This window comes from Marichromatium sp. AB32, from assembly GCF_003718675.1.
In the GTDB taxonomy this organism is placed as follows: Bacteria; Pseudomonadota; Gammaproteobacteria; order Chromatiales; family Chromatiaceae; genus Marichromatium; species Marichromatium gracile.
Map to the genome: position 1 here is coordinate 1 of NZ_RHFJ01000031.1, position 42,184 is coordinate 42,184.

35 protein-coding genes, 1 pseudogene and 1 CRISPR repeat array are annotated in these 42,184 nt (G+C 70.5%); of the genes and pseudogenes, 13 read left to right on the top strand and 23 right to left on the bottom strand.

Annotated elements, in window-relative coordinates; genetic code table 11:
• Positions 1-109: pseudogene (locus tag EBL85_RS10570) on the top strand (IS110 family transposase); the annotation flags it as partial.
• A 26-nt stretch (positions 110-135) separates the two neighbouring features.
• A CRISPR array of direct repeats spans positions 136-652; the repeat unit is 29 nt; unit sequence GTGTTCCCCGCGCATGCGGGGATGAACCG.
• Positions 653-655: 3 nt separating this feature from the next.
• On the opposite strand, the gene EBL85_RS10575 reads toward EBL85_RS10570, so the two are convergent.
• Both EBL85_RS10575 and EBL85_RS10580 read right to left on the bottom strand, forming a co-directional pair.
• Positions 656-1,543, bottom strand: a complete 888-nt coding sequence (locus tag EBL85_RS10575; protein ID WP_123142891.1) for a DMT family transporter — start codon at positions 1,541-1,543, stop codon at positions 656-658.
• Positions 1,544-1,787: 244 nt separating this feature from the next.
• Positions 1,788-3,299: a sigma-54-dependent Fis family transcriptional regulator gene (locus EBL85_RS10580; protein WP_223806119.1), complete on the bottom strand. Its 1,512-nt coding sequence runs from the start codon at positions 3,297-3,299 to the stop codon at positions 1,788-1,790.
• A 230-nt stretch (positions 3,300-3,529) separates the two neighbouring features.
• On the opposite strand from EBL85_RS10580, the gene EBL85_RS10585 reads away from it, so the two are divergent.
• Entirely contained in the window at positions 3,530-4,450 is a 921-nt protein-coding gene (locus tag EBL85_RS10585) for a sulfite exporter TauE/SafE family protein (protein ID WP_123142892.1), read from the top strand.
• Positions 4,451-4,531: 81 nt separating this feature from the next.
• Positions 4,532-5,245 carry a tRNA (N6-threonylcarbamoyladenosine(37)-N6)-methyltransferase TrmO gene (gene tsaA / locus EBL85_RS10590; protein ID WP_123140995.1) on the top strand — a complete coding sequence of 238 codons (714 nt, stop codon included), beginning with the start codon at positions 4,532-4,534 and terminating at the stop codon, positions 5,243-5,245.
• Between the two features lie 7 nt (positions 5,246-5,252).
• Here the strand turns inward: tsaA and sbcB are convergent, their stop codons facing one another.
• From sbcB to ppc, 9 genes are all read right to left on the bottom strand, one after another.
• Positions 5,253-6,686, bottom strand: a complete 1,434-nt coding sequence (gene sbcB, locus EBL85_RS10595; protein ID WP_123142893.1) for an exodeoxyribonuclease I — start codon at positions 6,684-6,686, stop codon at positions 5,253-5,255.
• Between the two features lie 46 nt (positions 6,687-6,732).
• Complete coding sequence (gene rplS, locus EBL85_RS10600; RefSeq protein ID WP_123140997.1) at positions 6,733-7,077, bottom strand: 50S ribosomal protein L19; 345 nt, start codon at positions 7,075-7,077, stop codon at positions 6,733-6,735.
• A gap of 21 nt (positions 7,078-7,098) precedes the next feature.
• Complete coding sequence (trmD, locus tag EBL85_RS10605) at positions 7,099-7,848, bottom strand: tRNA (guanosine(37)-N1)-methyltransferase TrmD (RefSeq protein WP_123140998.1); 750 nt, start codon at positions 7,846-7,848, stop codon at positions 7,099-7,101.
• Between the two features lie 34 nt (positions 7,849-7,882).
• Complete coding sequence (gene rimM, locus EBL85_RS10610) at positions 7,883-8,395, bottom strand: ribosome maturation factor RimM (RefSeq protein ID WP_165913467.1); 513 nt, start codon at positions 8,393-8,395, stop codon at positions 7,883-7,885.
• 23 nt (positions 8,396-8,418) lie between these two features.
• Positions 8,419-8,682, bottom strand: a complete 264-nt coding sequence (gene rpsP, locus EBL85_RS10615) for a 30S ribosomal protein S16 (protein WP_123141000.1) — start codon at positions 8,680-8,682, stop codon at positions 8,419-8,421.
• A gap of 127 nt (positions 8,683-8,809) precedes the next feature.
• On the bottom strand, positions 8,810-9,943 hold the full coding sequence (locus EBL85_RS10620; protein WP_190288070.1) for a toxic anion resistance protein: 1,134 nt from the start codon (positions 9,941-9,943) through the stop codon (positions 8,810-8,812).
• 49 nt (positions 9,944-9,992) lie between these two features.
• Complete coding sequence (locus tag EBL85_RS10625; RefSeq protein ID WP_123142894.1) at positions 9,993-10,868, bottom strand: 5-bromo-4-chloroindolyl phosphate hydrolysis family protein; 876 nt, start codon at positions 10,866-10,868, stop codon at positions 9,993-9,995.
• The gene (locus tag EBL85_RS17560; RefSeq protein ID WP_255419394.1) at positions 10,862-10,987 is read right to left on the bottom strand and encodes a hypothetical protein; all 126 of its coding nucleotides are present in this window, start codon (positions 10,985-10,987) and stop codon (positions 10,862-10,864) included. The genes EBL85_RS10625 and EBL85_RS17560 overlap by 7 nt, the downstream gene beginning before the upstream one ends.
• Positions 10,988-11,139: 152 nt before the next feature.
• Entirely contained in the window at positions 11,140-13,926 is a 2,787-nt protein-coding gene (gene ppc / locus EBL85_RS10630; RefSeq protein ID WP_123142895.1) for a phosphoenolpyruvate carboxylase, read from the bottom strand.
• Between the two features lie 215 nt (positions 13,927-14,141).
• Between ppc and EBL85_RS10635 the strand changes: the two genes are divergently transcribed.
• A complete protein-coding gene (locus EBL85_RS10635; protein ID WP_123142896.1) occupies positions 14,142-14,573 on the top strand; it encodes a hypothetical protein in 432 nt (143 codons plus the stop codon).
• 5 nt (positions 14,574-14,578) lie between these two features.
• On the opposite strand, the gene egtD is transcribed toward EBL85_RS10635, so the two are convergent.
• Together egtD and egtB are read right to left on the bottom strand one after the other, a co-directional pair.
• Positions 14,579-15,595 carry an L-histidine N(alpha)-methyltransferase gene (egtD, locus tag EBL85_RS10640; RefSeq protein WP_123142897.1) on the bottom strand — a complete coding sequence of 339 codons (1,017 nt, stop codon included), beginning with the start codon at positions 15,593-15,595 and terminating at the stop codon, positions 14,579-14,581.
• A complete protein-coding gene (gene egtB / locus EBL85_RS10645) occupies positions 15,592-16,863 on the bottom strand; it encodes an ergothioneine biosynthesis protein EgtB (protein WP_123142909.1) in 1,272 nt (423 codons plus the stop codon). The genes egtD and egtB overlap by 4 nt, the downstream gene beginning before the upstream one ends.
• Positions 16,864-17,084: 221 nt before the next feature.
• Between egtB and EBL85_RS10650 the strand changes: the two genes are divergently transcribed.
• Positions 17,085-17,759, top strand: coding sequence for an LON peptidase substrate-binding domain-containing protein (locus EBL85_RS10650; protein WP_123142898.1), 675 nt, complete (start codon positions 17,085-17,087; stop codon positions 17,757-17,759).
• Between the two features lie 15 nt (positions 17,760-17,774).
• On the opposite strand, the gene EBL85_RS10655 is transcribed toward EBL85_RS10650, so the two are convergent.
• Positions 17,775-17,969, bottom strand: a complete 195-nt coding sequence (locus EBL85_RS10655; RefSeq protein ID WP_190287953.1) for a hypothetical protein — start codon at positions 17,967-17,969, stop codon at positions 17,775-17,777.
• A 98-nt stretch (positions 17,970-18,067) separates the two neighbouring features.
• Here EBL85_RS10655 and EBL85_RS10660 point away from each other — a divergent pair, with 98 nt between their 5' ends.
• Together EBL85_RS10660 and EBL85_RS10665 are read left to right on the top strand one after the other, a co-directional pair.
• Complete coding sequence (locus EBL85_RS10660; protein WP_123141006.1) at positions 18,068-18,394, top strand: iron-sulfur cluster assembly accessory protein; 327 nt, start codon at positions 18,068-18,070, stop codon at positions 18,392-18,394.
• A 73-nt stretch (positions 18,395-18,467) separates the two neighbouring features.
• Complete coding sequence (locus EBL85_RS10665) at positions 18,468-18,887, top strand: SufE family protein (RefSeq protein ID WP_123141007.1); 420 nt, start codon at positions 18,468-18,470, stop codon at positions 18,885-18,887.
• Positions 18,888-18,895: 8 nt separating this feature from the next.
• On the opposite strand, the gene EBL85_RS10670 is transcribed toward EBL85_RS10665, so the two are convergent.
• Together EBL85_RS10670 and EBL85_RS10675 are read right to left on the bottom strand one after the other, a co-directional pair.
• The gene (locus tag EBL85_RS10670) at positions 18,896-21,049 is read right to left on the bottom strand and encodes a xanthine dehydrogenase family protein molybdopterin-binding subunit (protein WP_123142899.1); all 2,154 of its coding nucleotides are present in this window, start codon (positions 21,047-21,049) and stop codon (positions 18,896-18,898) included.
• Positions 21,042-21,506: a (2Fe-2S)-binding protein gene (locus tag EBL85_RS10675; RefSeq protein WP_123141009.1), complete on the bottom strand. Its 465-nt coding sequence runs from the start codon at positions 21,504-21,506 to the stop codon at positions 21,042-21,044. Before EBL85_RS10675 ends, EBL85_RS10670 begins: the two co-directional genes overlap by 8 nt.
• 288 nt (positions 21,507-21,794) lie before the next feature.
• Between EBL85_RS10675 and EBL85_RS10680 the strand changes: the two genes are divergently transcribed.
• Positions 21,795-22,883: an efflux RND transporter periplasmic adaptor subunit gene (locus tag EBL85_RS10680; RefSeq protein ID WP_123142900.1), complete on the top strand. Its 1,089-nt coding sequence runs from the start codon at positions 21,795-21,797 to the stop codon at positions 22,881-22,883.
• Positions 22,880-25,987, top strand: a complete 3,108-nt coding sequence (locus EBL85_RS10685) for an efflux RND transporter permease subunit (protein WP_123142901.1) — start codon at positions 22,880-22,882, stop codon at positions 25,985-25,987. Before EBL85_RS10680 ends, EBL85_RS10685 begins: the two co-directional genes overlap by 4 nt.
• Here the strand turns inward: EBL85_RS10685 and EBL85_RS10690 are convergent.
• Together EBL85_RS10690 and pgl are read right to left on the bottom strand one after the other, a co-directional pair.
• On the bottom strand, positions 25,944-29,411 hold the full coding sequence (locus EBL85_RS10690) for an EAL domain-containing protein (protein ID WP_123142902.1): 3,468 nt from the start codon (positions 29,409-29,411) through the stop codon (positions 25,944-25,946). The genes EBL85_RS10685 and EBL85_RS10690 overlap by 44 nt on opposite strands.
• A 177-nt stretch (positions 29,412-29,588) precedes the next feature.
• Positions 29,589-30,275: a 6-phosphogluconolactonase gene (pgl, locus tag EBL85_RS10695; protein WP_123141013.1), complete on the bottom strand. Its 687-nt coding sequence runs from the start codon at positions 30,273-30,275 to the stop codon at positions 29,589-29,591.
• Positions 30,276-30,433: 158 nt separating this feature from the next.
• Here pgl and EBL85_RS10700 point away from each other — a divergent pair, with 158 nt between their 5' ends.
• The gene (locus EBL85_RS10700) at positions 30,434-31,441 is read left to right on the top strand and encodes a response regulator (RefSeq protein WP_123141014.1); all 1,008 of its coding nucleotides are present in this window, start codon (positions 30,434-30,436) and stop codon (positions 31,439-31,441) included.
• 340 nt (positions 31,442-31,781) lie between these two features.
• Positions 31,782-32,732 (top strand): serine hydrolase, encoded by a 951-nt coding sequence (locus EBL85_RS10705; protein ID WP_123141015.1) that lies wholly within the window; start codon positions 31,782-31,784, stop codon positions 32,730-32,732.
• A gap of 550 nt (positions 32,733-33,282) precedes the next feature.
• On the opposite strand, the gene cysS is transcribed toward EBL85_RS10705, so the two are convergent.
• On the bottom strand, positions 33,283-34,671 hold the full coding sequence (cysS, locus tag EBL85_RS10710) for a cysteine--tRNA ligase (RefSeq protein WP_123142910.1): 1,389 nt from the start codon (positions 34,669-34,671) through the stop codon (positions 33,283-33,285).
• Positions 34,672-35,525: 854 nt separating this feature from the next.
• On the opposite strand from cysS, the gene EBL85_RS10720 reads away from it, so the two are divergent.
• Both EBL85_RS10720 and EBL85_RS10725 read left to right on the top strand, forming a co-directional pair.
• Positions 35,526-36,014: a peptidylprolyl isomerase gene (locus EBL85_RS10720; RefSeq protein WP_123141017.1), complete on the top strand. Its 489-nt coding sequence runs from the start codon at positions 35,526-35,528 to the stop codon at positions 36,012-36,014.
• A 74-nt stretch (positions 36,015-36,088) separates the two neighbouring features.
• On the top strand, positions 36,089-36,826 hold the full coding sequence (locus EBL85_RS10725; RefSeq protein WP_123142903.1) for a UDP-2,3-diacylglucosamine diphosphatase: 738 nt from the start codon (positions 36,089-36,091) through the stop codon (positions 36,824-36,826).
• Here EBL85_RS10725 and EBL85_RS10730 read toward each other — a convergent pair.
• The 4 genes from EBL85_RS10730 to EBL85_RS10745 form a co-directional block, all read right to left on the bottom strand.
• Positions 36,823-39,447: an ATP-binding protein gene (locus tag EBL85_RS10730; protein ID WP_123142904.1), complete on the bottom strand. Its 2,625-nt coding sequence runs from the start codon at positions 39,445-39,447 to the stop codon at positions 36,823-36,825. The two genes, EBL85_RS10725 and EBL85_RS10730, sit on opposite strands and share 4 nt — an antisense overlap.
• Before the next feature lie 48 nt (positions 39,448-39,495).
• Complete coding sequence (locus tag EBL85_RS10735) at positions 39,496-39,966, bottom strand: rhodanese-like domain-containing protein (RefSeq protein WP_123142905.1); 471 nt, start codon at positions 39,964-39,966, stop codon at positions 39,496-39,498.
• A 168-nt stretch (positions 39,967-40,134) separates the two neighbouring features.
• Positions 40,135-40,797, bottom strand: coding sequence for a response regulator (locus EBL85_RS10740; RefSeq protein ID WP_062271186.1), 663 nt, complete (start codon positions 40,795-40,797; stop codon positions 40,135-40,137).
• On the bottom strand, positions 40,797-42,184 hold a 1,388-nt coding region (locus EBL85_RS10745; protein ID WP_123142906.1), incomplete at its 5' end, for a histidine kinase. The genes EBL85_RS10745 and EBL85_RS10740, both read right to left, overlap by 1 nt.

Here is a 42,184-nt window from a genome sequence, read left to right on the forward strand (position 1 = left end):
GCCCAAGATGGTCGCCCTCGGCGCCGCCATGCGGAAACTCGCCCACATCTGCTTCGGTGTGTTCAAGAACCGTCGTCCCTACCAGCCCGATTACGCTTCCGCGGCTTGACGGGAAAGACGGTATCTTAGTGGGTCGTGTTCCCCGCGCATGCGGGGATGAACCGGCCTCCGAGTCGGGTAACGCTGAGCCAATCAGGTGTTCCCCGCGCATGCGGGGATGAACCGACCATCTTGAATGGCGTGACCGGCTGGAACCCGTGTTCCCCGCGCATGCGGGGATGAACCGCTTCGGTATTACCAGCTTATTAGTAATCTGAGGTGTTCCCCGCGCATGCGGGGATGAACCGAGCGCGAACATTTCGGAGCCGTCGGCCAACATGTGTTCCCCGCGCATGCGGGGATGAACCGCGGCAACAGCGCGACCAGTCCGGGCGCGGTGGGTGTTCCCCGCGCATGCGGGGATGAACCGACCTGACCGTGCCGGAAGGCACAAACCCGCTGGTGTTCCCCGCGCATGCGGGGATGAACCGGTCGAGCGCTTCACCGGCCTTCGCGTCGGCAGGTGTTCCCCGCGCATGCGGGGATGAGCCGGCCAGCCAGCCGGACCTGGAAACAAGCGTTCAGCGTTCCCCGCACACGCGGGGATGCCCCCAGCTCACCGCACCACCCGCCAGCGCCGCCACCACCGGTCGCCCCACTCGAACAGGGCGAGGCCGGCGAGGATGGTGAGGCTGCCGAGCCAGATCCTCGGGGTCAGCAGCTCGTCGTTGACGAGGTGGCCGAGGAGCAGGGCGAGCACCGGGGTGATGAGCGGGATCAGCGCCACCCGGCTCGCCTGCATGTGGTGGAGCACGAAGTAGTAGAGGATGAAGCCCAGGGTCGAGCCGAACACCGCCAGGTAGAGGATCGACCAGAGCGCGCGCGGCGGCAGCGTCTCCGGCGGCGCAAAGCCCTCGCTCAGCCCCCAGCTCAGCAGGAACAGCGGCACCGCGATCAGCAGTGCGCCGGTGGTGGTCTCGACCGGGTGCAGGCGCGCGCCGATGCGCTTGATCCAGACCGCGCTGGCCGAGTGGATCACCACCGTCACCAGCACCCCGGCCATGCCCAGCAGCGCCGGACCGCCGAGCGCCAGCCCCTGGGCGAAGATCAGCCACAGCCCGCCGATGCCGACGGCGATGCCGAGCAGGCGCGCCGGGGTGAGCGCGCGCTCGCCGAGCCAGACGGCGGCCATCAGCGCGGTGACCACCGGGGTCAGCCCGAACAGCACCGAGATCAGCCCCGAGGAGATGAACTGCGCCGCCCAGTAGACGCAGCTCATCGAGCCCCAGATGCCGAGTCCGGCGGCCAGATAGGTCAGCAGCGCCGCGCGGTTCCAGCGCATGCGTCGGCTCATCACCGCCACCAGCACCAGACAGAGGAAGACGCCGAGGACCATGCGCGCGGTGACGCCGAACTGGGCGCCCGCCTCGCTGCTCCACTTGATCGCCAGTGGCGTGGTCGACCAGATCAGGACCACACCGATGAATGCCGCCGGAACCGACACCTGAAACCTCCATTGCACGGAGACGGGAACGAAACAGGCCGCGGGGATGCCGCGGCCTGGGATGAGGGATCGAAGGAACGCAGGGACAGTCGTCTTCGGTTCACCCGGGCACGCGGCGACGCGCCAGCCAGCGCATGAGGCGGGCGACGTAGCGGGGGCGATGAGCGAGGACGAGGACCTGTGACATGACTCGAGTCTCGCCGATTCGGCGAGCGCGCACAAGCACGATCGGCGCGCGGCCCGCTCAGTCGCGGAAATCGCGCGCGGCCAGCCCCAGCCGACGCATCCGCGAGCGCAGGGTGTTGGGGTTGAGCGCGAGCAGGCGCGCGGCGCCGTGCGGGCCCTCGATCCGGCCCCGGGTGTGGCGCAGCGCGGCGGCGATGTGCGCGCGCACCGCCTGATCGAGCGGCGCGATGGCATCCGTCTCGGCGGTGGACACGACCTCGACGCGCGGGCGCGGCACCCCCGGCCCACCGGCACCGAGCGCCTGGGCGATGGCCAGCCCGCGCCCTTCGCCCAAGATGGCGGCGCGCTCGATCACCGCGCCGAGTTCGCGCACGTTGCCCGGCCAGGGGTAGTCGAGCAGCAGCGCCAACTCATCGGCGCTCGGCTGCTGCGGCGCCAGCCCGAGGCGCAGCGCCGACTTGCGCGCAAGATGCGCGGCCAGCGCGGGGATGTCGTCGCGGCGCTCGCGCAGCGCCGGCAGGCGTAGCGGGAAGACGTTGATGCGATACCACAGATCCTCGCGAAAGCGCCCGTCGGCGACCATCGCGTGGAGGTCGCGATGGGTGGCGGCGATCAGCCGCACGTCGGCGCGCAACGGCTGCTGACCGCCGACGCGCTCGAAGCTGCCGTCCTGGAGGATGCGCAGCAGCCGCACCTGGACGGCGAGCGGCAGCTCGCCGATCTCGTCGAGCAGCAGGGTGCCGCCGTCGGCGCGCTCGAACCAGCCCTGACGTCGGCTGGTGGCGCCGGTGAAGCTGCCGCGCTCGTGACCGAACAGCTCGGAGTCGGCCAGCTCCGGCGGGATGGCGCCGCAGTTGACGCGCACGAAGGGCGCCTCGGCGCGGCGCGAGCGGGCGTGGATGGCGCGCGCGATCACCTCCTTGCCCGAGCCGGTCTCGCCGAGCAGCAGCACCGGGGTGTCGGTGGGGGCGACCTGCTCGACGCCCTGCATCACCCCGCGCAGTCCGCCCTCGGCGCCGATCAGGGTGTCGCCGAGTCCCTGTCGACCGAGCCGGGTGAGCAGCGAGTGACGATCGGCCTCGGCACTCTCGCGCAGCCGCGCCAGCTCGCGCAGATGGTGGTCGTTGCGCAACGCCACCGCGCAGGGGTGGGCGATGGCGCGCAGCAGCCGCTCGGCCCCGGCGTCGATCGCGCCACCGAGCAGCAACACGCCCAGCGCCTCGTCGTCGAGCGCGAGCCCGAGCGCCCCGCCCCGCCCCGCCAGCCCCGTCGGCAGCAGCCCGGGGAGGTCGTCGGCGAGCGCGGCGAGCGACGCGACCCGTGCCTCGCCGCGCAGACACCAGCGCCGCAGCCGCGCGCGCTGATCGATGCTCGGCGTGCGCGCGCGCGTCAGCGCCGGTGGCGGCGCGCCGCCCCACCCCAGCGGTTGCAACCGCCCCTGCGCAGGGTCGAGTTCGAGCAGCAGCAGCCAATCGTGGGCGAGGTGCCCGGCGAGCAGCGCCGAGAGCGCGGGCGCGCCCTCGCAGAGCGCCGGGCGACAACAGAGCGCGCGCCACAGGGCGAGCAACATCGGGTCCTGATCGTCCATATCCGTTTTATTTCATGGCTAAGCCGTTCAATGAAACGGATTATCCATGATATGAAACGGCATGAACAGCGGTCTGTCCTTAGCCGGATCTCTCCCGTGTTCCGTACAGTGTTTTCCGTTCAATGACTTGGGCGATCCCGCCACATCCTGGCCCGGTTCTTGTTCTAGGGGGAGCCAGTCTTCCACCAAACGAACCCAAGGAGTCCCGATCCATGAATGCCGCCGTCGCCACCGTCGCGACCCTCTCCGAGGTCTACCGCACCCATCGTCGTCGTCTGCTGCTGTGGGCGGTCCTGGTCTCGAGCGTGGTGCTCGCGCTGCTGGCGCGCGACCCGCTGGTCGAGCAGGGGCTGTTCGACCCCGAGTGGATCAGCCTCGGCAGCGCGGCGCTGCTGGCGGTGTTCGCCGCCGCGCTGCTCTGCGAGTATCTCGATTCCAGTCTCGGCATGGGCTATGGCACCACCCTCACCCCGCTGCTGTTGCTCGCCGGCTTCGCGCCCTTGCAGATCGTCCCCGCGGTACTGCTCTCGGAGCTGTTTACCGGGCTCGCCGCCGGGCTGCTGCACCACCGCGACGGCAACATCGACCTGCGCCGCGACCATCAGGCGCGGCGCACCTTCTGGCTGCTGGCGACGCTGAGCGCGGTGGGGGCGATCAGCGCGGTGCTGTTGGCCGTCCGGCTCTCGACCCAGTGGTTTTCGGTGGCGATCGCGGTGATCGTGCTCGGCATGGGGCTGGTCACCCTGATCACCGCGCGCCGCCGACTGCGCTATCGCCCGGCGGGGATCCTCGCCATCGGCTCGATCGCGGCCTTCAACAAGGGGCTGAGCGGGGGCGGCTACGGGCCGCTGGTGACCTCGGGCCAGGTGGTCTCGGGGGTGGCGCCGCGTCAGGCGGTGGCGATCACCTCGATGGCCGAGGCGCTCACCTGCCTGATCGGGCTCATCGCCTATCTGCTGCTCGGCGGTGCTATCGACTGGTCGCTGGCGCTGCCGCTGAGCGCCGGCGCGCTGCTCTCGGTGCCGCTGGCCACGGTCACGGTGCGTCGCCTGCCCGAGGCGCTGATCCGGGGCGCGGTGGGCGTACTGACGCTGACCCTCGGCGCGCTGCTCGCGTTCAAGCTGCTGCTCTGAGACGGCGCCGAGATGGTAGGCTGGACCCTTTTGCCGCGCGCGCGCGTCCGGCAAAAGGGTCCACACGCACACGGAGTCTCGATGTCCTTCAGTTTCGACCCCATCGGTTTCATCCGCTCGCCCTATACCGACAAGTTCGGCATCCCCCGTCAGCCGCGGCTGGTCGAGGCCGCCCACGCCCGGCTCGAACTCTGCCCCGAGTACGCCCGCGAGGAGGCGTTCAAGGCCCTGGAGGGCTTCTCCCACGTCTGGGTGGTGTTCGTCTTCCACGACGACTGTCTCGATGCCGGATGGCGCCCGACGGTGCGCCCGCCCCGGCTCGGCGGGCGCTCGACGGTGGGGGTGTTCGCCAGCCGCGCGCCCTATCGGCCCAACCCGATCGGGATCTCGGCGGTGGCGCACGAGGGGTTGGAGCGCGACGGCAACGGGCTGGCGCTGAGGCTGCGCGGGATCGATCTGCTCGACGGCACCCCGGTGCTCGACATCAAGCCCTATGTCCCCTACGCCGACGCGCTGCACGATGCGCGCAGCGGCTTTGCCCAGGAGCGGGTGGTGTGTCTGCGCCCGATCCGCTTCGAGGCCGCCGCGCTCGAGGGCATCGCCCAGGCCGACCCCGATGGCCGCCTGGGGCTGCGCGCGTTGATCGAGCAGGTGCTGACCCAGGACCCGCGTCCCGGTTACATGGACCGTTATCCGGAGCGGCGCCGCTTCGGGCTGCAGCTCTACGATCGCAATATCCGCTGGGAGTTCGACGAGCAGTACATCCGCGTACTGTCGGTGGAGCTGGCCTGCTGAGGGCGGCTCAGGGGGCGATGTCGAGGACCTGCTCGGCCCAGTCGGCGAGCGCTTCGAGCACCTTGGCGCGGGCGGGGTCGAGGCCCTCGGCGTCGAGTTCGGCAAGCCGCTGCTCGAAGTCGTCGATGGTGAGGCTCGCGCCCCCATCGGGCTCGGTGAGGCGCGCCAGACGATAGCCGTCCCAGCGCTCGCGCTCCTCCGGCGAGAGGGTCTCGGGCCAGTTGCGCGCGCGATAGCGGAAGAGCATCTCCGGCAGGCGCGGGTCCTCGAACGCCGGGGCGAGCCCGGCGAGCTGCGCCGGCGGCAGGCGACGCAGCTCGTCGAGCAGGCGGCGGTCGCGATCGCCGAGGAAACCGCCGCCGTAGAGCATCAGGTCGGGATCGGTCTCGGCCGCGGGCGGGGTGTCGAACAGCGCCCGCGCCCGCTTGGCCAGCTCGGCGGCGTGCTCGGCGGCGAAGCGGGCGTGCTGTTCGACCGCGGCGGGGTCGATCTGCCAGCGCGCGGCGGCCTCCCCCCCCAGGGTCTTGAGCGGGGCGAGCACCGGGGCGCGGTTGAGGTGCACGGTCTTGAGCGGCGGGCGCTGCACATCGGCGCCGCGCGCCGCGGCCGGGGTGAACAGACGCGCGCGCAGCTCATCGATCGGGGTGTCGAGCAGCAGCGCCGGGTGGTGGCGCAGGTCGAAGCAGAGCACCCCGTTGGGGTTGCCCGGATGGGGGGCGAGCGCGGCGATCGGGGCGATGCAGCCGAGTGCGGCCGGGTAGCGCGCCGAGGCGTGGAGCAGCGGCTGTCCGCGATCGATCAGCGCGCGCGCCTGACGCTTGTCGCGCAGGGTCAGGGCGTAGTCGAACAGCCGCGGCTGGGCGCGCTTGAGCAACCGCGCCAGGGCGATGGTGGCGCGCACGTCGGCCAGCGCGTCGTGCGCCTGACCGTGCTCGATACCGTTGGCCGCGCTCAGCGCCTCGAGCCGGAACGAGGTGGAGCCGTCCTCGTGTCGCGGCCAGGCGATGCCCTCGGGGCGCAGCGCGTGGGCCAGACGCAGGGTGTCGATCAGGTCCCAGCGCGAGTTGCCGTTGCGCCACTCGCGGGCATAGGGATCGAACAGGTTGCGATAGAGCAGATGACGGGTGACCTCGTCATCGAAGCGCAGGCTGTTGTAACCGACCCCGCAGGTACCGGGGGTGGCCAGTTCGGCATGGATGGCGGCGGCGAACTCGGCCTCGCACACCCCTTCGCGCGCGGCCAGCTGCGGCGTGATGCCGGTGATCAGACAGGCGTCGGGATGGGGCAGCAGGTCGGTGGCCGGGCGGCAGTAGAGCACCAGCGGATCGCCGATCTCTTCGAGCTCGGCATTGGTGCGCACACCGGCGAACTGACAGGCACGATCACGCCGGGGGTCGGCACCCCAGGTCTCGTAATCGTGCCAGAGGAAGGTCCGGGACAAGGCGTCCAGAACGCGCAGCCGCCCGGGCGGGCGGCCGCCACGAACCTCAGACCTTTTCCTTGATGCGGGCGGCCTTGCCGGAACGCTCGCGCAGGTAGTAGAGCTTGGCGCGACGCACGTCGCCCTTGCGCTTGACCTCGATCCCGGCGATGGTCGGGCTGTAGGTCTGGAAGACGCGCTCGACGCCCTCGCCGTGGGAGATCTTGCGCACGGTGAAGGCGGAGTTCAGACCGCGGTTGCGGATGGCGATCACCACGCCCTCGAACGCCTGCAGGCGCTCACGGCTGCCTTCCTTCACGCGCACCTGGACGACGACGGTGTCGCCCGGGGCGAAATCCGGCACTTCACGGGTGATCTGCTCGTTCTCGAGCTGTTGAATGATGTTGCTCATGGTTTCCTTAGGCTCCTGTTCTTACCCGGCGCCATCGGCATGATGGGCCCGGACGAAGTCATCGAGCAGCGCCTGTTCGTCCGCACTCAGGCCTCGCCGCTCCAGCATTTCCGGTCGGCGCAACCAGGTCCGCCCTAGCGCCTGGCGCAACCGCCAACGTTCGATCGCGCGGTGATCGCCGCCGACCAGCACCGCAGGGACCTCCTCTCCGTCGATCCGCTCCGGTCGTGTGTAATGGGGGCAGTCCAGTAGCCCGTCCATGTGTGAATCCTGACGCGCCGAATCGGCGTGCCCGAGCGCGCCCGGCAGCAGCCGGATCACCGCGTCCATCACCACCATGGCCGGCAGCTCGCCGCCACTGAGGACATAGTCGCCGATCGACCATTCCTCGTCGACGTGCCCCTCGATCAGCCGCTCGTCGACACCCTCATAGCGCCCGGCGAGCAGGATCCACCCCGGTTGCGTGGCGATCTCGACCATCGCGGTCTGATCGAGCACCCGCCCCTGGGGCGAGAGATAGGCGACCCGGCTCGCCGGCGCCGCCGCGCGTGCGGCGGCGATGGCCGCGCGCAGCGGCTCGACCTTCATCACCATCCCCGGCCCGCCCCCGTAGGGACGATCGTCGACGGTGCGGTGGACATCGTGGGTGAAATCGCGCGGATTCCACAGCTGCAACGCAGCCAGCCCACGGGTCAGCGCCCGCCCGGTGACGCCCTGCTCGGCGAAGGTGCCGAACATCTCGGGAAACAGGGTGATGACGTCGAAACGCATGGCGTATGGACCCTCTGTTCGGCCTCGGGGCCGCTCAGAAGTCGGGGTCCCAGTCGACCTCGACGCGGCCTGCGGCGAAGTCCACCTGCTTGACGACATCCTCCCACACGAAGGGGATCAGTCGTTCGCGCTCGCCCTTCACCACCAGCACGTCGTTGGCGCCGGTGGCGAACAGATGGCTGACACGACCGAGCGATTGCCCCTCGGTGGTGTGGACCTCGAGCTGTTCGAGGTCGCACCAGTAGAACTCGTCGGCACGCGGCGGCGGCAGTTGATCGCGGGTGATGGCGATCTCCTGACCGACCAGCGCGGCGGCCTGATCACGGTCGTCGCAGCCCTCGAGCCGGGCGACCAGACCCTTGCCGTGACGCTTGCCCTCGGCGAGCTTGCAGGGCCGCGCCTCGGGACCGAGCAGCCACTGGCTATAGTGGAGAATGCCCTCGCGCGGGTCGGTCTCGGAGAACACCCGCACCCAGCCGCGCACGCCATAGACGCCGGCGATGCGCCCGAGCACGATGCGCCGCGTCGACGGCGACCGATCAGTCATCGCGCTCGTCATCCCGTGCGGTCTCAGGCCGCGACGGCCTCGGCGTCCTTGGCAGCCTGCTTGAGCAGCTGCGCGGCGCGGTCGGTCGGCTGGGCGCCCTGGCCGAGCCAGTAATCGGCGCGCTCGCGGTTGATGCGGAGCTCGACCTCACCGCCCTTGGCGGTCGGGTTGTAGAAACCGAGGCGCTCGATGTAGCGACCGTCGCGCTTGGCGCGCACGTCGGCGACAACGACCTGATAGAAGGGGTTCTTCTTCGAACCACCACGGGACAAACGAATCGTGACCATGTGCTGTCCTGGCTCAGACTGAACTGTTAGCGATGCGGGACACCCCGCGGGTAAACGCGTAAATATACAGAATCTTGCGAGAAATGGAAGAGCGGAGTTCGATCGCAATCGCCCCGCCCGCCCCCGTTCAACCGCGCTCGACGCCGGTTCGGGCGCTGGCGGCACTGAGCGTGGCGCGCAGATCCGCCTCCAGACGCGTCAGCTCGGCGCTCGCCTCGGCGCGCGCGCGCTTGCCGGCATCGGCGATCTGCAGGCTCTCCTCGATGGTCTCGATCAGGCTGCGGTTGGCCTGCTTGACCGCCTCGATGTCGAACACCCCGCGCTCGATCTGGCGTCGCGCCTCGGCGTTGGCCGACTTGAGATTGGCGGCGTTGGCCTGGAGCAGCTCGTTGGTGAGGTCGGTGGCCGCCTTCAGGGTATCGGCCGCCTCGGCCGAGCGGAAGATGGTCACCGCCTGGGCGAGCTGCTGGCGCCACAGCGGCACGGTGTTGACCAGGGTGGAGTTGATCTTGTTGATCAGCCCCTTGTCGTTTTCCTGCACCAGCCGGATGCTCGGCAGCCCCTGCATCGCCACCTGACGGGTGAGCCTGAGGTCGTGGACGCGCCGCTCCAGATCATCGCGCGCGCCGCGCAGGTCGCGCAGCCGTTGCGCCTCGACCATGTCGGCGCCGGCCTCGACCTGGGCGACGAGCGCCGGGATCGCCCGCTCGTCGAGTTCGACGAGCTTGCGCTCGCCGGCAAGGATATAGGACTCGAGCGCGCGGAAGTAGTCGAGATTGGCGGCATAGAGCCGATCGAGCGCGGTGACGTCGGTGAGCAACTGGGTCTTGTGACCCTCGAGCGCACGCGAGATGTCCTCGATCTGGTCGCGCACCGCCTCGTACTCCTCGAGGAAGCGGGCGATCGGCCGGGTCTTGCCGATGAGCTTGGAGAACCAGCCCTGACGGCGATTGGGGTCGAGCCCCTCGACGTCGAAGCCCTTGAGGGTGGTGACCATCTCGCTGAGCGCGGCGCCGGCCGGGCCGGTGTCCTTGGCGCGCACGCCCTCGAGCATCCGGTCCGAGACCTCGGTGAGACGCTGCTGGGCCTTGGCGCCGAAGAACATCACCGAGTGCGCGTCGCGGAGGTCGAGCTCGCCGAGCAGGCGCTCGACCTCGGCCTCGTCGACACCGGCGTGCTCGGGCAGCCCGAGTTCGGTCATCGACTCGGCCAGGGCGTCGGTGCGACCGGTGGTGGTCTGGGGATACTGGGATTGACTCACTGCGGTTGATCTCCGGGGAAAACAGGTGAGGACGGCGCGCGCCGGGCGACTAGCTCAGGCCCTCGCGTTCGAGCTGCTGCTTGAGCACCTCGATGCGCACGTCGAGGTCCATCAGGTCGCTGTCGAGCAGGCGCTGGTGCTGCTCGTCGAAGACCTCCTCGACGGTGACCAGCACGCCGCGGAAGTTCTCCTCCAGCGCCAGCACGTCGGCCTGACGGTGGGTGCGGGCATAGCCGTCGGTGACCTGACGCACGCCGTCGAGATAGACGTTGAGGAACTTGCGCGCGCGGAACAGATCGGTCGGACGCTCGGCGATCTGCTCGAGGATACGCCGACCCTTGAGCGCGATGCGCCCGAGCCGCGCCTTGAGTTCGGGGTTGGCGATGCGCGCGGCGGCGGTCTCGACCTCGATGAGCTTCTGCTCGGCCTCGGCGAGCGCCGCGGCGACCTTGCGCGCACGGGCATCGCTGAGGTCGAAGGGCTGCTCGGGCGCCTCCGGCACCAGCCCGTAGCTGAGATGGAAGCCGAGCAGCGCGACCGCGGCGAAGGCGAGCGCAAGCCCCGCCCCCTGCCCCAGCGAGACCAGCACGCACCAGCCGGTGGCAAGCGCCACCAGCAGCCCGCCGAGGGTCTGCAGCCGCAGCCGCGGCAGCCGCGCGAAGCGCCGGCGGCGATCGCGCAGGTGGGCCTCGCGGATGCCGCGCCGGGTGAGATAGGCCGCGGCCATGAACAGCGCGAAGCCGCTGGCGTCGGCGAGGAAGGACTCCAGCCGTCCGGCGCCGAGCGCGATCAGCGCGCCGAACAGCAGCGGCAGCGGCAGCACGAACAGCAACAGCCCGCGCAGCCGTGGCGCGCGCGGCGTCTCGCGCGCCACCACGCCCTCGCGCAGCAGCTCGCCGAGCCGTCCGGCCCCGCTGCTCACCATGAGAACAAGGCCTGACAGGAGACCAGGCCGACGCTGAAGAAGAGCAGCACCACCCCGAGCACCCTGGCGCCGAGCGCCGGACGAGCGGGGGTGGAGCGGTTGGAATCGGGATCGTTCATGGCGATGGGGTCTGAATGAGTCGGGTGACGCGAGGCGCCAGCGTCGGCCGCGCTGGCCGCCGCGCGCAGATGCGCGTGATTTCATCTTCTGTGGTTTAAAGCCGTTTTTTCAATAGGGATATTCATTGCCGACGCCACGCGGGCGTCGGCGCTCAACCAGTGTTACGCATCCCGGCGGCGATGGCGTTGATCGAACGCAGCAGCGGGTCGAGCCACTGCTCGCGCTGCTCCGCCTCGGGCTCGCCGCGATAGCGCTCGAGCAGCACCACCTGGATGTGGTTGAGCGGGTCGAGATAGCGGTTGCGCCGCAGCAGCGAGCGGCGCAGCGCCGGCTGGTCGGCGAGCAGTCGATCGGTCTCGGTGACCGCCAGCACCTCGCTCAGGGTCAGCCGGTACTCGGCCTCGATGTGCGCGAGGAGGGCCGCGGCGCGCGACGGGTCGTCGGCCAGGCGCAGGTACTCGCGGGCGATCGCCATCTCGGCCTTGAACAGCGACATCTGGGTGTTCGACAACAGCACCCGGAAGAAGGGCCACTCGCGATACATCCGTCGCAACCGCGCCAAGCGTTCGGGATCGTCGCCGCGATAGCGCGCCAGCGCGGTGCCGATGCCGAACCACCCCGGCAGGGTCAGCCGCGCCTGCCCCCAACCGAACACCCAGGGGATGGCGCGAATCGAGCTAAGCGAGCGATCACCGCGACTGCGGTGCGCCGGGCGCGAACCGATGTTGAGCAACGCGATGCCGTCGACCGGGGTGCAGGCATAGAAGTAATCGAGCAGCCCCTCGGCGCCGACCAGCGCGCGATAGGCCGCCTCGCCGTGCGCGGCCAGCTCGGCCATGACCTCCAGGTCCTCGGCGCGCTCGGGCGCGGCGGGCTCGATCAGACAACGGCTGGCCTTGATCAGACCGCTGATCCCCATGGTGAGTTCATAACGCGCGGTCTCGGGGTTGGCGTAGCGATAGGAGAGCACCTCGCCCTGCTCGGTGAACTTGATCTGGCCGTGCACGGTATCGGCCGGCTGGGCGAGGATCGCCTCGTGGGTCGGGCCGCCGCCGCGCCCCACGGTGCCGCCGCGACCGTGGAACAGACGGCAGGCCACGCCGTGCTCGTCGGCGAGCGCGATCACCTTGCGCTGGGCCTCGTAGAGCCGCCAGCCCGAGGCGAGGATGCCGCCGTCCTTGCAGGAGTCGGAATAGCCGAGCATCACCTCCTGCTGATCGCCCGAGGCGCGCAACAGCGCGCGATAGGTGGGGTCGGTGAACAGCCGCCCCATCACCGCATCGATCCGCGCCAGGTCGTCGATGGTCTCGAACAGCGGCGCGATCTGCAGGGTGCAGAACCAGCCCTGACGATCGTGCCCGGCGAGCCCCGCCAGGCGCGCCAGCAGCATCACCTCGAGCACGTGACTGGCCTCGTGGGTCATCGAGATCACGTACTGGCCGATTGCCTGCTCGCCGACCTCGGCGCGCGCCCGGGCGATGGTCTCGAAGGTCTCCAGGGTCTCGCGGGTGGCCGCGCCGAGGGTCGCCTTGTCGATGACAAAGGGCTGGGGATGGGCGATCGCCTCGGCCAGGGCGAGCAGGCGCTGCGACTCGTCGAAGGCGAGATAGTAGGGCGCGCCGGGCTGGCGGGCGAACAGCTCGGCCACCGCCTCGGTATGGCGGCTCGACTCCTGGCGCAGATCGAGCTGCACCAGATGGAAGCCGAAGGTCTCGACCAGACGGATCAGGTCGTGGAGCGGCCCGGCGGCGGCGCTGGCATCGCCGTGATGGACCAGCGAGTCGCGGATCAGCTGAAGATCGACGAGAAAGGCGCGGGCATCGCAATACCCGGCCGCCGGCAGCGTCTCGGCCTCGGCGAGACGGGCGCGCACCCGCGCCAGGTTGGCCTCGAGCCGGTGGGCGATCATCGCCAGCTTGCGCCGGTAGGGCTCGTTGAGGAAGCGGCGCAGGCTCTGCCCCATGGTCTCGACCCAGTAGTCCTCGTCGGCGTCGAGGCTGTCGAGGAAGGCCGGCGCGGGCTCGCACAACGCGCTGGAGTGGCTGAGCATGCGCTGCAACCGCCCCACCCGTTCGAGATAGTGCTCGAGCACCAGCTCGGCGTGCATCCGCACCGCCAGCTCGGTGGTCTCGGGGCGCACGAAGGGGTTGCCGTCGCGATCGCCGCCGATCCACGAGCCGAAGCGCATCAGGCTCGGCACCGCCGCGGCGGTCTCGGCGCCGTGGACCCGGCGCACCGCCTTCTCGAGGATGCGATAGACCTCGGGCACGGCGCCAAACAGCGACTCGCGGAAGAAATAGAGCCCCTGGCGCACCTCGTCGGTGACCTGCGGCTTGTGCACCCGCACCTCGTCGGTCTTCCACAGGATCTGGATCTGGGCGCGGATCTCGGCGAGCTTGTCCTCGCGCTCCTCGTCGTTGAGCCGATGCCGGTGCAGGTCCTGACCGGCGAGGAAGATGCGGCGGAAGATCTCGGCGATGGTGCGCCGCCGCGCCTCGGTGGGATGCGCGGTGAACACCGGCAGATAGACCAGGTGCTCGAGCAGGCTCTGGAAGGGCGCGGGCGCCACCCCGTCGGCGGCGAGCCGACGCACGGTGTCGTCGAAGGAGCCGCGCCACAGCCGCTCGCCGGAGGAGACGCGCGCCATGCGCCGGAGATGGGCGTTGAGCTCCTCGGCGGTGTTGACCAGACCGAAATAGATCGCAAAGGCGCGGATCACCTCGGCCAGGGTCTGCGGGTCGAGCCCCTCGATGCGCGCCCGCAGACGCGCGCGCAGCGTCTCGTCCTCGCCCTCGCGCAGCTGCATGAAGCCCTCGCGCAGGCGCTCGACCACCACCAGCACGCGCTTGCGACTGTGCTCGCGCAGCACGTCGCCGAGCAGCCGGGTGAACAGCTCGATGTCGTGCTCGAGCACGGGGTCGTCCACGGTCTCGTTCATCAGCTTGGCTCCGGGGGATGGTGCGGCACTGCCGCCGGGGGCACGGGCGCGGGCGTCCAGGCCGCGCGGCCACCGTCAGCATCGACCGCGACGGCGGGAAACGCAAGCTCGGGGCCGCGCCGGCGGCGTCCTGCGAGAAAGATGACGATCCTGTTTCGAAACCCTTACCCGTGTGCTTTACTCGGGTATAGCCTTACCCCGTCGGAGTCGTGCCCATGCCCCACCCCGCCGCCACGTTCGCGCTGCTCTGCTGTCTGCTCGGCGTCCTGCCCCAGCCGCGGGCCGAGACGCCCGCCTGTCACCAGCCCTTCGCCCACCCCGAGGCTGGCGCCGAGCGGCTGCGCGCGATCGCCCGCGCCTGCGACGACCCCGTCCTCGCCCGGCTCTATCACCACCGCGCCGCGCATCGCGAGGCGCTCGGCGAGATCGCCCTGCTCGCCCGGCTGCACCGCGCCCACGGCAATGCCGACCGACTGCGGCTGCACCAGGGACGCATCCACGCCGCGCTGCTCGAGGGCTTCGCCGCACGCGCCTGGCACGCCGGGCGCGCCGAGACCCTCGACGCCCTCGCCCGCGGCTACGCCCGGGCGATCGACCGGCTCGAGCGTACCATCGCCGGCCAGGACCTGGCCTACGGCGGGCGCTGAGCCCCTCAGCAGGCCTCGACGCGCAGACAGTGCACGCTGAACAGCCGGTGCGGGTCGGTCCACACCCGCTCGGGGACGAAGCCCGCGCCGGCGGCCAGCTGGTGGAAGCCGGCGATGTCGTACTTGTAGGAGTTCTCGGTGTGGATGGTCTCGCCGGCGGCGAAGACGAAGCGCTGCCCGGCGACGGTCACGGTCTGCTCGCGCAGGCTCTCCAGATACATCTCGACGCGCCCCTGGACGTCGTCGTAGCGGGCGCGATGGACGAAGGCATCGAGGTCGAAGTCGGCGTCGAGTTCGCGGTTGAGCCGTTCGAGCAGATTGCGATTGAAGGCCGCGGTCACCCCCTGGGCGTCGTCATAGGCCGCCTCCAGCACGGCGCGCTCCTTGCGCAGATCGACGCCGATCAGCAACCGCCCGCCGATCCCCACCAGCGCCGCCACCCGCAGGAGCAGGGCGCGCGCCGCCTCGGGCTCGAAGTTGCCGATGCTCGACCCGGGGAAGAAGGCCGCCAGGCCCTCTCGATCGCCCTCGATCGGCAGCTCGAAGGGGACGGAATAATCGGCGCAGGTGGCATGGATGGCCAGCGCCGGGAAGTGCTCGGCGAGCGATTCGGCGGAGGCGCGCAGGTGCTCGCGGGAGATGTCGATAGGGATGTAGATCTCGGGTTCGAGCGCGGCGAGCAGGATGCGGATCTTGAGGCTGCTGCCGCTGCCGAGTTCGAGCAGCACCCGGCCGCGCCCGAGCAGGTCGGCCATCTCCTCGCCGTGATCGCAGAGGATCCCGATCTCGGTGCGGGTCGGATAGTACTCGGGCAGCTCGGTGATGGCGTCGAACAGTTGCGAGCCGCGCGCGTCATAGAAGAGCTTGGGCGAGAGCCGCTTGGGGCTGCCCGCGAGCCCGGCGAGGACCTCGGCACGCAGGTCATCCGGGGTCGGGTGGGCATCGAAGAAGCGCACTCCCGGCGCGCCCCCCGAGCGAGGCGGGCGCGATCCGGTGGCGAGCGTGGCGGCGATGTTCATCATTCGACCTCCGCGAGTCTGAATCCCTTGAACTGCCAGCGTTCGTGGGGATAGAAGAAGTTGCGATAACTGAGCCGCAGATGGTCGCGCGAACTCACGCAGGAGCCGCCGCGCAGCACCATCTGGTTGCACATGAACTTGCCGTTGTACTCGCCGATCGCGCCGCCGGGGGCGCGATAGCCGGGATAGGCGAGATAGGCCGAGGCGGTCCACTCCCAGAGATCGCCGAAGAGCTGGCGCAACCCGCTGCCGCGCGCCGGACGGGGATGGAGCAGAGCGCTGTCGAGGAAGTTGCCGGCGCGTTCGACACCGGCGGCGGCGTGCTCCCACTGCGCCTCGGTCGGCAGCGACTTGCCCGCCCAGCTGGCGTAGGCATCGGCCTCGTAATAGCTGACATGACAGACCGGCTCGGCGGGGTCGAGCGGGCGCATGCCGCCGAGCGTCAGCGTCTGCCACTGACCGTCGACCCGCTCCCAGTAGAGCGGCGCCTCCCAACCCTCGGCGCGTACCCGCGCCCAGCCGTCGGAGAGCCAGTGGGCGGGATCGCGATAGCCGCCGTCCTCGACGAAGGCGAGGAACTCGGCGTTGCTCACCAACCGGTCGGCGAGCGCGAAGGGTTCGAGGAAGGCGCGATGGCGCGGGCGCTCGTTGTCGTAGGCGAAGCCCTCGGGCCCGGCGCCGATCTCGACCAGCCCGCCGTCGAACGACACCCAGTCGAGCGGCTCGGGCACGCCCGGCGGCGGCGCCGCGAGATCGGCGCGATAGGCCGGGCGCAGCGGGTTGTGGGCGAGGTTGCGCTTGATGTCGGTGAGCAACAGCTCCTGGTGCTGCTGCTCGTGATTGAGCCCGATGCGCAGGCGCAGCTCGACGCGCGCCCAGCGCTCGGCGTCGCAGCACTCGATCAGGCGCAGCATGGCCGCGTCGACATGGCGGCGATAGTCGTAGACCTCCTCGACCCGGGGGCGCGACAGCAGCCCACGCTCGGCGCGCGGCCAGAAGCCGCTGCCGGTCTGCTCGTAGTAGCTGTTGAACAGATGCGCGAAGCGCGGATCGAAGGGGCGATAGCCATCGAGCGACGGCAGCAGCAGGAAGGTCTCGTAGAACCAGGAGACATGGGCCAGGTGCCACTTCGGCGGGCTGGCCTCGGGGACGACCTGGAGGCCGTAATCCTCGATGGCGAGCGGTTCGCAGAGGTGTTCGGTAAGGGCGCGGACCCGGCGGAACTCGTCCGCGAGCCCGGCGCGCGCGCCATCCGTTGGTGTTGGGTGCATCTCGTCCTCGCTTCGGCTGCAGGTGGGACGACGGCGGACCTCGGTCACACCGCCTGCGGACCTCGATCCCTGAGTGTGCGGTCACCGCCGAAGAATCCAAACCCGATGCCGCAAGGCTGGGGATGCGACGCACACACCCCAATGTGCTCGCTGTACAACCCGATTCGCGGCGCGCTCCGCCCGCGGCGCGGGGCACGTCCACCGAACCCCGGAGCAGTGAGATGACGCGCACCCCCTTCTTCCCCAAGTTCGCCGACCTGCCGACGGAACTCGCGGTCTTCCCCCTCCCCGGCGCGGTGCTGATGCCGGGCGTGCAACTCCCGCTCAATATCTTCGAGCCACGCTATCTGCGCATGATCAATGACGTCCTCGCCGCCGATCACCTGCTTGGCATGATCCAGCCGCAGGAGACGCCGGGCGAGGACGAGACGCCGACGCCCGCCCCGCTCCATCCGGTCGGCTGCGCCGGGCGCATCACCAGCTACAGCGAGACCAGCGATGGGCGCATCGTGCTGGTGCTCACCGGGGTGTGTCGCTTCCGCGTCACCGGCGAACTCGCCGAGCGCGCCGGCTACCGCCGGGTGGCGCCCGAGTGGCGGGACTTTGCCGCCGATCTCGACGAGCCGGTGTCCGGCGCGATCGCCGAGCGACGCCCCTTTCTCGTCGCGCTCGAGCGCTACTGTCAGGTACGCCGCGTCGAGGTGCCGTGGCAGGACCTCGAGCAGATGCCCGACACCGACCTGGTCAACCTGCTCTGCGCCCACCTGCCACTGAGCCCGGAGGACAAGCAGGCGCTGATCGAGACCCTGGAGACGCCGGCGCGCGCGGTGCTGATGCGCGGCCTGCTGGAGATGGCGACGATCGCCGACATCGACGTCGACGACCAGCGTCACTAGCGACCGACGTCGCGCTCAGCGCGCGATCTCCGGATGAGCGACGCGGATCACGATCCTGCCGACGTGCTGCTTGTCGAGAAAGGCGCGCTGCGCCTCGCGCAGTTGCGCGAGATCGAACGCGGCGGCGACCCACGGCCGGATCTCGTCGCGCTCGATATAGCCGATGTCGACGAGATCGCCGCCGCGCTCCGCTGCCCGCCCGGCGCTCACCCGGGTGGCCTGAGCGCGCCGACGAGGATTGAAAACCCCGCCGGTCGGCGCCCATCTAGGCTCAACGCTTCAGTACAAGCCAGATGAGGTAAGCAACCATGGCAGTCACCCTGACCGAGGCGGCCGCGCGCCACGTCTCCCGGATGATCGAGCAACGCGGACAGGGGGTCGGGCTGCGGGTGGCGACGCGCAAGAGCGGCTGCTCGGGCTTCGCCTACGAGGTCGACTACGCCGACGCCGTCGCGCCCACCGATCAGGTGTTCGAGAGCCACGGCATCAAGATCGTGGTCGACGACCAGAGCCTCGCGCACATCGACGGCACCGAGATCGACTTCGTGCGCTCGAGCCTGCTCAACCTCGGCTTCGAGTTCCGCAACCCCAACGTCAAGGACCAGTGCGGCTGCGGCGAGTCCTTCAGCGTCTAGCACGGATCCGGTAGACTCGGTCGGCCGCGCGCCCCGCGCGACCGACCCCAGCAACCAACCGCAGCGATCCACCATGCATCAAGACGCCGCCATCCAGGCCATCATCGACGACTTCGACCTGCTCGACGACTGGGACCAGCGCTATCAGTACCTGGTCGAACTCGGCGAGCGCCTCCCGGCGATGGACCCCGCCGACAAGACCGAGGACAACCGCGTGGTCGAGTGCATGAGTCTGGTGCACGTCGTCGCCCGCCCCGCCGAGGGCGGACGGCTGGTCTATGCCGGCGACTGCGACACCGCCATCATCAAGGGCGTGGTGGCGCTGCTCGTCGGGCTGTTCTCCAACCGCAGCGCCGAGGAGATCGCCGCGCTCGACGTCGACGACCTGTTCACCGGGCTGGCGCTCGACGAGCACCTCAGCCCCAACCGTCACGTCGGCGTCTTCGCCATCGTCAACAAGATGCAGCGCCAGGCCGCCGCGCTCGCCGCCTGAACCTCCGCTCAGCCCAGGCGCAGCGGCAGCGCTCGCTGACGCTCGCCCCCGGCCGCCGCGATCGCCGCAGCCAGCGCCGGGGAGAGCGCCAGCGGCCCCAGATCCCCCACCCCGCCCGGGGTCGCGGCACCGGCGATCAGCTCGACCTCGACCTCGGGCATCTCGTCGAGACGCAGCAGCCGATAGTCGGCGAGCGCGCGCTGCTCGACCCGCCCGGCGGCGAAGCTGATGCGCTCGCCGAGCGCAACGCTCAGGCCGAAGGCGATGCCCCCCTCCATCTGCGCGCACACCCCGTCGGGGTCGACCGCCAGGCCACAGTCGACCACGCACCACACCCGCGCCACCCGCAGCCCGTCGCCCGCGGCGCGAGGCGCCACCTCGACGACCTGGGCGACCAGACTGTCGTAACCGGTGGCCAGCGCGATGCCGCGTCCGTGACCCGGGGCCGGCGGCTGCGACCAGCCGGCCAGCGCGGCGACGCGCTCGAGCACCGCGCGCGCGCGCGGCTGGTCCTCGAGCAGCGCCAGACGCAGCGCCAGCGGATCGCGACCGGTGGCCGCGGCCAGTTCGTCGAGGAAGCACTCGACGACATGCGCGTTGTGCGCCCGCGCGCCGCCGCGCCACAGCCCGAGCGAGACCGGCAGATCGGCGCGACGGTACTCGACGCGCAGCGCCGGCAGTGCGTAGGGCAGCGCGGTGGCGCCCTCGACCAGGGTCGGGTCGAGCCCGTCGGCGATCTCATCGGGCGCCAGCCGCGCCAGCACCGAGGGACCGACGATACGGTGATACCAGGCGCGCGGCAGGCCCTCGGCGTCGAGGGTGGCGCGCAGCCGGTGACAGGTCATCGGGCGGTAGTGATCCTGGGTGAGATCGTCGGCGCGGGTCCACACCACCTGCACCGGTCGCCCGAGCCGCTGCGCCAGCTCCACGGCGTCGGCGACGAAATCCTGCTCGACCCGACGACCGAAGCCGCCGCCGAGCAGGGTGGTGCGCACCTCGATGCGCTCGGGCGCGAGCCCGGTGATGCGCTGCGCCGTCTCCAGCACCCGTTGCTGGGCCTGGGTGGGGACATGGATCACACAGCGCTCGGCACTGACCTCGGCGGTGCAGTTCATCGGCTCCATGCAGACATGGGCGAGGAAGGGCAGGCTGTAGTCGGCCTCGACCACCCGCTCGGCCTGTTCGAGCACGGCCAGCGCATCGCCGCGCGACTCGGCCAGCGCCGCGCCGTGCGCATCGAGGCGCGAACGCAGCCGCGTCTCCATCCGCGCCTGATCGGCCGCGGGATCGGCCGCGGGATCGCAATCGATCTCCAGCGCGGCGCGCCCGCGCAGCAGACTCCAGGTATCGCGCGCCACCACCGCGACACCGTGCCGCACCGCCAGCACCGCCTCCACCCCCGGCACCGCGCGCGCGGCATCGGCGCGCCAGGCGCTGACCCGCGCGCCGCTGAGCGGACAACGCGCCACGCTGGCATAGCGCATCCCCGGCAGCCGCACGTCGAGCCCGTAGCGCGCCGCGCCCACCACCTTGTCCGGGGTGTCGAGCCGGTGCTGCGGGGTACCGATCAGTCGCCACTGCGCGGGCGCCTTGAGCGCCACCGACTCCGGCAGCGGCAACCGCGCCGCCGCCTCGGCCAGCGCGCCATAGCCGAGCCGGGTCTCGCCGTCGGGGTGATGGACCGCGCCCCGGTGCGCCCGGCACGCCTCCGGGGCGACCCCCCAGCGTGCGGCGGCGGCGCGCACGAGCAGGGTCCGCGCCACCGCGCCGGCCTCGCGCAGCGGTCCCCAGGCATCGCGCACCGAGGTGCTGCAGCCGGTGGCCTGCTCGCCGAGCAGACGATTGACATAGTCCGGCGCCACCGGCGCCGGTTCGAGTTCGAGCTGGTCGAGTCCGACCTCCAGCTCCTCGGCCACCAGCATCGGCAGCGCGCTGGTCACCCCCTGGCCCATCTCCGAGCGCGCCAGCATCAGCACCACCCGACCATCGCCGTGGAGACGCAGCCAGGCGCCGGGGGCGAACGTGCTCGCAGCATCGTCGGGCGTGTCCGTCTGCTCGGCGTCGGCGGCACCGATGCCGAGCACCAGACCGCCACCGGCGAGCAGGCCGAGCCTGAGCAGGGCGCGGCGACTCAGCCGGAGACCGGGATCGGCATCAACCATTGTGCACCTCGGGGTTGGCCGCGCGCTGGATGGCGCGGCGGATACGCGCATAGCTGCCGCAACGGCACAACACCCCGGACATGGCCGCGTCGATCTGCCCGGGGCTCGGCTGCGGGTGCGCGGCGAGCAGCGCCGCGGCGCTCATCAGCTGGCCGGACTGGCAGTAGCCGCACTGCGGCACCTCCTCGACGATCCAGGCCAGCTGCAGCGGGTGACGACCGTCGGGCGAGAGCCCCTCGATGGTGGTCACCTCGCGCCCCGCGACCTCGCCCAGGGTCACGCCGCAGGAGCGCACCGGCTCGCCGTCGAGGTGCACGGTGCAGGCGCCGCACTCGCCCTCGCCGCAGCCGAAGCGGGTGCCGGTCAGCCCGAGATGATCGCGCAGCGCCCACAGCAGGGGCATGTCGGGGTCGAGATCGAGCCGCACCGGCTCGCCGTTGAGGGTCAGGGTGATCATGGCATCCATCGCGTTCGGGTCGCGACCGGGCGAGACGCACCGGTCCCCAACCGGCCGGACCGCGCCGCGGGGTCCGCCGGAACCTGCCGCGGGGCCCGCCTGACGGCGACGCCGGTCTCTGTGGCGAGCACCCGGACGGCGCGTTAGGATTGCAAATTTCCACCCCGGGCGAAAGGGAGTCGACCGCGCCCGCGCGCTGAACCATTGCTCGCCGGCACTGCCTCACTCGGGGTGAGACCGGTGCAGCGACACCCGCGCCACCGCCCCAGCCGTCACAGGATCGACGTCATGCCCGTACCGCACCGCGCCCCCCCGCCCCACCCATTGCCGCTGCTGCTGACGCTGCTGTGCGTCGCGCCGCTCCTCGCCGCGGCGCCGCCGAGCGGGGTGATCGTGGCCACCGCCGCGCAGACCGAACTGGCCGAGCGCGTCGAGGCGCTCGGCACGCTGCGCGCCAACGAGTCGGTGATGATCACCTCCAGGGTCACCGAGACCATCGCCGCGCTGCACTTCGACGACGGCCAGCGCGTCGAGCGCGGCGCGCTGCTGGTGGAGCTGACCAGCGCCGAGGAACAGGCGCTGCTCGAGGAGGCGCAGGCGCGCCGCGCCGAGGCCGAGCGCCAGTACCGTCGGGTGAACGCCCTGGTCGCCCAGGACTCGGCCGCCGTGTCGCTGCTCGACGAGCGCCAGCGCGACCTCGAGACCAGCCGCGCGGTGCTGGTGGCGCTCGAGTCGCGGCTGGCCGACCGCGTCATCCGCGCCCCCTTCGCCGGGGTGCTGGGGCTGCGTCAGGTCAGCCCCGGCGCCCTGGTCGAGCCCGGCGACCCGATCACCACCCTCGACGACGACGCCGAGATGAAGCTCGACTTCACCGTGCCCAGCCGCTATCTCGCCGGGCTCACCCCGGGGCTGCGGGTCGAGGCGCGCACCCGCGCCCATGGCGAGCGGGTGTTCGTCGGCGAGGTGCGCGGCGTCGACAGCCGGGTCGACCCGGTGACCCGCGCGGTGCTGGTGCGCGCCATCCTGCCCAACCCCGAGCGGCGGTTGCGCCCGGGGCTGCTGATGCGTCTGGAGCTGCTGTTCGATCCGCACACGGCGGTGGTGGTGCCGGAGGCGGCGCTCCTGCAACGCGGTCAGCGTCACTTCGTGCTGGTGGTCGCGACCGACGGGACCGGACGGACGGTGGCCGAGCAGCGTGAGGTGCACATCGGCATCCGCCGTCCCGGCGCCGTCGAGATCCGCGACGGGCTGGACGTCGGCGAGCGGGTGATCACCGATGGCCACCAGCGGGTGCGTCCCGGCGCCGAGGTGCGGGTGCTCGCCGTCGATACGGGCGATGCGCCGCTGCAGAGGCTGCTCGAGGAGTCGGAGACGTGATCCTCTCCGATCTCGCCGTCACCCGCCCGGTGCTGGCCACGGTCTTCGCGCTGCTGCTGGTGGTCTTCGGGCTGGTCTCCTTCGACCGTCTGGCGCTGCGCGAGTACCCCGACATCGATCCGCCGGTGGTGTCGATCGAGACCGGCTATCCGGGGGCCGCGGCCAGCGTCGTCGAGACCCGCATCACCCGGCTGATCGAGGATCGTATCGCCGGGGTCGAGGGCATCCGCACCCTGGAGTCGAGCAGCGAGGACGGGCGCTCGACCATCACCGTCGAGTTCACCACCGATCGCGACATCGACGGCGCGGCCAACGACATCCGCGACCGCGTCTCCGGCGTGCTCGACCAGCTCCCCGACGAGGCCGAGCCGCCCGAGATCCAGAAGGTCGACAGCAACGAAGACGTGATCATGTGGCTCAACCTCACCGCCGAGGGGTTGAGCGTGCCGGCGCTCACCGACTATGCCCGGCGCTATCTGGTCGATCGGCTCTCGGTGCTCGACGGGGTGGCGCGGGTGCGCGTCGGCGGCGCCCAGGTCTATGCCATGCGCATCTGGCTCGACCGCAACGCGCTGGCCGCGCGCGGGCTCACCGTGGCCGACGTCGAGCAGGCGCTGCGCGCCGAGAACCTGGAGCTGCCCGCCGGCAGCATCGAGTCGCGCGACCGTCAGTTCAGCGTGCGCCTGAGCCGCGCCTTCGCCACCGCCGAGGACTTCGCCCGGCTGGTGGTGACGCGCGGCGACGACGGTCATCTGGTACGTCTCGGCGACATCGCCCGGATCGAGCGCGGCACCGAGGAGGACCGCACGCTGTTTCGCGGCAACGGCGTGGCCATGGTCGGGCTCGGCATCATCAAGCAGTCGACGGCCAACACCCTCGCCGTGGCCGAGCGCGCCAAGGCCGAGATGCGCCGGCTCAACACCAGCCTGCCCGAGGGCATGGTGATCCGCCAGAGCTACGACTCCTCGGTGTTCGTCGCCGAGGCCATCGCCGAGGTCTACAAGACGCTGGCGATCGCCATCGCGCTGGTGGTGCTGGTGATCTATCTGTTTCTCGGCAGCGTGCGCGCGATGCTGGTGCCGGCGGTGACGGTGCCGGTGTCGCTGATCGCCACCTTCACCGTGCTGCTCGCGCTCGGCTTCTCGGTCAACATCCTCACCCTGCTGGCGCTGGTGCTGGCCATCGGGCTGGTGGTCGACGACGCCATCGTGGTGCTCGAGAACATCCACCGCCGTATCGAGGAGTATGGCGAGAGCCCGCTGGTGGCGGCCTATCGCGGCGCCCGTCAGGTCGGCTTCGCGGTGATCGCCACCACCCTGGTGCTGATCTCGGTGTTCGTGCCGATCGCCTTCCTCGAGGGCGACCTGGGGCGGCTGTTCGGCGAGTTCGCGCTGACCATGGCCGCGGCGGTGGCCTTCTCCTCGCTGGTCGCGCTCACCCTCTCGGCGAGCCTGGCCGCGCAGATCCTGCCCGCAAGCCACCAGCCCGGCGCACTGGCCTGCGCCGTCGACCGCGGCTTCGTCTGGCTGCGCCGCGGCTACGCGCGGCTGCTCGGGGTGCTGCTCGCGCGCCCCTGGGTGGTCGGACTGGCCTTCGCGCTGACCCTCGGCGGCGCCGCCTGGCTGCTCGACCGGCTGCCCCAGGAGTACACCCCGAAGGAGGATCGCGGCGCCTTCTTCGTGCTGGTCAATGGTCCCGAGGGCGCCTCCTTCTCCTACATGGAGGAGTACATGGACGAGATCGAGCGCCGCCTGCTGCCCTATGCCGAGTCGGGCGAGGCGATCCGCGTGCTGGTGCGCGCGCCGCGCGCCTTCGGCACCCTGGAGCGCTACAACTCGGGGATCGTGATCATGGTGCTCGCCGGCTTCGATGCGCGCCGCTCGGGCTGGGTGATCATGGACGAGGTGCGCGCGCGGCTTGCCGACCTGCCCGGGGTGCGCGCCTTCCCGGTGATGCGCCAGGGCTTCGGCGCGCGCATCCAGAAGCCGGTGCAGTTCGTCATCGGCGGCGGCACCTACGACGAGCTGGCCGCGTGGCGCGACGCCCTGGTCGAGTCGATCGAGACCGACAACCCCGGCCTGGTCGGGCTCGACTGGGACTACAAGGAGACCAAGCCGCAGTTGCGCGTGGCGATCGACTACGACCGCGCCGCCGACCTCGGGGTGCGTATCGAGACCATCGGGCGCACCCTCGAGACCATGCTCGGCTCGCGTCAGGTCACCACCTATCTCGACGACGGCGAGGAGTACGACGTCATCCTCGAGGGCGAGCGCGACAGCCAGCGCACCCCCGGCAGTCTGGAGAACCTCTATGTGCGCTCGGCCCACGGCGACGCCCTGATCCCGCTCTCCAACCTGGTGCGGGTCAGCGAGCAGGCCGACTCCCAGCAGCTCAACCGCTACAACCGCATGCGCGCCATCACCCTCTCGGCCAACCTCGCCCCCGGGGTCTCGCTCGGCGCGGCGCTCGACGCGCTCGATGCCCGCGCCGCCGCGCTGCTGCCCGAGCACGCGCGCATCGACTACCGCGGCGAGAGCCGCGACCTGCGCAGCGGCGCGGCGGGCATGGCGCTGGTGTTCGGGCTCGGGGTGCTGGTGGTGTTCCTGGTGCTGGCGGCGCAGTTCGAGAGCTGGATCCACCCGCTGGTGATCATGCTCACCGTGCCGCTGGCGATGGCCGGGGCGCTCGGCGGGCTGTGGCTGAGCGGGCAGACGCTCAACATCTACAGCCAGATCGGGCTGATCATGCTGGTCGGGCTGGCGGCCAAGAACGGCATCCTCATCGTCGAGTTCGCCAACCAGCTGCGCGATCAGGGACGCGAGTTCCGCGCCGCGCTCACCGAGGCGGCCGACGTGCGCCTGCGCCCGATCGTGATGACCGGCATCACCACCGCCGCCGGCGCCGTGCCGCTGCTGCTCTCGAGCGGCGCCGGGGCCGAGACCCGGGTGGTGATCGGCACGGTGATCCTCGCCGGGGTGATCGCCGCGACCCTGTTCACCCTGTTCGTGGTGCCGGTGGCCTACGACCTGCTCGCCCGGCGCACCGACTCACCGGCGGCGCTCAGGCGCCGTCTGCAGCACGAGGCGTCGGCGCGGCGCGACTGAGCCAGTCGCGCTCGAGCACCTCGGGGTCGAGCGGGCGGGCGTAGAGGAAGCCCTGCACCTGGTGACAGCCGTGACCGCGCAGGAAGGCCGCCTGCGCCTCGGTCTCGACGCCCTCGGCGATGGTCTCGAGGCCGAGCGCGACGCCGAGTGCGATGGTCGCCTTGACGATCTCGGCGTCGCTGGGGTTGTGGGTGACGTCCTTGACGAACTCGCGGTCGATCTTGATCTTGTCGGTGCGCAGGTTGCGCAGATACTGCAGCGACGAGAAGCCGGTGCCGAAGTCGTCGATGGCGAAGCGCACGCCGATCTCGGAGAGACGGATGATGTCGGCCTGGGTGCGGGCATCGGCCTGGATCAGCACCGTCTCGGTGAACTCCAGCTCCAGCTCATCGGGCCGCGCACCGGTGCGTTCGAGCACCGCCAGGATCTGCTCGGCGAAGGCCTCGTCGCCGACCTGCTCGGCGCACAGATTGACCGCCACCCGCCCGAAGACCAGCCCGCGCTCGCGCCACGCGCGCGCCTGCCGACACACCGCCTCCAGCACCCAGGCCGAGATCGGGCGGATCATGCCGCGCCGCTCGGCGACCTCGATGAAGGCGCCGGGGTGGAGCAACCCGCGCTCGGGATGGCGCCAGCGCACCAGTGCCTCGACCCCGACCAGCGCGCCGCTGCGCAGATCGACCTGCGGCTGGTAGTGCAGCCACAGCTCGTCGCGCTCGAGCGCGCGCACCAGCTCCGAGGCGATCTGGATCTCGTGGCGCAGCTGCTCGGTCATCGCATCGGCGAAGAAGGCATGGGTGCCGCGCCCCGCCTCCTTGGCCTTGTAGAGGGCGACGTCGGCGCGCGCGATCAGGTCATCGACGTCGAGGTCGTGGCGGTCGGCCACGGCGATGCCGATGCTGGTGTTGGTGCTGATCGCGCAGTCGGCGAGGGCGAAGGTGTCGGTAAAGCAGGCCACCACCTTCTCGGCCAGCGCCGCGGCCTCGCCGGGGTGCGTGATCGGCACCTGCAGCAGCGCGAACTCGTCGCCGCCGAAACGGGCGAAGACGTCGCTGGCGCGGACCACCTCGCTGATGCGCCGCGCCACCGCACACAGCAGCTCGTCGCCGACCGGATGGCCGAGGCTGTCGTTGACGTCCTTGAAGTGGTCGAGATCAAGCATGTGCAGCGCGAAACGCTGGCCCGAGCGCCTGAGCAGCGCCAGCGCCCGGTCCACCTCCTCCTTGAACAGCATCCGGTTGGGCAGCCCGGTGAGCCCGTCGTGGAAGGCCAGGTGCTGGATCTCGGCCTCGACGCGCTTGCGCTCGCTGATGTCGTGGAAGGTCACCACCGCACCCTCGATCCGCCCCTCGCGCAGGATCGGGGTCGACCAGTACTCGACCGGGAAGTGACTGCCGTCGCCGCGCCAGAACACCGCGTCGCTGACGTGATAGGCGCGGCCCTCGCGCATCGCCCGCAGCATCGGGGTGTCGGTCTCGCCGATCGCACTGCCGTCGGGGTGCGAGTGATGGATCAGGGCGTGGATGGCGCGCCCGGTGAGCTGCTCGGCCGGGATGCCGAGCAGCCGCGCGGCGGCCGGATTGACGAAGGTCGCGCGCGCCTCGGGGTCGAGTCCGAACACCCCCTCGGTGCTCGAGTCGAGCAGCAGCCGCGCGCGCTCCTCGGCCTGGCGGGTGGCGCGCTCGACCCGGGCGTGCTCCATCACGATCGCCGCCAGGTCGGCCGCCGACTCGATCAGTTCGATGTCCTCGTCGCTGGGCACCGAGACCTCGGTGGCATAGATCGCGAAGGTGCCGAGCACCACACCGTCGGGGGCGATGATCGGCTGCGACCAGCAGGCACGCAGCTCGGTACTCAGCACCAGGTCGCGCGACGAGCGCCAGAAGGGGTGCGACAGCAGATCGGTGACCACGACCCGCCTGCCCTGGCTCACCGCATGGCCGCAGGAACCCACGCCCGGCCCGACCACCAGCCCCTCGGCGGAGCGCCGAAAGTGCTCGGGCAGACCGCGGGCGGCGGCATTGTGAAGCGTCCGGGTCGATGGCTCATAGCGATAGATCGCACACAGGGTCCGTGGCGAGACCCGATCGATATAGTCGATGATCGCCTCCAACGCCTCCTGCTGGGGGCGGCCACGGGCGAGCAGTTCGAGCACCCGGTTGCGCCCGTCGAGCAGGGTCCGCGAGCGATGATAGTCGGTGATGTCGTGGGCGACGCTGACGAAGCCGATCACCCGGCCCTGCGCATCGCGCCGGTAGTTCCACTCCACCTGCAGATCGATGACCCGACCGTCGCGGGTGAAGTTGCGGTTGAAATAGGTCGTCGGCGGCGGCTGCAGCCGGGCGAAACGACGCAGATCCTCGGCAAGCCTGGTGCGCTCCTCGGCAACGACCAGCTCGGTGGCGTGCATCCCCACCAGCGCATCGCGGCGGTAGCCGAGCAGCCGCGAGGTGGCCGGGTTGACATACCGGATCACGCCGTCGAGATCGATCTCCATGACCGCGTACTGCTGCACCTCGACCAGGGTGCGGAATCGGCCCTCGCTCTCACGCAGCGCGCGCTCGGCGGCGCGCTTGCGATCGAGCATGCGCGCGGCGGCGCGGGCGATCAGCGCCGACTCGCGAAAACGCATCCGTACCGGTTGCAGCGCCAGCTCGGGATCGCTGCCGGCGCGGGCGAAGAAGCGTACGAAGGCGACGACATCGGCGCGGGCATCACGCCCGACACGCCATGCCAGCACCAGCACGACGAGCAGGATCAGCACCAGCCCGACGGCCAGGGTGAGCAGCTTGGCGCGCAGATCGGCAACGACGGCGCGACGACGCTCCGCGACCACCTCCTCGAAGCGATCGAGCAGACAGCCGGCACCGACATACCAGCCCCAGGGCGCGATCGACTCGACATAGCTCAGCTTGGGCGCGGCACGCCAGCCCGGGAAGGACGGCATCAGATACTCGACGAAACCGCCGCCGGACTGGGCCGTGGCGATCAGCTCGCGCACCACCGGGCGTCCGCTGGCATCGGTGACCGTGAGCACGTTGCGCCCGCGCACCGGACCGAGCAGCGAGATCCCGTCCCAGCGCCCGGCAAACAGCAGCGCCTCGCTGCCCTGGTTGCGGATCTCCAGCCATTCCAGCACCCGGCGTTGCGCCTCACGCTCCAGACGCGCGGCCTCGGCGCCGCGCGCCGCCTCCACCGCGAGCAGCTGGCGCTGATAATGGGCGAAACGCACCGCCTCGCCGACCCGCGCCTGCAGCCCGGCGCGGACCTCGCGCAGATGGTAGGCATGCAACGCCTCGGTCTCCTGGTGCAGGGCGTGGAGATCGAACACCACCACCGTGATCATGCTGAACACGGCAGCGGCGATGGAGACGACGAGGGTCTTGCGAGTCAGGCTCGCGACGAAGGAGGCTGAACTGGGCATGGGTTCGGGCACATCGGCATCGGCCAGCGACGCCGGCGCAGCGACGTCCGCGGAAGAGAACGGCGCCCGATCCCCGGACGCATGTCACACATCAACGGACGTCGCTTCCATGGCGTCACCCGATCAAGTCCTGCATTCTAGCCGCGCTGCAGCAAGCGGAAAACAGCAGCGCCGCGATCATCCCCAGGCCGCCGCGTCGACCAGCACCTCGGCCCCGGCGGCCTCGGCCACCCGCGCCACCGGCAGCCCCGCCCCGGCGCGCCAGCGCATCAGCGCCTCGCGCTTGCCCGCGCCGGTGACCAGCACCAGCGTCTCGCGCCCGGCGGCCAGCGCGCCCGGGGTCAGACTGACCCGGTCGGCGGGCGGCTTGGGGGCCTGATGGACCGCCATCGTCAACGCCTCATCCTCGGGCATGGCGTGCCCGGGGAACAGGCTCGCGGTGTGACCGTCCTCGCCCATGCCCAGCAACACCAGATCGAACGGCAGCAAGGGCGCGATCAGCTCGGCGTAACGACGCGCCGCCGGCTCGGCACCGAGTTCGGCGGGGATCGGCAGGTGGTTGCGCGGCGGCAGACCGACCGGGTCGAGCCAGGCGGCGGCGATCGCGTGGCTGTTGCGCTCCGGATCATCGGCGGGGAGACAGCGCTCGTCGCCGTGCAGCACCAGCCAGCGCGACCAATCGCTGCGTGCGCGCGCCAGCCGCGCATAGACCTGCAACGGGGTCCGCCCGCCGGCGGCCACCAGCACGAAGCGTCCGCGCGCGGCGATCGCCCGCCGCGCCGCCTCCAGAACGCGCGCGGCGACGACCTCGGCCAGCGCCTCCGGGGTGTCATGCAGCTGGAATCCGACACCGGTGACAGACATGCTAGGATCTCCTCCAGTCATTACACTAAATGCGGATGGGGGCGCGGGCGCGGCGCGCCAAGCCCGCACCGCGCGGCTCGACACCCGCCGGCACGCGCCGACACACCATATTCGCACGTCACCCCGCCCAAGGGACGGGGCTTCTCGCGGAGGATTGGATGAAGATACTGCTGGTCGATGACTCCAAGTCGGCGCGCTATGCGCTGCGGCTCCAGCTCCAACGCCATGATGTCGAGGTCGAGACCGCCGACTCGGCCGAGGCCGCCTTCGAGATCCTCGAACGCGAGCTGCCCGACGCCATCCTGATGGACCACATGATGCCCGGGCTCAACGGCTTCGAGGCGCTCGAGGTGCTCAAGCAGAACCCGCGCACCGCCGCGATCCCGGTGGTGATGTGCTCCTCGCACGAAGAGGCCGACTTCGTCGAGACCGCGCGCCGCAAGGGCGTGCTCGGGGTGCTGCCCAAGTCGGTCGCCCCGGAGCGCCTACCCGAGATCCTCGAGGAGCTGCGCACGGCCCTCGCCCAGCCGACGGCCACCGCGCCCGCGGCCACCACGACGGAACCGACACCGCCACCGGCACCGACCACGCCCCCCCCCACGCCGGCCAGCGCACCGGCCATCGACATGGCCGAACTCGATGCCCGCGTCTCCGCGCAGATCACCCGCACCCTCACCCCGCTGCTCGAGGACCTGCGGCGCGATCTCAGCGAGCAGCTGCGCGCCGAGGTTCGCCAGCAGCTCGACGCTCGTCAGGATATCTCCGAGGCCGAGCTGCAGGCACAGATCCGCGCCGCCCTGCCCGACCTGCTGCCGGACCTGCTGCGCATCGAACTCGAGGGCGAGCGCGCCCGGGTCGAGGAGATGATCGACGCCAGCCACCCCCAGCCCGAGGCGCTCTCGACCCTGGTCGAGCAGGCGCTGCAGGCGCACCTCGACCCGCTCGCCGAGCGCACCACCCGCCAAGCGCTGGTCGCCGCCCGACGCGAGGTCCAGGAGCAGAGCGAGACGATCGCCACCCAGGCCCACGCCGAGGTCGCCGAGGGGCTCGCGGCGCTACAGGCGCAGCTCAAGGTGGTGCGGCTGTGGGCGCTCTTTGCCGCGCTCGTCGGTATCGCCGCCGCCACCGTGGTGTGGCTGCTGCTCGGCGGTCTGGCTGCGGGATAAGCCGCGCGCGCGCTCATCCCGCCCCGGGATATCAAGCCGCTTCAAGTTACGCGCTGATGGCATTGAGACATCAGCGCTTTTCTAGTGCACACTCCTTGTCATTTCGATGTCGCCCGCCTATCCTTTTGCGGGTTCGTCACGGCCCGTGACGAGTGCGATCATCACAACACCCGCCGGCGCCACGCCTCGCACCCCTGCCCGGCGTCTCGTACCGGCGGCACGCACGGCCCCCTCCATGCTCGACGCTCGCCGCCAGCGAGGAAGGCGTGGCCCGGTGAAACACACGCGGCCGCGCCCCGCCGACCGCGTCATGCAATCCTTGCCTCGGAGGGTTCGAGTTATGTATGAGTTCGCGGACGGCGGCGAGCAGCCGGCTGCCGACGACAACGGCTTCTTCATCGATCGTCGCAACTTCCTCGCCGCACTCGCCGCCACCTCGGCCGGCCTGCTCGGCGGCAGTCCCAGCTTCGTCGAGGCCGCCGCGCGCGATCACTCGCTCAACCACCAGGTCAACGACCTGGTGCAGCGACTCCGCCGCAAGGGCATCGTGCAGCCCAACGAGCAGACCTCCTGGTCGGTCTACGACTTCAGTACCGGCAAGAAGCTGGTGGCGATCAACGAGGACGTGCAGCGCCAGGCGGCGAGCATGATCAAGCCCTTCGTCGCCCAGGCCTACTTCTATCAGGTCACGCGATCGAGCCGGGTGCGCTACAACGACGATGTGCGCCATCACATGGAGCGGATGATCCAGCGCAGCAGCAACAGCGCCACCAACTGGCTGATCGATCGGGTCAGCGCAAACCGGGGGCGGCGCGGTCCGCGCGACGTCGAGGCCGAGCTCAAGCAGCACGCCCCCGGCATCTTCCGCCAGACCCGTATCATCGAGAAGATCCCGCCGGGCGGCGGCACCTACGCCAACAAGGCCTCGGCGCACGACTACAGCCGCTTCCTCTACGCCATCTGGAACGATCGCCTGCCCTACAGCGCCGAGCTGCGACGGCTGATGTGCCTGCCCAACAACGACCGCATCGTCACCCGGGTCTCGGCCATCGCGCACCCGCTACAGGTCTGCGACAAGACCGGCTCGACGGCCAAGCTGTGCGGCAACATGGGCATCATCGAGGCGCGCGACCGGCGCGGGCGCAAGCACGCCTACACCATGATCGGCATCATCGAGCGGCCCTCCCGAGCACAGAACTACACCCAGTGGATTCGCAGCCGCGGCGACGTCATCCGCCAGGTCTCCAACCTCGTCTACCTGCACATGAAGGACCGTCACGGATTGGTGTAGACGGGGCGCGGGCGGGTCCAGTCGCCAGTCGCCAGTCGCCAGTCGGCAGTCGGCAGTCGGCAGTCGGCAGTCGGCAGTCGGCTTGAACCGCAAAGGCGCGGAGGACGCAAAGGGATGCGGGGGGGCGTCGTCGGTTGGATGAGCGGTGCATCGATTGGGTTGCCGAGGGCAACCCAATCGACGTGCTCGGGAGGATGGGCCTTCAGCTTCCAGCCGTCAGCCGTCAGCCGTCAGCCGTCAGCCGTCCAAACAGCTTGAACCGCCAAGATACCGTCTTGCCCGTCAATCGCCGATCATGCACACCAACCTCCCCGACTGGAGGCTGGAAGCTGATCGCTGGAAGCTGGTTCGAACCGCCAAGGCGGGAAGGGCGCAAAGGGATGCGGGGGTTCAGCGTCGCTGGTTGGATGATCGGTGCATCTAGTTGGGTTGCCGATGGCAACCCAACCCAGGTGATGGGCGGCTCGAGTCAGCGACCGGCTCACCTTCACGCCGACGCTCGGGCATCACACCCGCTGGCGGCTGAAGGCTGGTGGCTGGTCGCTCCCTCTCAACCGCGCCGCCAGGTGGTGCCCTGGGCGCCGTCCTCGAGGACGATGCCGGCCTCGGTGAGGGCGTCGCGCAGCCGGTCGGCCTCGGCCCAGTCGCGCGCGGCACGGGCGGCCTGACGCTGGGCGATCATCGACTCGATGGCGGCGTCGTCGAGCCCGTCGGTGCCGCCGTCGCCGCCGCGCAGATAGCGCTCGGGGTCGTCCTGGAGGATGCCGATCACGCCCCCGAGACGGCGCAGCTCGGCGCCGAGCGCAGCGGCCTGCTCCGGCTCGCCGGCATCGCGCGCGCGGTTGACCTCGCGCGCCAGCTCGAAGAGCACCGCCAGCGCCTCCGGGGTGTTGAAGTCGTCGTCCATCGCCGCGGCGAAGCGGGTGGCGAACGCGCTCTCGACCGGTGCCTCGGCCTCGGGCAGGCCGCGCAGCGCGGTATAGAGGCGGGTGAGCGCACCGCGCGCCGACTGCAGCTGCTCGTCGGCGTAGTTGAGCGGGCTGCGGTAGTGACTGGTGAGGATGAAGTAGCGGATCTCCTCGGCCCGGAAACGCTCGAGCACCTCGCGCACGGTGAAGAAGTTGCCGAGCGACTTCGACATCTTCTCCTCGTTGATACGCACGAAGCCGTTGTGCATCCATACCTCGGCGAAGGGTTCGCCGGTGGCCCCTTCGGACTGGGCGATCTCGTTCTCGTGGTGGGGGAACTGCAGGTCGGCCCCGCCGCCGTGGATGTCGAAGTGGTTGCCGAGGCAGCAGGTGCTCATCGCCGAGCACTCGATGTGCCAGCCCGGACGCCCCTCGCCCCAGGGCGAGGACCAGCTCGGCTCGCCGGGCTTGGCGCCCTTCCACAGCGCGAAGTCGAGCGGGTCGCGCTTGGCCTCGCCGATCTCGACCCGGGCGCCGGCGCGCAGGTCCTGCGGGTCCTTGCCCGAGAGCTTGCCGTAGCCGGGGAAGCGCGAGACGGCGTAGTACACATCGCCGTTGTCGGCGGCATAGGCCAGCCCCTTGTCGATCAGGGTGGCGACCATCGCCTGGATCTCGTCGATGTGCGCGGTGGCGCGCGGCTCGCTGGTCGGCGGCAACACGCCGAGCGCGGCGGCATCCTCGTGCATCGCGGCGATGAAGCGCTCGGTCAGCGCGGCGCAGGATTCATCGTTCTCGGCGGCGCGACGGATGATCTTGTCGTCGATGTCGGTGATGTTGCGCACATAGGTCACCTCGTAGCCGAGCGCGCGCAGATAGCGATAGACCACGTCGAACACCACCATCACCCGGGCGTGGCCGAGGTGGCAGTAGTCGTAGACGGTCATGCCGCACACATACATGCGCACCTTGCCGGGCTCGAGCGGCTGGAAGGGGGTCTTCTGGCGGGTCAGGCTGTTGTAGATCTGTAGCATCGGGGTGACTTGGACTTCTCGCATTCCCGCGCGCGGCGCACGGACCAAAGCGTCAATGTTAGCAAAGGCGCGCCGTGAAGGGAGAGCCGCCAGCCGCCAGCCGCCAGCCGCCAGCCGCCAGCCGCCAGCCGCCAGCCGCCAGCCGCCAGCCGCCAGCCGCCAGCCGCCAGCCGCCAGCCGCCAGGATTGAACCGCAAAGCCGCAAAGGGCGCAAAGGGGTTCGAGTTGCAAGACCAGCCACCAGCCGCCAGCCACCAGCCACCAGTGGGAGTGCGCCCTCGACGACAGCACGGCTTGCCCGCATCCGTGACGCACGTTCTTGGCGCCAGTGTTTATGGATATCCAGCCACTGGCGGCTGGCGGCTGATCGCCGGCGGCTCTTCTTCCCTTCGCGGTTCAATCCCGGTTGCAAGCGACCAGCCCCCAGCGGCGTGCCCTCGACCTCGACGACAGCACGGCTTGCCCGCATCTGTGACGCACGTTCTTGGCGCCAGTGTTTGTGGATATCCAGCCACTGGCGGCTGGAGGCTGGAGGCTGATCGCCGGCGGCTCTTTCCCTTCGCGGTTCAATCCCGCTGATCGCTGACCACTGGCGGCTGGTCGCAGCCGGCCGCTCCACCTTTCACGTATCCAGCAAAGCCCTTACCATGTAACATCTGCGACCTTTGTGACCATCGGGTGGCCCCTGTGCCGACGGTGGTCGGGGTCCGGCCGAAGGGGTCAGACCAACACAGGCCGAGGGGCAATCCGTCCCCGGTGATGCGCCCCAGCGCCGAAGCACACAAAACCGTCGCCCTTGCGGGCGACCCGCTGTCCACCCCGTCCGCGAGGACGGGCCTCTCGCGGAGAGATTCATGATCAAACTCACCACCAATCACGGCGACATCCTGATCGAGCTCGACACCGAGCAAGCGCCCAAGACCTGCGCCAACTTCGAGCAGTACGTACGCGACGGCCACTACGACGGCACCCTCTTTCACCGCGTGATCGACGGCTTCATGATCCAGGGCGGCGGCATGAGCGCCGACTTCACCGCCAAGCCGACCCGTCGTCCGATCGAGAACGAGGCCAACAACGGGCTGAAGAACCTCACCGGCACCCTCGCCATGGCCCGCACCATGGAGCCGCACTCGGCCACCGCGCAGTTCTTCATCAACGTCGCCGACAACGGCTTCCTCGATTATCCCGGTCAGGACGGCTGGGGCTATTGCGTGTTCGGCCGGGTGGTCGAGGGCATGGAGACCGTCAACGCGATCAAGGGCGTGAGCACCGGCAGCCGCAACGGCCACCAGGACGTGCCCGTCGAGGACGTCGTCATCGAGCGCGCCGAGATCGTCGACTAGCGCGCCATCGCTCCCCGGCCCCCGCTCCGCCCCTGGCGCGGGCGGCCCCATCCCAGCCGATGCGACCCGACCCCATGGACGAGACACTCTTCGTCTCCGATGTCCATCTCTCACCGCAACGACCCGAGCTGACCCGGCTGTTCCTCGGCCTGCTGGCCGGACGGGCGCGCCGCGCCGAGCGTCTCTACATCCTCGGCGACCTGTTCGACGCCTGGATCGGCGACGATGACGACGAGCCGCTCCACCGCGAGGTCGCCGCCGCGCTCGCCGCACTCACCACCGCCGGCACCCGCTGCTTCATCCAGCACGGCAACCGCGACTTCCTCATCGGCAGACGCTTCGCTCGCGCCAGCGGCTGCCGGCTGATCGGCGACCCACACCCGATCACCCTCGACGGCGAGCGGGTGATCCTGATGCACGGCGATCTGCTCTGCACCGACGATCTCGCCTATCAGCGCTTCCGCCGCCGCGTGCGCAACCCGCTGGTACGGCGGCTGTTCCTGTGGCGCTCGCTGGCCTGGCGCAAGGCGCTGGCGGCCGACTATCGCCGCCGCAGCGCGGCGGCCAACGCCGACAAGAGCGCCGCGATCATGGATGTCACCGAGACGACGGTGGTGCGCTATCTGCGCCGTCATCGCGCCACCCGGCTGATCCACGGTCACACCCACCGTCCCGCCGATCACCGGCTGACGCTTGCCGGTCGCCCCGCCCTGCGCATGGTGCTCGCCGACTGGGACGAGCGCGGCGGCGAGCTGCTGGTCCACCGCCCCGGCAGCGGCTTCCATCGCGAGCCGCTGCGCCCCGCCGACTAACGCGACAGCGCCCGCGCGATCGCCGCGGCCAGCTCGTCCCAGGTCACCGGCTTGAGCAGCACCTCGGCGATACGCAACCGCACCAGATCGGCCTGCTTGATGGCGCAACCGTCGCCGGTGAGCATCAGCACCGCAATCCCGGTGTCGTTGCGACGGATCCGGCGCACCAGCTCCAGGCCGCTCATCCCCGGCATCATCTGATCGCTGATGAGCAGCTCGAAGCCGCCCTCGTCCTGCTCGAAACGGGCCAGTGCGGTGGCGGCATCGGCGCAGGCCTCGACCCGCGCGCCGGCACCGATCAGGGTCTCCTTGAGGTGGTGCAGGATCACCGGCTCGTCCTCGACCAGCAACACCCGCAGCCCCTCGATGTCGACCGGCTCGGCGCGCTCCGCGCTCGTCGGCTCGGGCGTCGAGCGGGGCTCGACCTCGGCGCTCGGCGGCAGCAGGATGTCGAAGCAGGCACCGCCGCCGGGCGCGGTGTCGATCAGCACGTGCCCGCCGTAGGTACGCATGATCCCGGAGACCACCGCCAGCCCCATCCCGGCACCCTCGCCGAGGCGCTTGGTGGTGAAGAAGGGCTCGAAGATCTGGTCGCGAACACTGGGGGCGATGCCCGGTCCCGAGTCGCTGACCCGGATACAGGCCCAGCCGCCCCGGACCTGCTCATGGCAGATCGCGCACTCGGCCTGTTCGAGATGACGCAGCCTCACCCCCACCGAGATCCGCCCCACCCCCTGCATGGCATCGCGGGCGTTGATGCAGAGGTTCATCAACAGTTGCTGGAGATGGATCGGGTCGACGGTCACCGTCGGCGAGCGCGCCGGCCATTCGGTGACGATCTCTAACGTCGCCGGCAGCACCGAACGCAGCATCGAGAGGATCTCGCGCAACTTCGGCACCAGCAGCAGCGGTCGCGCCGACTCGGAGCGCTCGCCGCGCGAGCACACCAGCAGCTGACGCACCAGCGCGCGGGCGCCGTTGACCGCCGCCATCACCTGTTCGAGCTGGGCGTCGAGCCGTGGCTCTTGGGCGCCGAACTGACGCCGTGCCAGCTCCGCCACCCATTGGATACTGGCCAGGGTGTTGTTGAAGTCGTGGGCGATGCCGCTGGTGAGCTGGCCGATCGCCTCGAGCTTCTGCGCCTGCTGCAGGGCGCGCTGCAAGCGCGCCCGCTCGGTCTCGGCGCGCTTGCGCTCGGAGATGTCGCGGATCACCGTGACGATGTACTCCTCGCCCTCGGTGCTGGCGTGATGGGCGTTGACCTCGACCTCGAAGGAGCGCCCGTCAGCCAACTGGCCGTCGAGCTCGAAGGTCAGCCGACCGTCGCGCCGCACCCGTTCGAGCACGCGTGTCCAGCGTGCCGTCGAGCCCAGCGCGCCACCGAGATCGGTGACGCGCCGCTCGAGGATCTCCGGCGCCGAGCGCCCGACGAAATCGCAAAAGGTCTGGTTGGCGTCGAGATAACGGGCGGTGCGCGGATCGACCACCGCGATCATGTCGGTCGAGCAGTCGAGCAGATGACGGAAGCGGCGCAGCGAGCGCTCCGACTCGCGGTTGCGCTGGCGCTGACGCTCGCGCACGAAGATCGTGATCGCCCCCAGCAGCACGCAGAGAAAGAGCACCAGCGGCAGGGTGGCGAGCAGCGCATAACGATAGATCCGCCAGTTGGCGCGCTCGTGGACCATCAGCCAGGGCACGCCGTCGAGCTGGACACTGTGCACCCGCGCGCCGTCGAACATCTTGGTGACGCCCTGATAGGCACGCGCCAGGGCGAACAGCGCCGGGCGCGACTCGGCGAGCGAGGCGGGATAGCCGCCCGTCTCCGGCCCGGCGGCGGCGATCACCCGGCCGGTCATGTCGACGACATAGACCCGATCGCCCGAGCCCTGCTCGGGACCGAGATAGGCGCCGATCCGATCGAGCGTGAGATCGAAGCCGACGATGCCGTGGAAACGCCCCTCGCCATAGACCGGCGCACCGAAGGTGACCATCGGCCCACGCCCGGCGGCATCGAGATAGACCTCGGAGACATAGGGCCGACGATGCGGATTGCGCGCCGGCAGCCCCTTGGCGTAGAGCTCGAAGTCGTGGATCGCCTCGGACATGAACAGCCGGTCGAACGGCAGATAGGGATAGAGCGACATGAAGCCGCGCGCCGAGATGTAGTAGACCCAGGGCGTCTGCGGATAGGCGCGACGCACCCAGCGAAAGGCCGGCTCGAGCGCCAGCGCCATCGCCAGCTCGCGGTGCAGCGCCGGATCGTCCTCGAGCACGCCCTCCCCGGTGAGGTTGAGACGCGCCTCGGGGCGCGCCGGCGGCGCCAGCCCGACCAGACCATAGCCGTCCTGGTCGGGGACCGGGCCGAGCAGCCGCAGTCGATCGAGCGCGCGCGGCCCGGGATCGGCCAGCCCCGCCTCGGCGGCGGTGCGCAGCGCATCGGCGGTGTCCAGCGCGCGGTGGGTCACCGCGCCGAGCAGCAGCGCCAGACGCTCGCTGCGATGCTCGAAGCGCGCCACCTCCCCGTGGATGGCGACCAGGCCGTGGAGCACGACGCCCCCGAGCAAGGCCGCGAGGATCGCCAGCCGCACCAGCAGGGTCTGCGCCCGCGCCCGCGCCGGCATCAGCACAGCCCACGCAATGACAATGACGGCGCGATCATCCCGCAGTCCTCAACGCCGCTCGGGATTGATCTGATCGGGCCGCAGCCTGGGGGTGAAATAATCATCGGCGGCCTCGGGGGCGACCTCGGTCCCGGCGGCATCGACCAGCGGCTGGTCGTCGTCCTTCCAGCCGCGCAGCCCGAGACGCAGCGACACCACCTGCCGATAGCCGAGCACCTGCAGCGCGTGCGCGGCGAGCACGCTGCGATTGCCCGAGCGGCACACCACCACCACCTCGCGCTCGCGCGCCTCGACCAGCTCGGGGACGGTCTCCTCGTAGTCCCACTCGCAGGCCGACTCGAGGATGCCGCGCGGCACGTTGATCGAGCCCGGCAGGTGCATGGCGGCGAACTCCTCGGGTTCGCGCACGTCGACGATCAGCGGCGCCGGCGCGCGCTCGAGCCGCTCGGCCAGATCCCAGGGCATGACCTCGCGGACCTCGGTCAGACAGTGCTGGATCAGTTGCAGAAAACGCTTCATGCGGACACTCCCCCTGCGCCTCGCACGCGATCCACCGCAGGCCGTCGCAGACGGACACGAAGCGAATGGACCGCGCTGCACAACGCCCGACGCTTCGGCTCGGCGCCAGGCAAAACGGTTCATTGGATCATCATTGCGTGGATTTTGTCATTGATAAACCGAAAGCGCTCAGGATTCTCCCGCGCCGCCACGCGCGCACAGCCCGCGCTCGACGGCGATCACCGCCGCCTCCACCCGCGAGTGCACCTCGAGCTTGCGCAGGATCGCCTTGACGTGGAGCTTGACGGTGCCGTCGGAGATCCCGAGGCGCCGCGCGATCGCCTTGTTGCTCTGTCCCTCGGCGAGATGACAGAGGATCTCCTGCTCGCGCGGGGTCAGCTCGGGCGCGCCGCCCTCCGGGGCCGCGCCGGCGTGCCCGCCCTCGGCCTGCACCGCGCGCGCCAGCACCACCGCCAGCTCCGGGGCGACCACGGTGCGCCCGGCGACGATGTCGCCGAGTGCGGCGATCAGCGCGTCGGGCTCCATGTCCTTGAGCAGATAGCCCTGCGCGCCCTGCTGCAGCGAGGTGATGACGTCGCGCTCCTCGGCGCTGGTGGTGAGCATCGCCACCGGCATGCGCAGCTCCGCGGCGCGCAGCGCGCGCAACAGCTCCAGCCCGGTGAGCTGGGGCATGCGCATATCGAGCAACACCACGTCGGGGGCGTGCTCGCGCGCCCGCGCCACCCCCTCGGCGGCGTTGCCGACGGCCACCACCTCGATGCCGCGCCGTTCGAGCAACGCCTGCAGCCCGAACCGGAACAACGCATGATCGTCGATCAGCAACACCCGCATCAGTCCGTCTCCCAGGCCGGGCGGCGCCCGGCGTCGAATACCACCTCGACCCGGGTGCCCTCGCCCGGCTCGCTCTCGATGTGCAGCGCGGCGTCGATGCGCCGCGCCCGCTCCTCCATGATCGACAGCCCGATGTGCTCGCCGGGGTGGGCGCCGTCGACCGGCGCGCTGAAGCCCACCCCGTCGTCCTCGATCAGCAGCACGTAGCGCGCCCCCTCGCGGGTGAGCAGCACCCGCACCGTGTGGGCGCGGGCGTGCTTGCGGATGTTGGCCAGCGACTCCTGGGCGATGCGCAGCAGTTGCAGCTCGGCGGCGGCGGCCAGCTCGAAGGGCCGGGTGTCGTTCTGGAACAGCACATGGATGCCGGTCTCGCCGCCGAAGCGCTCGGTGAGCTTGGCCAGCGCCGGCACCAGCCCGCGACGATCGAGCGGCGCGCGGAAGCTCGCCAGCAGCTCGCGCAGCTCGGTGTGGGCCTCGTCGAGTCCGTTGCGGATGCGCGCCAGATCGGTGCGCGCGGGCGCCGGGATCGGCGCCTCGGCCAGTGCGTCGGCGAGCATCCGGCACTGGAAGCGCAGGCTCGCCAGGGTCTGGGCGAGCGAATCGTGCAGCTCGTGGGCGAGCGCGTTGCGCTCCTCGACGATCGACAGGCGCCGCGCCTCGGCGTCCGAGCGCTGCTTGGCGATCGCCATGCCGAGATGATGGCCGACGGTGAACAGCAGATCCATGATGTCCTCGCGCATGCTCACCCCGGGGCGATCGACGAAGATGCTGTAGACCCCGAGCAGCTCGTCGCGATGCTCCAGCGGCACCGTCACCACCTCGACCTCGGAGCTGGCGAACATCCGCCGCCCGTAGATCCGGGCGCAGTAGCGCGCGTCCTGATCGCAGAGGATCTCGCCGGGGGCGAGCACGTTGCCGCACAGACAGAGATCGACCGGGGCCATGTCCTGCTCGCGCACCAGATCGTCGTCGAGCCCGATCGCGCCGACCAGCCGACGGCTGCCGTCGGGCTGCACCAGGCGCACCGTCGCCGCGCGACCGTTGACCATCTCCTTGAGCACCCGCAGGAAGCGCAGCAGCAGCGCCTCCAGGCTCTCGGCCTGATGGATGCCGGCGGCAACATCGTAGAGGATCTTCAGCGAGGCGGTCTTCTGCGCCAGACGCCGGGTCTGGCGTGCGACGCGGTTGTCCATGTCCTCGTAGAGATCGGTCAGCTCGGCGTTGAGGTCGCGGATGTCCTCGGCGATCGGCGCCAGCACGCCAAGATCACGCAGCTGCTCGCTCGCCCCCGGCTCGCCCTGACAGACCCGCGAGAGCGACTGCTCGAGCCGCGCCAAGGGCGCCAGCAGACCGCGGCGCAGCCGCCGCCACACCAGCGCCAGCGCCG

Bases quoted from the DNA above. Each gene is read 5' to 3' on its own strand.
- EBL85_RS10690 (WP_123142902.1), bottom strand. From the start codon at position 29,411: ATGCCCAGTTCAGCCTCCTTCGTCGCGAGCCTGACTCGCAAGACCCTC.
- EBL85_RS10670 (WP_123142899.1), bottom strand. From the start codon at position 21,049: ATGGTTGATGCCGATCCCGGTCTCCGGCTGAGTCGCCGCGCCCTGCTC.
- EBL85_RS10700 (WP_123141014.1), top strand. From the start codon at position 30,434: ATGAAGATACTGCTGGTCGATGACTCCAAGTCGGCGCGCTATGCGCTG.
- EBL85_RS10650 (WP_123142898.1), top strand. From the start codon at position 17,085: ATGACGCGCACCCCCTTCTTCCCCAAGTTCGCCGACCTGCCGACGGAA.
- ppc (WP_123142895.1), bottom strand. From the start codon at position 13,926: ATGAACGAGACCGTGGACGACCCCGTGCTCGAGCACGACATCGAGCTG.
- EBL85_RS10740 (WP_062271186.1), bottom strand. From the start codon at position 40,797: ATGCGGGTGTTGCTGATCGACGATCATGCGTTGTTCCGGTTCGGGCTG.
- EBL85_RS10705 (WP_123141015.1), top strand. From the start codon at position 31,782: ATGTATGAGTTCGCGGACGGCGGCGAGCAGCCGGCTGCCGACGACAAC.
- EBL85_RS10720 (WP_123141017.1), top strand. From the start codon at position 35,526: ATGATCAAACTCACCACCAATCACGGCGACATCCTGATCGAGCTCGAC.
- EBL85_RS10625 (WP_123142894.1), bottom strand. From the start codon at position 10,868: ATGGTGAGCAGCGGGGCCGGACGGCTCGGCGAGCTGCTGCGCGAGGGC.
- EBL85_RS10680 (WP_123142900.1), top strand. From the start codon at position 21,795: ATGCCCGTACCGCACCGCGCCCCCCCGCCCCACCCATTGCCGCTGCTG.
- EBL85_RS10730 (WP_123142904.1), bottom strand. From the start codon at position 39,447: ATGCCGGCGCGGGCGCGGGCGCAGACCCTGCTGGTGCGGCTGGCGATC.
- rimM (WP_165913467.1), bottom strand. From the start codon at position 8,395: ATGACTGATCGGTCGCCGTCGACGCGGCGCATCGTGCTCGGGCGCATC.
- EBL85_RS10725 (WP_123142903.1), top strand. From the start codon at position 36,089: ATGGACGAGACACTCTTCGTCTCCGATGTCCATCTCTCACCGCAACGA.
- tsaA (WP_123140995.1), top strand. From the start codon at position 4,532: ATGTCCTTCAGTTTCGACCCCATCGGTTTCATCCGCTCGCCCTATACC.
- pgl (WP_123141013.1), bottom strand. From the start codon at position 30,275: ATGTCTGTCACCGGTGTCGGATTCCAGCTGCATGACACCCCGGAGGCG.
- cysS (WP_123142910.1), bottom strand. From the start codon at position 34,671: ATGCTACAGATCTACAACAGCCTGACCCGCCAGAAGACCCCCTTCCAG.
- EBL85_RS17560 (WP_255419394.1), bottom strand. From the start codon at position 10,987: ATGAACGATCCCGATTCCAACCGCTCCACCCCCGCTCGTCCGGCGCTC.
- trmD (WP_123140998.1), bottom strand. From the start codon at position 7,848: ATGCGTTTCGACGTCATCACCCTGTTTCCCGAGATGTTCGGCACCTTC.
- rplS (WP_123140997.1), bottom strand. From the start codon at position 7,077: ATGAGCAACATCATTCAACAGCTCGAGAACGAGCAGATCACCCGTGAA.
- rpsP (WP_123141000.1), bottom strand. From the start codon at position 8,682: ATGGTCACGATTCGTTTGTCCCGTGGTGGTTCGAAGAAGAACCCCTTC.
- EBL85_RS10635 (WP_123142896.1), top strand. From the start codon at position 14,142: ATGCCCCACCCCGCCGCCACGTTCGCGCTGCTCTGCTGTCTGCTCGGC.
- EBL85_RS10675 (WP_123141009.1), bottom strand. From the start codon at position 21,506: ATGATCACCCTGACCCTCAACGGCGAGCCGGTGCGGCTCGATCTCGAC.
- EBL85_RS10735 (WP_123142905.1), bottom strand. From the start codon at position 39,966: ATGAAGCGTTTTCTGCAACTGATCCAGCACTGTCTGACCGAGGTCCGC.
- EBL85_RS10660 (WP_123141006.1), top strand. From the start codon at position 18,068: ATGGCAGTCACCCTGACCGAGGCGGCCGCGCGCCACGTCTCCCGGATG.
- egtD (WP_123142897.1), bottom strand. From the start codon at position 15,595: ATGATGAACATCGCCGCCACGCTCGCCACCGGATCGCGCCCGCCTCGC.
- egtB (WP_123142909.1), bottom strand. From the start codon at position 16,863: ATGCACCCAACACCAACGGATGGCGCGCGCGCCGGGCTCGCGGACGAG.
- EBL85_RS10580 (WP_223806119.1), bottom strand. From the start codon at position 3,299: ATGTTGCTCGCCCTGTGGCGCGCGCTCTGTTGTCGCCCGGCGCTCTGC.
- EBL85_RS10585 (WP_123142892.1), top strand. From the start codon at position 3,530: ATGAATGCCGCCGTCGCCACCGTCGCGACCCTCTCCGAGGTCTACCGC.
- EBL85_RS10665 (WP_123141007.1), top strand. From the start codon at position 18,468: ATGCATCAAGACGCCGCCATCCAGGCCATCATCGACGACTTCGACCTG.